The following is a 57,339-nucleotide window of genomic DNA, read 5'->3' on the forward strand; positions in this document are numbered from 1 at the left end:
CCCGGTCCATGGTCCGGGAGCTGGAGGAGGTCCAGGACGCGCTGATCCCCGAGTCGGCGATGCGCGACGCCGACGCCTCCCTGGTCGTGCTCCGCCGCCCCGTCGACGCGCTCGACCTCCTCGGGGTCACGGTCCTGGCGCACCGGGCCCGGGCCGCCATCGCCGGGGACGTCGAACACGGCACTCGGGCGGTCTGCTCGGTCGACCCCCTGCACGGACAGGCGCGCAGGAGCGGCCGTGTCCACCGCCTCCCGGGCCGCAGGCCGCTGTGCGACGCCTGTTTCGACCTCTCAGGCGACAAGCGGGACAGCCGTGTGCTGGAACTGCGGATCGACGGGGCCTGGGTCCCGCACCTGGAGCTGGACCGGGTCTGGGTCCACACCAACTACGGATCGACCGGGCGCGCCCTCGTCAACGGAATCCTGGAGAAGAGCGATGCGTAGCCTCCTAACCCTCCTCGCCGCTTCGGCGCTCGCCCTGGCCTTCCTGACGGCGTCCCCCGCCGCGGCACAGCCGGAGGAGAACGCCTCCCAGGCGATCGCCGACGCCCTGGCCGCGTCCCCGGTCCACGTGGACCCCGCCTACGGCAGCGCCTTCACCGAGGAAGCCCAGCAGGGGGTCGTCTCCCTCATCGAGGCCTCGGACCTGCCCCTGTACGTGATCGCGGTGCCCCTGGTCGACGGGGACACCTGGGACGGCGAGTCCGACACCCTGGCCACCCTCGTCCACGACCGCATGGGCGGCGGAGAGGGCCACTACCTGGTCTTCGACAACAGCGGCATGTACGGGCAGGACTTCGGGTCCGGCCACGACAGCCCCGCCCACTACGGCTCCCTCACCTCCTCCTACGCCACGCAGTTCAAGGGGGACCTGGCCACCGTGGTCGAGATCTCGGTGGAGACGGCCCTGTCCGACGACCCCGAGGGCGCCTTCCTCGCCGCCGAAGCGGCCTACGAGGAGGAGCGGGAAGACGTGGCGTCGGCCCCGGAACCCTCCCCCGCTAGCACGGACGAGGCGGGTGGCGGGGGTGTCCCCGGCTGGCTGTGGCCGTCCGTGGCAGCCCTGGCACTCGTCCTGGTCGGCGGGCTCGCCTGGCGTGTCCGCCGTGCCCGGGTTCCCTCGCTGCCCGCGCTGGCCGTCACCCAGCACGCCGGGTTCGACAACGCCGACCGCGCCGAACTGGACCGGCTGGTCGAGCGGGGCGCGACGGACCTGGTCGAACTGGGCGAACGCCTGGGCCGCCTCAGCGCTGCGCCCAGGGGAGAGGAGGGCAACCGGCTCCTCCAGCACGCGCTGGACGCCCGTGCCGCCGCGGCCAGGGTCCATGACCGCATGGCCGCCACCGAACCCACCCTGCCCGACGCGGTCGGTGTGCTCGTCCTGCTCGACATGGCTGAGGACGCCATCGCGCGCAGCCGGTCCGGGTCGGGGAAGCCGCGGGTGCACTGCTACGCCAACCCGCTGCACGGCACCGGCACCAAGCTGACCGAGTGGCGCGAGTTCGGCGGCACCCGCAGTGTCCGGGTACCGCTGTGCGCCGAGTGCGCCTCGACGGTCCGGGGCCGTGGCCGACCGCGGGTCCTGCCCGCCCGGTACCGGGGGAGTGAGGTGCCCTACTACGAGGTGCCCGCCGAGGAGAGCGTGTGGGCGGCCACCGGCTACGGCGCCCTGCGTGAGGACCTGGTCGACCGCGTCCTGCGCGGCGAGCACCGGGGCGAACGCACCCGCTGAGCGGTTCGGCCGCTCCCCGTCAGGCCACCAGACAGAACACCAGGAAAGTTGCTCCGATGGACTCCTCCCGACCCTTCGCGGGTCACCGCTCCCGAACGGGCCGCCGTGCGCCGTCGTACCTGGCCGCGCCGCTGCTGGCAGCCCTGGTGCTGCTCGGCTCGGCGGCCGCCGGTGCCGGACCCGCGCATGCGGAACCCGAGAGTCCCAAGCCCACTCCCGCTGAGCACTTCGCGGGGCTCCTCGCCGAGGAGCCCGAGGGCGCGGCGGTCGTCGTCGACGACTCCCTCGCCGGGGACTACAGCCTGTCGGAACTGGAACAGAGCCTGCACGGCTCCTTCGGCCGGCTGGACGTGCCGTACTACGTCGTGGCCAGCAGCGTCCCGGACTACGCGACCACGAGCGACGACTTCCTGGCCGGGTTGCAGGACCGTGTGGGCGAGCCCGGCCTGTACGTCCACCTGCGGCCGCAGCAGTCCCGGGTCCAGGCGGTGGCCCGTCAGGTGGACCTGCCGCTGGCCGAGGCCCAGCGGGTGCTCGCCAGGGAGCGGGCGTTCACCAGCTACACCCCGCTGCACAAGATGGCGGGCGTTTTCGTGGACACCCTGACCGCCCCCGACCTCGCCGAACGGGCCGAACGGGGCTGGAGCGACTCACTACCGATCACCTGGTGGCTGGACGCCCAACTCGGCGGTCTGCGGCTGGACACCCGGTCCGGACCGGCCCAGTTGGGCGAGCTCACGGCGGGCGTCGCCGGAACGGTGGTGACTCTGGGGCTGCTACTGGGGGCGGTCCGCGCCGGTCGGCGGGGCCGCGCCGCGAAGGCGGGGTACCACGGGGACCTGCCCGGTGACCGGGCCCTCGGGGTGGGCCGCGTCCTCGTCCTGGGGACGGGTGCGGTCGTGGTGGTCGCCTCCGTGGTCCACCTGTCCACCGCGACTCTGCCCTGGGAGCAACAGCAGCGGGGGCCGACCCCGCCGCAGGTCGCCCCCTACGTCGCCTCCACGGTCCGGGTCATGCGGATCGCCGAGGAACTGGCCGAGGATCCCCTGTACGTGGACCCCCTGGCCCAGGTGGGCGTCCAGGACCTGAACGGAACCGCGGACCGTGTGGCCGGGGCCGATGTCCCCGTGTACACCGTGGTGCTGCCGATGAGCCGTACCGACGAGTCCGGCGGGGAACCGGAGGTCCTCGCGCACGCACTCCACCACGTCATGGACGAGGAGGGCGTCTTCGTCGTCGTGCACGACACCGAGGGGCACTCTCCCAAGGTGGGGGCGGCCCTGTTCGGTGTCGAGGCCGAGGGCCTCACCGAGGACCCGTACGGCCTGTGGGACGTGACCGGGCACCGGTTCGACCAGACGGTCGACCAGGCGTTGGTCGAACTGCTCGACTGGCTCGGGGACGTCTCGGCGGCTCCAGGGCAGGAACCGGAGACACCGGACTGGGCGCAGGAGAGGACCGAACCGCCCTACGAGCCCTCACGGTGGGAGGAGTTCTTCTCCGGCCGGTTCGCCGGGGCCCTGTTCCTGGCCGGACCGCTCACGGCCGCGGTGCTCCTCGCCCTGGCCGGGCTGGCGCTCCGTGTCAGGGCGCGCCTGAGTGCCGTGCCGGGACGCGCTCTGCGCCCGCGCGCCGACCGTGCGGTGCGCCGAGCGGTCAGGGCGTTGGAGTCGGCACCGCAGGACCGCCCGGGCAGGGATGCGGCCCTGCGCGAGATCGACACGGCTCTGGCCGTTCTGGCCGGGGAACCGGACGAACTCGACCTGGTCGGGGTGATCGTGCTGGCGGAGCGGGCGGTGCGCAGGCTCGACCCCGAGGCCGTGACCGGGGTCGACGCTCAGCTCTGCGAGGTCAACCCCCTGCACGGCCAGGCCGTGCGGCAGGGGACCGGCCCCGGCCGACCCCTGCACGGCCAGGCCGTGTGGCAGAGGACGAGACCCGGACCGTCCCTGTGCGCCTCCTGCACGGCGCTGGGGAAGAGCGAACGCGACCGGCGCACACTCCGGGTCGCCGCTCCGGGGGGAGACCGCGTCCCGCACGGGGAGCTGAACCGGCGGTGGGTCACCACCGGCTACGGGACCAGGGGCCGACTCAAGGCCGAAGATCTGCTGAAGGAATCCGATGTTCACTGACCACAGGACCGCGCGTACCCGTTGGGCCGCGGCCGCGGTGACACCACTGGCCGTCCTCCTCCTCGCCGCCGCCCCGGAGGTGGCCCGGGCCGACACCGAGGAGGAGGGCCAGGGGCCGAGTGAGCGCCTGGCGGCGGCGCTGGAGGAGACACCCGTCTACGTCGACCCCTCCTACGCCAGCGCCCTCCCCGAGGACCTCGTCCAGCGGGTGGAGAACAGCATCAACGACTCCGGGGTGCCGCTGAGGGTGGTGGCCGTCCCGATGATCGAGGGGGGCGACTGGAACGGTGACTCCTCCCTCATGGTCTCCGCCGTGCACGACAGGAGCGGCGCGGACGAGGCGCACTACCTGGTCCTGGACGGGCGGTCCCTGTCCGGGCACGACTTCGAGACGGGGGACGACCGCACGATCCGCGCCTTCTACGGCAACGAGGCGGCCTCCATGGAGCTGGGCCGGGACGCCCCGACCGCGGAGCGCCTGGAGCGGGCAGTGGAGATCGCGCTCTCCGACGACCCGGAGGGGATCTACGACACCGCCAGGGAGCAGCAGGAGAGCGACCCGTTCGACTGGAGGTACTCACTCGGCCCGGGATCGTACACGCTGTTCGCGGTGCTCCCCTGGGTCCTGGCGGCTCTCGCCCTGCTGGGGCTCGGTTTCGGCTTCTACCGCTGGCGCAGGCCCCGGCCGGTTCCCGTGCTCGCCCAGCACGCGGCGTTCGACAACGCGAACCGGGCGCGTCGGGCGGAGCTGGCCCGCCGGGCGGGTGAGGAGGTGGTCGAACTCGGTGAGCGGCTGAGTCAGGCGGCTCCGACCAGCGATGACGGTGCGGCGGAGGCCCTTCACCGGGCTCTTGACGCACACGCAGCGGCCCGCAGGGTCTACGACCGGCTTCCCGACACCGGGGCCCTGGAGGAGATCGCCGGGGTGCTGGTGCTGTTGGACATGGCCGAGGACCACCTGGACCGGGCGACCCGGCCCGCCAACCGCCAGCGCTCCGCGCCCCTGCGCTCGCACTGCTACGCGAACCCGCTGCACGGGACCGTCACCAGGATGACGAAGTGGCGGGAGTTCGGCGGGCGCAACGACATCAGGGTGCCGCTGTGCGCTCCGTGCGCGAAGGCGGTCCGGGACCGGCAGCGCCCGACCGTGCTGTCCGCCCGGTACCGGGGGAGTGAGGTGCCCTACTTCGAGGTGCCCGCCGAGGAGAGCGTGTGGGCGGCCACCGGCTACGGTGCCCTGCGTGAGGACCTGGTCGAGCGCGTTCTGCGCGGCGACCGCTCGGGGCGGACGAGATAACGGCCGGGCATCGGATCCCGAAACGGTGGAACCGGTTCCGCGTACCGGGTGTCAGTTCCTTGTGGCACCCTGACATGGCGCCCCGTCCGGGGCGCTCGGGCACTGCGACGGACTAGAGACAGGGCGGGCTGTGGACGACCCCCAGAAACAGGAGGCGGAACCCCGGACGGTCGGCGGGTACCGGCTGTTGCGGTCCCTGGGCCGGGGCGGTTTCGGCGAGGTGTTCCTCGGTGAGTCCGGGGACGGCACTCGGGCCGCGGTGAAGCTGCTGCACGCCAGCTGGGCGGGTGACGAGGACATGCGGCGCAGGTTCGCCGCCGAGGTGGACCAGGCACGCAAGGTGAGCGGTTTCTGCGTCGCGGCGATCCTGGACGCGGACCCCACCGCCGACCGGCCGTGGATCGCCACCGAGTACATCGACGGCCCCACCCTCCAGTCCTCCGTCGAGACGGACGGACCGCGCGCCGGAGTGGAACTCCAGCGCCTGGCGGTGGGTACCGCGACCGCGCTGGCGGCCATCCACGCCGCCGGTGTGGTGCACCGGGACCTGAAGCCGGAGAACATCATGCTGGCCCAGGACGGGCCCCGGGTGATCGACTTCGGGATCGCCCGCGCGGTGGAGACCACCTCGGTGACCGCCAGCGGTGTGGTCGGCACGATCGGGTACATGGCCCCCGAGCAGCTGGAGGGCGCCCGGCTGACCTCGGCCGTGGACGTCTTCTCCTGGGCTTCGGTGATGGTCTTCGCCGCCACCGGCCAGGAGGCCTTCCCCGGACCCACCCAGGCCTCGCGCATCGCCCGCATCCTGGGCGGCACACCCGACCTGGGCGGACTGGAGGGCCCGTTCGCCGACACCCTCCGCGGCTGCCTGGACAAGGACCCCGGAGAACGGCCCGACGCCGAGTCCCTCATGAGACTGCTGATCGCCGCCCCCTCGGGCGGCGGGCCGACCCGGGGACCGAACCGGACCGGGGAGCACGCGCCCACGACCCCCGCGCCCGACCACGAGGCCACCTCGGTGGAGCCCCGCGCCGACGACCGGACCCGGATCGGTGTCGACCGGACCAGGGTCGCCGAGCACCCGCCCACCGGTGTCGTCCCCGTCGACCCCACCCGGGTCGCGCCGCCCGCCAAGGCCGACCCCACCCGCGCCTACACCCGGGTCGCTCCGCAGGAGACCCCCCTCGCCCCACCGGTGCAGGCACCGTCCACGCCGGCGCCGCACGCCTCCGGACACCACGGACAGGGCGCCCCCGGACCGGACCCGTCCGGTTCGGGCCACCACGGCTACGGCTCCTACGCCTCGGGGCCGCACACTTTTGCCCCCGGGCACACCGGCGGCGTACCCCCCTACCACTTCGCCGGGGTCCGGTTCGTCGACCCGGGGTCCCTGGCCGAGGCCCTGCAGCAGAACTGGAACGCCGCCGTCCAGCTCTTCAACGACCCCGCCGAACGCGCGGCCCTGGGCGCCTGGATCATGGACGACCTGCGCGACACCACGATCGACCGCTCCCTCTTCCGACGCGAGGTCAGGGACGCCAACCTGGCCGTGGCCTCCTTCGTCGCCCAGGTACGCCCGGACCTGCCACCGATCTTCCGCGGCAGGGGCGTGTCGGTGGCGGAGCTGAAGGAGCTGTTCGCGGACCCCCGTCCGCTGCTCACCGGTGCACCGATGTCCAACGAGCTCGTGCTGCTGGCCCGCCCCGAGGTGCTGAGCGCCGTGAACGCGCACCACGCCCCCGAGCCCGGCGCCCATCAGCGGCTCGCCGAGGAGCTGTACCGGGCCGAACGCGCCGGGACCGCCCTGCACGAGCTCCTCTCCCGCGAACTCGCCGGATGGCGCTCGACCCGGCCCAACGTCAACCCCGCACTGGTCCTCGCCTTCCTCCTTAACCCCGAACGCGTGACCCCGCCGGGCAGCGGAGGCGACGCCGGGGTGGCCGAGTGGGTGGACATCCTCTGGCAGCGCGTCACCGACGCCGCCCACCCGGACAGCGCCGGGTACGCCGCGGCGGTCTACGGGGCCATGAACACCGTCCAGGCCCTGGCCCAGCAGCGCCGTTACTGGGAGGAGCGCTACTCCGAGGTGTCCGGGACACACGAGGCGCTCCAGGAGAAGGTGCGCTTCCAGGAACGCCTGTCGGCCTGGACCCGGCGGTGCAGGTACGGCATCGTCGCGTTGCCCGTCGGGTTCGTCCTGAACGCGGCCGCGAACGCGGGCGACGTGGCCCTCGTGGCGAGCGTCGTCGGCAACTTCCTGGTCTACGCGGGCCTCTTCGCGCTCCTCGGTACGTTCGGCAGCGCCGTCACGAACGTGGTGATGTGCGGCGACGCCAAGCGCAGGAGCCAGCGGGTCATGGCGTTGCGCAACTCCGGTCACCAGCTGCCCCAGCTGACCTCGGGCGTGAACCGCATCCGCGGCGACCTGGCCCAGGCGCGGCGGATCACCGCGGGCTGACCCGGCGGGTTCTTCCGGCCAGACCCCTCCCGGACCGGACCGACAAGAGAACAAGGAAAGGTGGGCTCGTGGACGAGACCACGGACCCGGCCGCCCCCGGACGCACGGTCGGCCCCTACCGCCTGTCGCGTTCGCTGGGCCGGGGCGGTTTCGGCGAGGTGTTCCTCGGTGAGTCCGGGGACGGCACCCGGGCCGCGGTGAAGCTGCTGCACGCCAGCTGGGCGGGTGACGAGGACATGCGGCGCAGGTTCGCCGCCGAGGTGGACCAGGCCCGGAGGGTGAGCGGTTTCTGCGTCGCGGCGATCCTGGACGCGGACCCGGAGGCGGACGAGCCGTGGATCGCCACCGAGTACATCGACGGCCCCACACTCCAGCACGCCGTGGCCGAGCACGGCCCCCGCCGGGGCGACGAACTCCAGCGCTTGGCGGTCGCCACCGCGACCGCGCTGGCGGCCATCCACGCCGCCGGGGTGGTGCACCGGGACCTGAAGCCGGAGAACATCATGCTGGCCCAGGACGGGCCCCGGGTGATCGACTTCGGGATCGCCCGCGCGGTGGAGACCACCTCGGTGACGGCCAGCGGCATCGTCGGGACAGTGGGGTACATGGCCCCCGAGCAGTTGGAGGGGATGCGGCTGACCTCGGCCGTGGACGTCTTCTCCTGGGCTTCGGTGATGGTGTTCGCCGCCACCGGCCGGGAGGCCTTCCCCGGACCCACCCAGGCCTCGCGCATCGCCAGGGTTCTCTCCGGGGAGCCCGACACCGGTGATCTGTCCGGTCCGCTGCTGGACGTCGTCCTCGCCTGTCTGGACAAGGATCCGAAACGGCGCCCCGACGCCGCGGCCCTCTTCCACCACCTGGTGGCCGGCACCTCGCCGGAACCCGTGGAGACCGTGGCGCCCACCCGGGTCGAGGAGGGGCCGCGAACCCCGCCCACGCTGCACTGCACCGAGGTCGCGGGAGGCGCGCGCCCGTCTTCCCGGCCCGAACCGGGACACGCGCCGGGGTACCTGCCGGGGTACGCGCCGAACCGGCCTCCGGAACCCGCTCCGCCCGGTCCCGGCGCCCGCACGCCCTCCGCCGCCGCTCCGCCACCCTCGGGGGAGGCGCCGCCGTACCACTTCGCCGGGGTCCGGTTCACCCGGATCGAGGTGCTCGCCGCGGCCATGCAGGAGAACTGGTCGGACGCGGTCATGGTCTTCGGGGACCACGCGGAGCGGGCCATGCTCGGTTCCTGGGTCATCAACGACATCAACGACACCCGGGTCGACCGGTCGCTGTTCCGCAGGCAGGTCCGGGACGCGAACATGGCGGTGGCCTCCTTCGTGGCCCAGGCCGCCCCGGAACTGGCGCCCCGTTTCCGGGGACGCGACCTGACGGTCGCGGGGCTGGGCCGGTTGTTCCGCGACCCGCGCCCACTCGTCACCGGCGGCCACGAGGCCAACGAGCTGATGCTGCTGGCCCGCCCGGGGCTGCTGCGCCAGATGGCCGAGCACCGGGCCGGGGACGGCGCACAGCTGCGTCAGCTGGCCCGGGACATCGAGACGGCGGAGCGTACGGGGGCGTCCTTCCACCGGGAGCTCGCCCAGAACCTCGTCGGCTGGCAGAGGTTCGAGGGCAGGACGGACCCCGCCCTGGTGCTGACCTTCCTGCTGCACCCGGTACTCGCGGTGGCGCCGGACCCCGGCGACCTGCCCCGGGTGCGGGTGTGGACCTCGGTCCTGTGGTCACGTGTGGAGTCCGCCTCGGGTGCCCGCCGGGCCGGGTACGCGGCGGCGGTCTACGCGGCTCTTCCGCACATCGTCACCCTCGCCCGGCAGCACGGGGTCTGGGAGCGGAAGAAGGAGGTGCTGGACCGGGAGCACCGGATGCTCGCCGGGGCGGTGGCCGCCCAGAACGAGCACCGGAGCGCGCAGGTGGTGCTGGGGCGGGCCGCGATCACCCTCCTGGTCGCCGCCTTCGTCCTGGCCTCGGCAGCCCCGGGCTCCGGGGCCGGGATGCTGTTCCTCCTGGCCTCCACCGGCTCCTTCCTCGCCTGGGTGGTCCTGGCCGTGCAGCGGTCGCAGCGCCACGGGAGCGACGCCCTGCGGGCGTCCAGGGAGTCCCGTCTGCGGAACATCCCCGTGCAGGGCCGCGAACTGGTGGAGGGCCTGCAGGTGATGGACCGCGACCTGGCCGGGGCCCGGCAGCTCTGCTCCCAGCCTCCCCGGCACCACGACTGACCACGCGGAGCGCCTGCCCTCCGCCGCCGGGCCTCCTCGGGCCGTTCCGTCCGTCAGAAGTTGTCCAGGCGCAGGTCGGCGCGGTCCCGTGGGTGGTCGCGGGCGTAGAGGGAGTCCTCCTGCCGGGCCCAGCGCGCACGGTGGGGGGCGTACGCCTCGGCGTCGTCGCGGCTGTCGAGCCGCTCCGCCCGCACCCGCCCGGGCGCCTCCACCCACACCAACAGGTCCACCAGGCCGCGCACGGGCGCCGCACCCGAACCGCACCCCTCCACGATCAGGGTGCCTCCGCCCCCGACCAGGTCGGCGGGCAGCCCCACCCGCTGCGTACCGAAACCGCCGCGCTCCCAGTCGTACCGGTACCAGGACGCCTCGCGCCCCCGGGAGAGCGGAAGCAGGACCCGGTCCCGCAGCAGTACCGGAGCCTCGGCCAGGCCGTCCCAGCCGGGGTAGAGGTCCTCCATCGTCAGTACGGCCACCCGCTCGCCCCGGTCGGCCAGGGCCCGGCGCACCTCCTCGGCCACCGTGCTCTTCCCCGAGCCCGAACGGCCCTCCACCGCCACGATCCGCACGAGGGGCCCGTGCCCAGGGGTGCCCAGTACGACCCCGGACACCCGGTCCGCCCACCCGCGCCGGTCGGTTCTGTCCCTTGGCATGCTCCGGATCCTAGCCCCAGTACCGGGTCCGGGGTTCGGCGCTCCGTTCACTGCTTGTAGCATTCCTCGAAACAACGCCAGAGTGCGCGCAACGAGGACGAAGGGGTGTGTGGTGACCGAGACCGGCACGACCCCGGGATCCCAGTCCGCGCTGCGGCAGGCCAACGAGCGCCGCGTCGTGGACGTGCTCCGCCGCGACGGCACCCGGACACAGGCCGAACTGGCCCGCGCCACGGGACTGTCGGCGGCCAGCGTCTCCAACATCGTGCGGGGTCTGCGTGCCGCCGGGACCGTGTCGGTCCGCAACACCTCCTCCAACGGGCGCCGGGCCCGGGCCGTCACCCTCCTGCGCCCGCCGGGAACGGTGGTGGCGATCGACTTCGCCGTCGACCGGATTCGGGTGGCGATCGGTGACAGCGAGGGCAACATGCTCGCCCACGAGTCCATCGCCTACGAGGTCACCGCCGATCCCGCCCGTGCGGTCCGCCGGGCCGCCTGGTTGACCGAGACCGCGCTGCTGGGGGCCCGGATCGACCTGGGCACGGTCGCCTCGGCGGTGGCCTCGGTGCCGGGTCCGATCGCTCCCGGCAGCGGTGCGGTCGGCGCCATCTCCTGTCTGCCCCGCTGGTCGGACTTCCGTCCGGCCGCGGCGCTGGAGGAGAGGCTGGGCCTGCCTGTGCTGGCCGAGAACGACGCCAATCTCGCGGTGGTGGCCGAACGGAAGCTGGGCGCCGCCCAGGGGGCCGAGCACGTCATCCAGCTGGTCCTGGGGGAGGGGATCGGCGCGGGCATCGTCATGTCCGGCCAGCTCTTCCGGGGGGCGGGCGGTACCGCCGGCGAAATCGGCCACATCGGGCTCGACTCACGCGGGCAGGTGTGCCGTTGCGGTAACCGCGGCTGCCTGGAGACCTTCGTCGGCACCGGGTACCTGCTGAACATGCTGCCCAGGAACCACGATCTGGGGCCGGGGACGGACCGGGTCCGGCTGAACGAGGTGGTCGCCTCCGCCCTGCGGGGGGATCCCGGGAGCCGTCGGATCATCGCCGAGGCCGGAACCGCCCTGGGCCAGGGCGCCGCGATCACGGCCAACCTGTTCAACCCGGACCTGGTGGTGGTGGGCGGAGACCTGGCCGATGCCGGTGACCTGCTGCTGGAACCCATGCGCCGTGCGATGGAACTGGGGACCCTGGGCGGAGCCCTTGCCCAGCTCGAGCTGGTGACCAGCGCCCTGGGCGAGGACGCCTCACTCCGTGGCGCGCTGCTCACGGCCGCTCACAACCTGAGCTGAACACGGCGCCGCGTCCCGGCCCCGGGCAGCCCGCCCCGGTCAGCTCCGGTCTCCCTTCGTGGCGCCCGTCAACCGTCCCCGCACCCTCCACCCGGGGTGAACGCCGGACACGGGAGGTCGTACCCACCCGTCAGACGGACACCTGTCTGCGAATCCGTGGGCTTGCACCACGTGTGGTTGACAGTAGGTCACACCCCCGGAAAACCTCTCTGACCTGCGCTTTTAATGACTTCATGTTATGAAGCTAACACTTGTGATGTTTCGGTTATGTGTTCATGAGTTGACGGCAAGGTGGCCCCGGGGTTCTACTTCACATCATCAATCGCGAGTTCCCACCCGCACCGGTTCCGCAAGAGAGGTCCCCCGCGTTGAGCACAAGACGCCCCCACTCCCGACGTTCAACCGTCTTCGGTATCGCCGCCGCCAGCGCCGCGTTGGCCCTGTTCACCAGCGCCTGCGGCTCGCTCACCACGAGCGGTTCGGACGAAGAGGTCGAGACGCACAGCCTCGAGGAGGGCTTCCACGTCGGACTCCTCCTCCCCGAACTCCAGACGGCCCGTTACGAGGCCTTCGACCGCCCCTACTTCGAGGAGGCGCTGGAGAACCTCTGCCCCAACTGCGAGCTCTCCTACGCCAACGCCGACCAGGACGTCGACGAGCAGCAGACCCAGGCCCAGGCGATGCTGACCGACGGGGTCGACGTGCTCGTGCTCGGCGCGGTCGACTCCGAGGCCGCCGCCGGCACCGTCAACGAGGCGAGCAGCCAGGGCGTGCCCGTCGTGGCCTACGACCGCCTCGCCCAGGGCGGCGTGGACATGTACGTCTCCTTCGACAACTTCCGGGTCGGCCAGGTCCAGGCCGAGGCGCTCCTGGCCGCCCTCGAAAAGGAGGGCACCGCGGGCGACGGCCAGATCGTCATGATCAACGGCTCCCCGACCGACCCCAACGCCGGCGACTTCAAGGCCGGCGCCCACGAGATCTTCGAGGGCCAGGTCGAGATCGGCCAGGAGTTCGACACCCCCGACTGGTCGCCGGACGAGGCCAACAGCCAGATGGAGGGCGCCATCACCTCCCTCGGCCTGGACGAGATCATCGGCGTGTACTCGGCCAACGACGGCATGGCGGCGGGCATCATCTCCGCCCTGCGCAGCGCCGGTGTCCCGGCGGACGAGCTTCCCCCGGTCACCGGTCAGGACGCCGAACTCCACGGCATCCAGCGGATCGTCTCCGGCGAGCAGTACATGACCGTCTACAAGGCCATCCGCCCCGAGGCCCAGGTCGCAGCCGCCATGGCCGTCTCCCTCGCCACCGGCGAGGACTTCGAAGCCGGTGAGCACACCCTCACCGAGGTCGAGGACGCCGACGGCGAGCCGGTCAGCGCCGTACTGCTCGACCCGGTCGCGGTCACCGAGGAGAACATCGGCGACACGGTCGTCTCCGACGGTTTCTACACCATCGAGGAGATCTGCACCGAAGACTACGCCGACTTCGAATTCTGCCAGGAAGCCCTCTAACCAGGTCCGGTGCCCGGGCCGCCCCGCACGGTCGGGGCGGCCCGGGTGCGACGCCCCACCTGGGACGGAGCAACCGGACCCGTCCCGCCGGGGCGAGAAAGAGAAACAAGCACATGAGCACACCCGTCCTGGAACTCTCCGGGATCTCCAAGACCTTCGGGGCCGTGAAGGCCCTCAGCGAGGTCGACTTCCACGTCGACCCCGGCGAGGTCGTCGCCCTGCTCGGTGACAACGGCGCGGGCAAGTCGACCCTCGTCAAGGTCATCGCCGGCGCCCACCCCGCGGACAGCGGCGGCGTCATCTCCTGGGACGGTGACCCGGTCACCATCGGAGCGCCGTCCGACGCCCAGCGCCTGGGCATCGCCACCATCTACCAGGACCTCGCCCTGTGCGACAACCTGGACATCGTCGGCAACCTCTTCCTGGGCAACGAGCGCCTCCACTTCCCCGGCACCCTCGACGAGGTCGAGATGGAGCGCCGGGCCGTGGAGCTCCTCGACTCGCTGTCGGTGAGCATCCCCAGCCTGCGGGTCCCCGTCGCCTCCCTGTCCGGCGGCCAGCGCCAGATCATCGCGATCGCCCGCTCCCTGCTGGGCCAGCCCCGGGTGGTCATGCTCGACGAGCCGACCGCCGCGCTGGGCGTGGCACAGACCGCCCAGGTCCTGGACCTCATCGAACGGCTGCGCGACCAGGGACTGGGCGTCGTCCTGATCAGCCACAACATGGCCGACGTGCGTGCGGTCGCCGACCGGGCGGTCGTGCTCCGCCTGGGCCGCACCGCCGGGGACTTCCCCATCGCGGAGACCAGTTACGAGGAGATCGTGGCCGCCATCACCGGTGCCGCGGACAACCCGGTGACCCGCCGTTCCACCCGTACCGGCTCATCGGCCACGGCCACGAAGGACAAGGAATGAGCCAGCAGACACACGCCCCCAACAGCGTCGACGGGGCCCAGCCGCAGGACGGTAACCGACGCGACCCGCGCCTTTTGACCACCGTCGCCTCGCCCAGCGGATGGCTTCAGGCGCTGCGCCGCAACATCAGGGGCGGCGAACTGGGCCCGTTGCCGGTGATCGTCGGCCTCCTGCTGATCGGCCTCGTCTTCCAGTCCATGAACGACCGGTTCCTGTCACCGCAGAACCTGTCGAACCTGACCGTCCAGATCGCCGCCGTCGGCCTCATGACCACCGGCGTGATCATGGTCCTGCTGCTCGGTGAGATCGACCTGTCCGTCGGATCGGTGTCCGGTCTGGCGGCCGGGGTCGTGGCGGTACTCGCGGTCCGGTACGGGACCTCCGAGTGGGTCGCCATCGCCGCCGCGGTGGGCGTCGGCCTTCTGGTGGGCCTGATCCACGGGTTCATCTTCGCCAAGATGGGCGTACCGGCCTTCGTGGTCACCCTCGCCGGCCTGCTCGGCTGGCAGGGCGTACACCTGAACCTGATGGGCAGCGACGGGAGCATCAACACCAGCTCCACCGGGCCGATCGCGATGCTCACCCAGACCTACTTCGTCCCGGTGGTGGGCTGGGCCCTGGTACTGCTGACCCTGGCCCTCTACCTGGTGTCGGTGCTGACGGTCGAGCGCAGGAGGAGCGGCGCGGGCCTGCCGCACAAGTCGCTGGTCGAGGTCCTCTTCCGGGCCGGCCTGCTGGCCCTGCCGCTGGTCGGCGGTGTGTGGATCCTCAACCAGTACAAGGGCGTGCCGCTCGCCTTCCTGATCTTCGTGGGCTTCGTGGTCGTGCTGGACCTGGTGCTGCGCAAGACCCGTTACGGCCGCATGGTCTACGCCGTGGGCGGCAGCTCCGAGGCCGCCCGCCGGGCCGGTATCAACGTGGACCTGATCCGGATCTCCGTCTTCGGTATCGCCTCCACCCTCGCGGCGCTCGGCGGCGTCATGCTCGTGTCCCGCAACTTCGCGGCGAGCGTCTCCACCGGTGGCGGCGCCGAGCTGATGATGGCCATCGCGGCCGCGGTCATCGGTGGCACCAGCCTGTTCGGCGGACGCGGCAACGCCTACTCCGCCCTGCTGGGCGGCCTGGTGCTGGGCGCCATCACCTCGGGTCTGCTGCTGCTGCAGATGGACACCTCCGTGCGCTTCATGATCACGGCGGCGGTCCTGCTGATCGCGGTCATCCTCGACGCGATCTCCCGCCGAGGCCGCAAGACCCACGCTAGGGGCGGCGCGTAGCCGCCGCCTCCCCGTTCCCCTCCCGGAGGAACACGGCGGTCGACCCCGGACCGCCGTAGGGCCCGGGCCGGTTCCACTCCCACCGGCCCGGGCCCTCGTGCGCGCGGTTCCGGCACGGGTCGGCGGCGCCCGGGGCCAGGGGCCGGGGTCCTCCGGGAGGGGACTGTGAGTTGTGTCGCTCTCGCGGCCGCGTCCGGGGCCGCCGTTCACCGGGGGAGCCGCCGGGCGGTCCGATTCCGTGCCGCACCCGGCCGCGACCGTCCCCGTCGGGCCGCCCCGGGCCGGGGCCCCGTGCTGAGCTGCGCGGAGGGTTCCGGGAGCGCGGTACCGCGAGCTAGGGGCCGGGCGCTCGCCGTGAGCTGGCTCACCGCCGGGCGGCAGATCCGTTGGTCCCGCCCCGTCAGGGGCGAAGGTCCCAAGGTCAGGGGCGGAATCCGTGTCCTTCGGAGCCCTGTTAGCTTCACCGGGTCAAGCCACGCCCAGCGCCCGCGGCCCGCCGTGCCCGGGTGCGCCGCCAGGAGAACCATGCGCAAGATCCTCGTCGTCGGTGCCGGACAGTCCGGCCTCCAGCTCGCCCTCGGTCTGCTTGCGGAGGACTACGACGTCACCCTGATCGCACCCCGGGGCCCGGAGGAGATCCGTGCCGGACGTGTGATGTCCACCCAGTGCCTGTTCGGCCCGGCCCTGCGCCGGGAACGCCGCCACGGTCTGGCCCTCTGGGACGGGCGGGCCCCGGAGATCACCGGGGTGGGGGTCCGCGTGGCAGGACGGTACGGGGGAGCGGACCCGGAGGCGGACTGGGTCGGACACCTGGACGAGCCAGCCCAGTCGGTGGACCAGCGCCTGAAGCTGGCCGCCTGGATGGAGCTGTTCGCCCGGAGAGGCGGCCGTCTCGTCCGGCGCCGGGCGGGCGCACCGGACCTGGAGGACCTGGGCGCGGAGCACGACCTGACCATCGTCGCGGCGGGGCGCGGGGAACTGGCCGAACTCTTTCCCCGGGACGAGCGCAGATCCCCCTTCACGGAGCCTCAGCGCGTTCTGTCGCTGGCCTACGTCACCGGCGCCGAACCGCACCCCGCGGGCGGTGTCCTGGGGCGTACCGCGATCCCCGGGGCGGGGGAGCTGATCACCCTGCCCACCCTCTCCATCGCCGGTGCCTGCCAGGCCGTGATGGTCGAGGCGGTGCCGGGAGGTCCCCTCAACCGGCCCCTGGGGCGCGAGGCGAGCACCGAGGACGTCCTGGCGGGGCTGCTCGACGTCCTGCGCGCCCACGCCCCCTGGGACCACGAGCGTTTCGCCCGCGCACGGCCGGCCGACCCCATGGCGGCCCTGCGCGGCGGCTACACGCCCACGGTGCGCGGGCCCGTCGCGCGGCTGGCCGACGGCACCCCGGTCCTGGGCATGGCCGACTCCGTGGTCAGCAACGACCCCATCACCGCCCAGGGAGCCAACATGGCCTCGCTCTGCGCCGACGTGTACCGCCGCGCCATCGTCGACCACGGCGCGCGCCCCTTCGACGAGAACTTCATGCGTTCGGCCTTCGCCGCCTACTGGCGTCACGCCCGCCAGGTCACCGCGTGGAGCAGGGTCATGCTGTCCGGACCCGGCCACGTGTGGGAGCTGTACCGGTTGGCCGACCGGCACCAGCCCACCGCGGACCGGTTCGCCAACTCCTTCGGCGATCCCGGCGGGCTCATCGACTGGTTCCTGCACCCCGAACGGGCGATGGAGTACGCGGACGCGGTGCGCGGCTCCGCCGCCGAATCATCCCGTGTCCCCATCTCCTAATCCCTACCGGAGACGGGGAGATATAGCGTCGTTCCCCTCATGTTCGCTGATCTCCTCACACCCACGCCCCACGCCCTGTTCGGCCAGATCGACGCGTGGGTCCTCCTCCTCGTCGCGGCGGCCGCGGTCCTCGCCGGGGCCGCCGTCCAGAGCATGGTCGGCCTCGGCCTCGGCCTCGTTTCCGCCCCGGTCATCTCCTTCCTCGACCCCACGCTCATGCCCGGGGCGCTCCTGGTCACCGTGATCATCCTCCCGGTGCTCACCCTCCTCCAGGAGTGGCGGCACGTCGACTGGCGCAGCATGGCCTGGGGGCTGCCGGCCCGGATCCCCGGGACCGTGCTGGGCGTGTGGGTCGTGGCCGTCCTGGAGCCGCGCGCGCTGGCCGCGGTCGTCGGAGCGATGGTGCTCGTGGCCGTCGTCCTGTCCGTGTGGGCCTTCCGGGTACGGATCACCCCGGCCTCCCTGGTCGCGGCGGGCGCCCTCTCCGGCTTCGCGGGCACCTCCACCTCGGTGGGCGGCCCGCCCATGGCCCTGCTCTACCAGCACGAGCCCCCCGAGCGGGTGCGTGCCACCCTGGCCGCCTTCTTCCTCTTCGGCGGGGCGTTCTCCCTGCTCGCCCTCACGGTCGGCGGCCAGCTCGACGGCCGTACGGCCGCCACCGGGATCGTCCTGATCCCCTTCGTCGGCCTCGGCTTCCTCCTCGGCAGCCGGGCACGCCGCTGGGTCGATCCGGTCAGGCTGCGGGTCGGGCTGCTGTGCGTGGTGACCGCCTCCGCGATCGGCCTTCTCACACAGGCGGTGCTCGGATAACCTCGGCAGCCGGGTGGCCAGCGGTAACCGCGCTCCCAAAAGCGAGTAACCTACGCCGAAACCCCGGTGGTGGAGGACGCCCACCGCGCCGCCCTAGGAAAGGGGGCGGACTCCTTCCGCCGGGGCGCGTCGATCCGCGGCCTTCGCGGGGTTCCGAGTAGGTCCCGTGGACGAACGCCCATAAACTCGGTATGTATACCTGCCGGTAGCCAGGACCGTCCCACGTCAGGGGTCGGGCACGGCAAACGTAAGCGGACACGCTGGACGAGGGGACTGACGAGACAGTGGCACTGTTCGAGTCGATACACAATCCGGAAGCGCTCAAGAAGCTCCCGGCCGACCAGCTCCCTGCGCTGGCCCAGGAGATCAGGGACTTCCTGGTCGACTCCTGCTCCCAGACCGGAGGACACCTCGGCCCCAGCCTCGGCGTCGTCGAGCTGAGCATCGCGCTGCACCGGGTCTTCGACTCACCCAGGGACCCCATCCTCTTCGACACCGGCCACCAGGCCTACGCGCACAAGGTCCTCACCGGCCGCCACGACTTCACCAACCTCAAGTCCGAGGGCGGCCTGTCCGGCTACCCGTCCAGGGCCGAGTCCGAGCACGACTTCATCGAGAACTCCCACGCCTCCACCTCCCTGTCCTACGCCGACGGCATGGCCAAGGCCAACGAGGTGCGGGGCCACACCGACCGGACCGTCGTCGCCGTCATCGGCGACGGCGCACTCACCGGCGGCATGGCCTGGGAGGCCCTGAACAACATCGCGGAGAAGAAGAACCGGCGCCTGGTGGTCGTCGTCAACGACAACGGCCGCTCCTACTCGCCCACCATGGGCGGACTGGCCGACCACCTGGCCTCGCTGCGCATGACCCCGGGCTACGAGCAGGCCCTGGACCTGGCAAAGAGCACCCTCAACCGCACCCCCGTGGTCGGCCAGCCCCTCTACGAGGCCCTGCACGGCCTCAAGAAGGGCGTCAAGGACGCCATCCAGCCGCAGATCATGTTCGAGGACCTGGGACTCAAGTACCTCGGCCCCATCGACGGGCACGACGAAGGCGCCGTGGAGAAGGCGCTGCGGCGCGCCCGCGACTTCGGCGGCCCCGCGATCGTCCACGTCCTCACCCAGAAGGGCAAGGGCTACGCCCCGGCCGAGAACCACGACGAGGACCAGTTCCACGCACCCGGCCCCTTCGACATCGACACCGGCAAGGCCAAGCCCGGCCCCAAGGTGGAGAAGTGGACCTCGGTCTTCGCCGAGACCATGGTGGAGCTGGGAGCCGAGCGCGAGGACATCGTCGCCATCACCGCCGCGATGCTGCACCCCACCGGTCTGAACAGGTTCGCCGACGCCTACCCGGAGCGGACCTTCGACGTCGGCATCGCGGAGCAGCACGCCGCCACCTCCGCCACCGGCATGGCGATGAGCGGCCTGCACCCGGTGGTCGCCGTCTACGCGACCTTCCTCAACCGCTGTTTCGACCAGGTGCTCATGGACGCCGCCCTGCACCGCCAGGGCGTCACGTTCTGCCTGGACCGGGCGGGGGTCACCGGCAACGACGGCGCCAGCCACAACGGCATGTGGGACATGTCCATCCTCCAGGTGGTACCCGGCCTGCGCCTGGCCGCCCCGCGTGACGCCGAGCGCCTGCGCACCCTGCTGCGCGAGGCCGTGGCCGTCGAGGACGCCCCGACCGTGGTCCGCTACCCCAAGGGCGCCGTCGCCGAGGAGCTGACCGAGATCGGCAAGGTCGGCTCCATGGACCTGCTGCGCGACGCCACCGGGGGCGGACACGCCAAGGACCTGCTCATCGTGGGCGTGGGCTCCATGGCCCAGGTCGCCTGCGAGGTGGCCGACCGGATGGCCGACCAGGGCATCGGCGTCACGGTCGTCGACCCGCGCTGGGTCAAGCCGCTGGACGAGGCGCTGGTCGCCGAGGCCGCCGAGCACTCCGTGGTCGCGGTCGTCGAGGACAACGGCCGCACCGGCGCCGTCGGCGACGCCGTGGCCCGCCTGCTGCGCGACCACGAGGTGGACGTGCCCGTGCGCACCTTCGGCATCCAGCAGGAGTTCCTGGACCACGCCAAGCGCGACCGGATCCTCCAGCAGCAGGGCCTGACCCCGCAGGAGCTGTCCCGCAAACTCACCGAGACGGTCTCCCGCCGCGGTGAGGGGGCCGGGGCCGCACAGGAGCTGGCCGACGAAACGGCCTGACCAGCCCCTCGCCCGATCCCCCTGGCAGCGCCGGAACGACCTCCGGTGCTGCCAGAATGGGTTCATGACCTCTTCCGAACCCGAGCACCAGAGCCCCGAGCAGAGCGGTCCGGAGCCGCTGCCCCCGCTCCGGGTGGCCGTGATCGGCTCCGGCCCAGCCGGGGTCTACACCGCTGACGCCCTCACCCGGCAGAGCCGTGTGCCCGTCCGAGTCGACGTCCTGGACCGGCTGCCCACCCCCTACGGACTGGTCCGTTACGGGGTCGCCCCCGACCACACCAGGATCAAGGGCGTGGCGCGGGCCCTGCGCAGGGTCCTGGAGCACCCCGACGTGAGGTTCGTCGGCGGGGTCGAGTTCGGTACCGACCTGACTCGCGCGGACCTGGCCCGTTCCCACCACGCCGTCGTCTACGCGACCGGTGCCGGCGACGACCGGCGCATGGGTGTGCCCGGGGAGGAGCTGCCGGGCAGCGTCGCCGCGACCGACTTCGTGAACTGGTACTGCGGCCACCCCGACAGCGCCCTGGCGCGGTTCGTGCTGGACTCCGAGGAGGTCGCGGTGGTCGGGGCGGGCAACGTCGCCCTCGACGTCGCCCGGATCCTGGCCAAGACCGCCGACGAGCTCCGGCACACCGACATCCCGCAGGCGGCCCTGGAGGTGCTCGCCGCCAGCCGGGTGCGCACCGTCCACGTCCTGGCCCGACGCGGTCCGCTCCAGGCCAGGTTCACCGCACCGGAACTACGAGACCTGCTGGCCCTGCCCGGGGCGGACGTGGTCGTGGACCCGGACCAGGTGGACATCGACCCGACCGCGGTGGGAACTGGCGGCCCCGAACTGCGCGAGATCTCCCGTGCCGCCCGCATCAACCTCAGGCTGCTGCGCGAACAGGCCGAGCGCCGCCCCGAGGGCCGCCCCCGCCGGATCGAACTCCACTTCTGGACCAGGCCGGAGGAGATCCTCGGTACGGACCGGGTGAGCGGTCTGCGCGTCGAGCACACCCGCCTGGACGCCGACGGCCGCCTGGCGGGGACCGGGGAGCACGGTGTGCTGGACGTCGGGATGGTGCTGCGGTCGGTCGGATACGCGGGGGTGCCCCTGGAGGGTGTCCCCTTCGACCCGGCGGAGCGCACGGTGCCGCAGCGCGAGGGACGGGTCCTGGACGCCGGGGGCCGGGCCGTGCCCGGCGACTACGTGGCCGGGTGGATCAAACGGGGCGCCACCGGGGTGATCGGCACCAACAAGTCCGACGCCGCCGGGACCGTGCGGTCCCTGCTGGAGGACACCGCGGAGCTGCGTGCGGCGGTACCGGAACCGGTCGACCTGGCGGAGGTCCTGGCCGAGCGGGGGGTGGCGCACAGCGACTACGGCGACTGGCTGCGCATCGACGCCGCCGAGGCGGGCCACGCCGCCGAACTGGACCGGGGCGAACGGGTCAAACTCCGCGGCTGGGACGCCTACCGGAAGGTCGTCGACGAGGGGTGAGTCCGGCCGGGCGCGGCCGTCGCGGAGCGCGCCCGGCGCGGGTCAGGCCACCTCGCCCTCGTCGGCGCCGTAGGTGTTGCACCCGTCCAGGGTCTCCTCGGACCAGCCCGACTCCAGCCACTGGGACCGGTTGGCGGCGCTGCCGTGCGTCTCCAGGTCGCCGCTGCCGCTGTTGAAGTGCAGGTTGACCACGTCCAGGGAGTCCCCTGCGGGGTCGGTCAGACCGCGCAGGGCCACCCCCGCCATGCACTCGGCCTGGAGTTCGGTCCGGCGCAGGGTGTCCAGCTCCGCGGCCTCGCTGCCAGCCGTGCGGCGCAGGTCGTGGGCGACGTTCAGGATGCCGGTGGCGTCCTGGACGTGGTGGGCGTACTCGTGGCCCATCAGCGCGAGCCACACGTCCTCCCGGTGGGTGTCCGGGAGCTGGGCGTCGACCTCGCGCACGTTGGGCAGGACCACGGTGATCAGACCCCGGTCACTCTCGTAGTAGGCGAGGGTGAAGGAGTCCTCGGAGTCGGTCTCCAGGGAGTCGGTGGTGACGGTCATCCGGGGCGGTTCGGGGACCAGCCCGAGTTCGTCCATGACCGGTGTCCAGAGCTCGGTCAGGCAGTCCCCGGCCCCGTTGGCGAACGCCTCCCAGGAGTCGTCGGAACCCGACTCCAGGCCGGGCAGGTCGCAGTCGACGGCCTCGGGCATGGCGACGCCGTAGAGCGGGTGCTCGACGATGTCCACCTCCGCCGGGTTGGGCCGGGCGTACAGGCCGTTGTCGTAGAGGGTGGACACGTCCGTGCCGCCGGCGGCGGGGTCCTCTCTCGGGGTGTTCGCCACGACGACCACACTGGCCACCAGAGCCACCAGGGCCACGGAGGCGGCGGCGAACGCCCCGGCCAGCACGGCCCGGCCGCGATCGCGGCCGGGCGGCCGGGGCCAGGGGTGGGGCTGCCCCCAGGGCTGCGGCCCCCACTGCTGGGGCGGCGGCCACTGCTGGAACCGCTGGTGGTTCCAGTACGGGGGAGCCCCCGGCGGTGGCGGCCCCTGCACGGGAGGGTGCGGCACGGGGTGGACCTGCTCGGGGTGGCTCTGTCCGGGATGGCCGTGCCCGGGAGGGTTCGGCACTGGGTGGCCGTGCCCGGGCTGGCCCTGCGGGGCGGCGGTCTGCGGACGGGGCCCCTGCGGGTACGCCCCGTGCTGGGCTGTTCCCGGGCCCGCCGGTGCCTGCCGGGGGTCCCACCGCGGCCCCGCGGGGGGCGCGGGGTACGCCGGAGCGCTGCCCCCGGCGCGGGTCGGCGCGGGTCCCCCTCCCCGGCCGGGAGGCCCCGGCGGGGAGGGGGGAAGCGGAACCTGGTGGGCCTGCGGTGCCTGGGTGCTCCGGTCCCCGGGAGACGGGGTCGGGCCCCCGGGCCCGAACGCGCCCGTGTGCTCGTCCGGCCGCGGCCGGGTGCCGGTCCCGTCCTGAAGGGGAGCGTTCTCCCCGGGCCGCTCAGCACCGGTTCGGTTCTCCACGGGGTCGTCCTCGTCGTCGCGCCAACACGGGTAGGGCATGCCGGGTTCGTACCCACGAAACCGGCAACTGCCGCAGACCTCCAGTATGGGGCTTAAACGGTCAGGCTTTGGCTGCCTGTCCCCCTGCTCCCTCCAACGGGGAGTACCGGACACCCAGATCCGCCGCCATGTTCCGAAGCTCGGACTCGAAGAGCGGTTCCATGTCCCCCACCACGAAGTTCAGGTGTTGGAACACCTCCATGCACACCACCCCGTACAGCCGCACCCAGCAGGTGGTGAGCACCATCACGGCGCCTTCGGGGACGTTGGGCGAGGAGAAGCCGACCGTGTCGGCGAAGGAGCGCAGCTCCCTGCGCAGCGCGACCGGCAGGTCGTCGTCGGCCGGGAGTGCGAAGCGCTCCTCCGCCACCAGACGGTCGAAGAGGGTGAAGAAGGTGGACCCGAACCGGCGCCCCGCCTCCAGGGCGGAGGTGATGTCGGCTTCGGGATCCAGGCGGGTGCGCGGCCCGAACATCACCGAGAACTCGGGCTGGTGGCTGATCGCCCAGTTCCGGAAGGCGCGCAGTGAGGTGAGGATGCGACCGTCGGTGTCCTCCTCGGGCATGCTGGCGTCGGCCTCGGCGACCACGTCGGCCAGTTCCTCGTACATGTCCGCGGTGATCGACACGAGCAGGGCGTCGATGCCCGGTACGTAGCGGTACAGGCCCGGGGCGGTCATCCCCATCTCCCGTGCGATGGCGCGGAGCGAGACCCCGGCGACCCCGAACTCCACGAGGTGCCTGCGGGCCGTCTCCTTGATCTCGGCGAGTGTGGCTTCGCGCACACGTTCGCGGCGGCTCAGGGTGCCCCCGGTCCGGTGGTCACTTGTGACCGGCGGTTTCGTCATCTGTTGCGGTACACCCCGTCTCACGCGCCAGGGTCGTGGCGCTCTGTGTCCATTGGCGATATTGACATCGTAACGCCCGCACGCTTAAGTGAACACCGTTAGCAAACGCTGTTCACGAATATGACGACTGTTCGCTTGAAAGGGCGGCCCATGCCGACACACACGGGGTTCTTCGGCCGACTGGGGCTCGGCGCCCACCGGGGGAGATGGTGGGTCCTGGCCCTCACCGGACTCTTCACCGCCTTGTCCGTCGTGTGGGGGCTCGGGGTCTTCTCGGACGTCAGCGAGAGCGGGTTCGAGGACCCGGGCTCGGAGTCCTCCCGGGCGATGGACGTCCTGCAGGAGGAGCTCGGCCACGACGACATCGACATCATCGCCGTCTACCGCAGCGACGAGATGCGGGTGGACAACCCGACCTTCGCCAAGGCGATGCAGCGGATCGCCGACGACCTGCCCGAGGACGTCATCGCGGACTACGACCTCTACCTCGACGAGGAACTCGACGACATCGAGCGCGGAATGCTCGTCTCCGAGGACAGGCACGCCACCTACATGCCGATCACCCTCGCCGGGCAGACGCACGAGGAGCGCCTGCACCAGTTCGAGGAAGCCGCACGGGTCCTGGAGTCCGGCCCCCTGGAGACGCACCTGGGCGGTTCGATCGCGGTCGAGCACGAACTCTCCGAGACCGCGGAGAGCGACATCATCCTCGCCGAGATCATCACCCTGCCGGTCCTGCTCCTCCTCCTGGTCCTGATCTTCGGCGGCCTGGTCGCCGGCCTGGTCCCCCTCGCCGTCGGCGGCCTGGCCATCCTCGGCTCCCTCACCGTCCTGCGCGCACTCACCCACTTCACCGAGGTGTCGGTGTTCGCCATCAACGTGGCCACCCTCCTGGGCCTGGGGCTGGCGATCGACTACGGCCTGTTCATGGTCAGCCGCTTCCGCGAGGAACTGAACAAGGGCCGCCCGGTCCCCGACGCCGTCCGCCGCACGGTCGACACCGCCGGGCGCACCGTCGCCTTCTCCGGTATCACCGTCGGCATCGCCTTCGCCGGCCTGCTGTTCTTCCCCCAGCCCATCCTGAAGTCCATCGGCTTCGGCGGTATCGCCGTGGTCACCTTCGACCTCATCGCGGCACTGGTCTTCCTGCCCGCCCTGATGTCGGTGGTCGGCCGCCGCATCGACCGGCTCAGGCTCCCCCTGCCGCGCCGGACCGTGACCGGGGCCTTCGACGAGAACGCGGGTGCCTGGGCCAGACTGGCCCGCACCGTGATGCGCGGTCCCGCCGTGTCACTGGTCGCGGTGGTGTGTGTCCTGACCGTCTTCAGCTCGGGTCTGGCCTCGACCCAGTTCGGCTCCACCGACCAGCGCTACCTGCCCGCCGACGCCTCCAGCCGGATCGGCACCGAGGCCATGGGGGAGGACTTCCCCGCCGGACAGGTCGGGCGGCTGCACGTGGCGGTACTGGGCCAGAGCAGCGAGGAGGCGCTCGACGAGTACGTCGGACGCCTCGACGCCCTGCCCGGCTCGGTGCGGACCCGACTGCTGCGCACCGGAGAGGGCATCGCCCACGTGGAGGTGGCCTACCAGGGGGCCACCGACGACCCCGAGGTGCAGGAACTGGTCCGTGACGTGCGCGGCGAGCCCGCCCCGGAGGGCGCGCGTGAGGCCCTCGTGGGCGGTGTGGCCGCCATGCAGCTGGACAATCTGGACGCCATCCTCGACGAGGCGCCCAGGACGGTCGGCTTCATCATCGGCTCCACCCTGCTCCTGCTCTTCCTCGCGTTCGGCTCCGTGGTGCTGCCGGTCAAGGCGGTCCTGATGGGCGCGCTGTCCCTGGGCGCCTCGCTGGGCGTGGTGATCTGGGGTTTCCAGGAGGGGCACTTCGCCGGGCTGCTCGGGTTCGACCCGGTCGGGACGATCGACCCCACGTACCTGGTGCTCATCATGATCGTCTCCTTCGGCCTGGCGATGGACTACGAGCTGTTCCTCCTCAGCCGGGTGCGGGAGGAGTACCTGCGCAGCGGGGACAACACCCGTTCCGTGGCCTTGGGGCTGCAGCGCACCGGGCAGATCATCACGAGCGCGGCCCTGCTGCTGGGCGTGGTCCTGCTGGCGATGGGTACCTCGGGCCTGCTCTTTTTGAAGATCATCGGGATCGGGCTCGCCCTCGCCGTGCTGGTGGACGCCACCCTGGTCCGGGCGATCATGGTGCCCGCGACCATGCGCCTGCTCGGCGACCTCAACTGGTGGCTGCCGCGCCCGCTGCGCTGGCTGCACGAGAGGATCGGCATCTCCGAGGGCGGCGACGAGGAGGAGTCCCCTCCCGCCGCCGGGCGGGAGAAGGAGCGCGAGCGGGTCACCGCGGGCGTCTGAGAGCCGCCGACCGCCGGGTCCCGTGCCTGGTCCCGTGGAGGGGCCGGGCACGGTGCTGTGGGCCACGCGTCGGCGCCGTCGTCGACGGTCGCTCCCAGGGGACGGTCGGGGGCTTCAGTCCTCGAAGAGTTCGTCCGCGTGATTGATGCTCAGGGCCCTGTCGAACCAGACGTCGAGCTGGTCGAGATCGCGGCACTCCTCGATGCGCTCCCGTGCCTCACCAGTGGGGGTTTTGCCTCGTGCGTCCAATATGCGCAGGATGGCCTCGGCCTTCCCCTCGGCCTTCCCCTCGGCCTTCCCCTCGGCCTTCCCCTCAGCTTTTCCCTCGGCCCTGAGGCTCTCGGTCCAGGCACTGGTGTACTCGTAGGTGTCCGTCATCATGAGTTCCTCCAAGGCCCGCTGGCCGTTGCTGTCGGTGAGCAGGTGCAGCGCGTAGCCAATATACTTCGTCGCTGTTTCCTGGTCGATGGAGTCCAGACCGCTGTGCAGGGCCTTGAGCACGTCCGGGTCGGCCGGCCCGTGGGCGGCCGCGGACAGTACGCCCAGGGTCGGACAGCGGCCGACCTCCTCCGGGTCGGTGATCACCGGGATGCTCTCCGGCCCCAGGACGACGGGGTCGAGAACGAAACCGGGGTGCCCCAGGGGGATGGGTTTGCTGTACCAGTCGGCCACGTGCTGCCGGGGGCAGATGACCAGCATTGACATCCTCCCCGCCCTAAAGGACGGGGATTCCTGGCTCACGTTGGCTGGGGGCCAGCGGTCCGCCAGCTCTTACACGATCAGCACCAGCCGGGTTGAGACCAGCCCGGACCAGCATCACGCGAGCGGAGTTCTTGTCCCTGGGGGATATAACTCCGCACGCGGTGCAGGTGTAGGTACGTTCTGAGAGAGGTAGTGCGTGCTTGGTTCTCGCTCCGCACCACGCGCAGTCCATGGTGGTGTGCGCGGGATGCACCAGACGGATGTCCCGCCCGTGCTTGCGGCCCATCTCGATCAGGGCCGTCTTGGTGGCGCCGATCGCCGCGTCAGCGGCTTTACGGGCCATGGTCGACTTGGCGAGGAACTTCGGTCGGAAGTCCTCGACAGCGATCGCGTCGTGGTCGGTCACGACACGCTTGGCCCACTTGCGGGCGGTGTCCTGGCGCTGCCGGGCCACCTTCTTATGCACCTTCGCGGTCTGCCGCTTCGCCTCGCGGTAGCCCTTCGAAGCGGCCTGCCCCTTCTTCGGCTTACGCCGGGCCATCATCCGCTGGTACTTCGCCAGCCGCTGCGCGGCGGTCTTCCCGTGCTGGGCGTGCGGCAGGTCATGAGCGTCGCTCGTGGTGGTGGCGGTCTCCTTGACGCCCCAGTCGACGCCGAGTACACGGCCCTTGGCGGGGAGCGGCTGTGTCTCGGTGGCGACGACGAAGGAGGCGTACCAGTGGCCCACGGCGTCCCGGTAGACCCGCACCGAGGACGGCGCGGCCAGAAGGTCACGCGACCACACCACCGTCAGGCTGATCCCGCCCGCCAGGTACAAGCGCCTGCCCTTGAGGCGGAAGCCCCGGGTGGTGTAGTTCAGGCTCGGATCCGCCTCGCGCTTCTTCTTATGGCGCGGCATCCCGGCGCGCTGCCGCACAGGCAGGCGCTTCTCGATGTCCTTCAGCGCCTTGGAGCGGGACTTGGCGAAGTCCCGGATGATCTGCTGCTGCGGCACCGAAGCACCTTCGCGCAGCCAACCCATGGCGGCGCGGGCTTCGGTCAGCATCTTGTCGAGCTGGGCCGGGCCGCACGTCAGCTTGTCCTGGGGATGTGCCTTGGTGTGCGTGTGTATCTGCCGGGACTTGGCCACGCATTCGTTCCAGATCCACCGGCACCGGCCCCACTCCGCTTCGAGGGCGGTGCGGGCGGTCGACGACACGCGGAGGCGGTAGGTGTACCGGGCGTGCCCGGCATCCCCCGAGTCTTTTTTTCGTGTCGTCATGGTGTCATTCTACTGCTGAACAGACACTCGAAACCCACTAAAATGGGGTCATGGATGAAGAGAAGCGCATCACCCTCCGCCTGCCCGCCGACCTCCATGAGTGGCTCACCGCACAGGCCAAGTCCGCCCGCAGGTCCCTCAACTCCGAGATCGTCTACCGCCTGGAGGTGGAGCGCGACGCCGCCGTGGCAGACGCCGAATCGCCCTGACGGCGATTCGGCTTTTTCTGCCCTGCTCTGCAGGGGTCCGATTCCTCCCCGGCCTGAAGGCCGGGGCATCCTCGGAGACATCCGGTGAAGCGCTTACGCTGCTTTTCGTCTCTCTGGACCTCCACGACGATGCCCATCAGCTTGCCTAAGGGGTCCCTGCCGACCTTGCCGCGCAGCAGGACCGCCACGTCGGAGCGGCGTTCGACCGGGTCGACGTGGCCGAGATCGCAGGAGGTCAGCTCGCTCCGTTCGTACTCCGGTACCTCAACTCCGAGGTCCCGCAGGAACGCCGCCGCCATGTCGGGGGTGTCGGAGAACAACTCCGCGTATATCTGGTGTTCAGGGGAGATCGCCACGACCAGCACATTACACAGGGATACTGGTGGGTATGTTCGAGTAGTCGAAATGCGGTCATAAGTCGTTTTACTGGGAAAAAGCGAAAAGGGCCCGGCCTCCCTCGTGGGGAGACCGGGCCCTCAGGGGTCACCCAGACCTAGAAGGCCTTCGGGTCGCCCTCGTGGAACGGCTTGCCGTTCACCGCGGTGGACACGCCGACCTTGTCCAGGTACGGAGTGATGCCACCGGTGTGGAAGGGCCAGCCCGCGCCGGTGATCAGGCACAGGTCGATGTCGGCGGCCTCGGCCACGACACCCTCGTCCAGCATCAGCTGGACCTCCTTGGCCAGGGCACGCAGGGCGCGGTCCAGGATCGCGCTCTCCTCGGACGGGTTGTCCCCGCCCTTGAGGAGCTCCTTCACCTCGGGGTCGATGGTCAGGTCCGGGGCGAAGATCTCCGTCTTGCCCGCCTTGACCACGGCCTCCAGTTGCGGCGAGACCGCGAAGCGCTGGGGGAACGCCTCGTGCAGGGTCTCGGCCACGTGCAGACCGACGGCCGGGCCGACCAGCTGCAGCAGCATGAGCGGCGACATCGGCAGACCCAGGGGCGCGACCGCGCGGTCGGCGACCTCGGGCTCGGTGCCCTCGCCCACGGCGGCCAGGACCTCGCCCATGAACAGGGTGAGCAGGCGGTTGACGACGAACGCCGGGGCGTCCTTGCACAGCACCGACGTCTTCTTCAGCTTCTTGGCCGTGGCGAAGGCCGTGGCCAGCGAGGCGTCGTCGGTCCTGTCGCCGCGGACGATCTCCAGCAGCGGCAGGACGGCGACCGGGTTGAAGAAGTGGAAGCCCACGACCCGCTCGGGGTGCTCCAGCTTCGACGCCATCTCGGTGATGGACAGCGAGGAGGTGTTGGTGGCGAGGATCGCCTCGGGGGAGACCACGGCCTCCACCTCGGCGAACACCTGCTGCTTGACCTCCATCTTCTCGAAGACGGCCTCGATGACGAAGTCGGCGTCGGAGAAGGCGTCCTTGCTCAGCGAACCGGTGACCAGGGCCTTGAGGTGGTTGGCCTTGTCCTGGTTGACGCGCCCCTTCTTCAGGAGCTTGTCGACCTCGCCGTGGACGTAGTCCACACCCTTGTCCAGGCGGCCCTGGTCGAGGTCGGTCATCACGACCGGCACGTCCAGGCGGCGCGCGAACAGCAGGGCCAGCTGGCCGGCCATCAGACCGGCGCCGACGACGCCGACCTTGGTGACCTTGCGGGCCAGCGACTTGTCCGGGGCGCCGGCGGGACGCTTGGCGCGCTTCTGCACCAGGTCGAAGGCGTACAGGCCGGCCTTGAGCTCGTCGCTCATGATCAGGTCGGCCAGCGCCTGGTCCTCGGCGTCGAAGCCCTCGTCACGGGTCGCGGTCTTGGCCGCGGCCACCAGTTCGACGGCGCGGGCCGGGGCCGGGGCGGCGCCGTGCAGCTTGCCCTCGACGGTGAAACGGGCCATGTTGACCGCGTTGTCCCAGGCCTCGCCCTTGTCGACCTCGGGGCGCTCGACCTCGATGTCGCCCTTGACGACCTTGGCGGCCCAGCGCAGGGACTCCTCGACGAAGTCGGCGGGCTCGAAGATCGCGTCGGCGATCCCCATCTCGAAGACCTGCTTGCCCTTGATCATCTTGTTCTGGGCGAGCGGGTTGTCGACGATGAGCTTGAGGGCCTTCTCGGCGCCGATCAGGTTCGGCAGCAGGTAGGTGCCGCCCCAACCGGGGACGAGGCCCAGGAAGGCCTCGGGGAGCGCGAAGGCCGGGACGCCGGAGGAGACGGTGCGGTAGGCGCAGTGCAGCGCCACCTCGACACCGCCGCCCATGGCCGCGCCGTTGATCAGCGCGAAGGTCGGTACGTCCAGCTCGCCGAGCTTGCGGAACACGTCGTGGCCCAGCTTGCCGATGGCCTCGGCCTGCTCGCGGTTCTGGAGCGCCGGGACGCCGGTCAGGTCCGCGCCGACCGCGAAGATGAACGGCTTGCCGGTGACGGCCACGGCCACGATGTCGGTGCGCGCCCTGGCGGCCTCGATCTCGGCGTCCAGGCTGAGGAGGCCGCCGGGGCCGAAGGTGTTCGGCTTGGTGTGGTCGTGCCCGTTGTCCAGGGTGATCAGGACAGCGGTGCCCGCGCCGTAGGGGAGCTCGACATCGCGGGAGATCGCCTTGGTGACGACCTCGTCCTTGAAAAGCTCGCGGGCTTCTTCGATGGCGGTGCTCACTTGCCCCCCTCGTAGTTGGTGTTCTCCCACAGGATGGTTCCGCCCATGCCCAGGCCCACGCACATGGTGGTGATGCCGTAGCGGACGTCGGGGCGCTCGGCGAACTGGCGTGCGAGCTGCATCATCAGGCGACCGCCGGAGGAGGCCAGCGGGTGGCCGACGGCGATCGCGCCGCCCCACGGGTTGACCCGGGCGTCGTCGTCGGCGATGCCGAAGTGCTCCAGGAAGGCGAGCACCTGGACGGCGAAGGCCTCGTTGATCTCGATCAGGCCGACGTCGTCGATCGTGATGCCCTGGCGGGCGAAGAGCTTCTCGGTGGCCGGGACCGGTCCCACACCCATGACCTCGGGCTCGACGCCGGTGAAGGAGAAGTCGACCAGGCGCATCCTGGCGTCCAGGCCCAGCTCCTCGGCGACCTCCTCGGCCATCAGCAGGGTGCCGGTGGCGCCGTCGTTGAGACCGGCGGCGTTGCCGGGCGTCACGTTGCCGTGCGCGCGGAACGGGGTCTTCAGACCGGCGAGCGACTCCATGGTGGTGCCGGGGCGCGGCGGCTCGTCCTGGGTGGCCAGACCGAAGCCCTTCTCCGCCGAGCGGACCAGGGTCTCGACCAGGTCGGGCTGGATCTTGCCGTCGGCGTAGGCCTTGGCGACCTTCTCCTGGCTGCGCACCGAGTAGGCGTCGGCGCGCTCCTTGGTGATGGTCGGGAACCGGTCGTGCAGGTTCTCGGCGGTGTTGCCCATGACCAGGGCGGACGGGTCGACCAGCTTCTCGGACATGATCCGGGGGTTGGGGTCGACGCCCTCGCCCATGGGGTGGCGGCCCATGTGCTCGACGCCGCCGGCGATCACGACGTCGTAGGCACCGAAGGAGATGCCCGCGCCCGCGGTGGTCGCCGCGGTGAGCGCGCCGGCGCACATGCGGTCGATGGAGTAGCCGGGGACGCTCTTGGGCAGCCCGGCGAGGATCGCGGCGGTGCGCCCGAGGGTCAGGCCCTGGTCGCCGATCTGGGTGGTGGCGGCGATGGCGACCTCGTCGACGCGCTCCGGGGGCAGGCCCGGGTTACGGCGCATCAGTTCGCGGATGACGCGGACGATCAGGTCGTCGGCGCGCGTCTCGGCGTAGAGGCCCTTGCCTGACTTGCCGAACGGGGTGCGGACCCCATCGACAAACACGACATCGCGGGCAGTTCGCGACACGATGGCCCCTCCTTCTCCAAGCGGTGGGTGGACTGTATGGGCCCATGCTACTCGCCAGTAACAAATAGTGCGAGCGGCGGGGCCGACCACTTCCGAAGAAGGGGACAGCCCCTACCTTCGGCGCTTGCGGCCACCGGGACCAACGCGGTCGCCTGTAGGGAGATTCCGGACGAACGGCCACACGGGGGCGTTCCATACGGGGCGAGGGCGCGCTCAGGGCGGTGGTGCCGGAGGCCGCCCGCACCACCAGCGTGATCGTGGTGGCCTACCGCCTGTCCACGGCCACCGGCGCCGACCGCGTCGTGGTCATGGAGGCCGGGACGGCCGGGGCGGCGGGCACCACCCAAGCCGAGCTGGTCGAGCGGGAGGAGCCGTACCGCGGCCTGGCCGCCGGGCGCTGGTCACGCCGGAGGAGACCGGACGGGCGGCGGTCTCCGGGCCGACCTGAGGCGGGAGGGCCCCGGCGTCAGTCCCCGTGCCTGAGCAGGGAGCCCACGAAGCGGTCGACGTTGAGGCGCAGGCGTTGGACGCGTTCCTCCCGGGTGAGCGCCTCCGAGGGCTGGATCAGCGGGGACTCCCGCTTGCCACGCGTGTAGAGCGGGCAGGCGAGGTCGGCGCACACGTACAGGCCCACCGTGTCGCCCCGCTTGCCGGCCTTGCCGGGTTTGGGGGCGCTGAACAGGCGCACGCCCCCGGCGGGGTGCGCGGTCACGCAGAACGAGCACGCCATCGTCTTGAAGAAGTCGGTCCTGCGGTTCACGGTCGGCAGTCGCAGGGCGATCCCCACCGGATGGTCCCCGGCGTCGACCACCATGTAGGCGCGGCCGGGCGCCTTGGGGTCGATCCAACCGATGAAGTCCATGTCCTCCCAGTCAAGGAGCGGCATGGTCGGTGGGAAGTGCATCCGCTTGGCCTCGCCCTTGGGGCAGTTGACGAACGAGGAGCGGATCTCCTCGGTGCTCAGTTCGCGCATGGTCTCTTCCGGTAGGTCGACGTTGTCACCGGACGGATCCTGCCAACCCCCGGCGGCTCGCGCGAATGGTTTTCGCACGTGGAGGGCATCTTCCCTCCGAGCGTCCCGCACACACGGAGGCCGGGGACCCCTCATGGAGTCCCCGGCCCCGTGCGTGCCCCGGGTGTGTCAGAGCAGTGCGTCGGCCTCGCGGTGGCGGCCCGCCGCGTTGTAGGCGCCCGCCAGGTCCCTGCGCAGCCGCATGGTGAGTCGGCGGACCTCCGGGTCTCCGGAGGAGTTCAGCGCCACCCGGTAGGCCTCGCGCAGCACCTCCACGGCCTCGTCAGCGCGACCGGCCTGGGTGTAGGAGCGGCCCAGCCGGTGGTGCACCGTGAGGGTGTCCAGGTGGCCCTTGCCCAGCCGGCGTCGGCGCCCGGCCAGCACCATGCGCAGCTGGGAGACGGCCTCCTCGTACCGTCCGGCCATGCTCTGCGCGGCGCTCATGCCCAGACGCAGCTCCTCACGGCGCTCGGTCGAGGTGACGTCCTCGATCGCCCGCGCGTAGTGGGCCACCGCGGCGTCCACCCGGCCGCTGCGCCGGTAGCACACGGCCAGGCGCATGCGCGCCTCCACGGTGTCCTCGTCGGCCGGACCGAACTGGTTCTCCCGCTGGCTGAGCAGGGTCTCCCACTGCCCGGCGGCGTCGGCCGGACGGCCCGCGTCCTCCAGGGCCCAGGCCAGGTTCTCCCGGATGATCTCGGTGCGGGGGTGGTCGTCCCCGTAGACCGCCACGGCTTCGCCCAGTGCCAGCTCGAACTGCTGCACGGCCGCCTGGCGCCGCCCCATCTGCGCGTACTTGGTCGCCAGGTTGTTGCGGGCGGTGATGGTGTCCGGGTGCTCGGTTCCCAACCGCTCCACCAGTGACCGCAGGCTCTGCTCCAGCGAGGCCGCCCGCATCCCGGGGGTCGGGGGCGCGGCGGCGGGCCGCTGGGGCAGGGACCGCTGGGACGCCCCCGTGGACACCCGGACAGCGGGCTCCGGCACCCGCTCGGGCACGGGCGCGGTGCGTTCCTCGAGGTGCTCCTCGGTAGTGGGTGCGGCGGCCGCAGCCGACTCGACCTTGGCAGAACGCGTCAACCCCGTCTCGCGCAGAAGCGCACGCCAGAACGACAAGCAGACTCACCACATTTCCCTGATCACACGGACCGGGGCCTTGTGGGCCCACGGTCCGGTACACACCCGTGCAAGAAGCTGAACGCCCCTGAGGTCCCAGGGCACGTTTCTATAACTTAATCGGACAACGGGCTACGGAACAGGCGTGAACCGCCCTTGAGGGGTGGTGACTTCAATCACGTTTTGGTTCAAAGTGGCGGAAGGGGGTAACGATCACGTTTTTGCCGCCTCCCGAAGGGCTGTCGCCAGCGGTTCCGCGGTCAGTCCGATCTGCCAGTTCCGGGCGCCGCGCGTGCGCAGGAACTCACCCACGGAGCCCGGGTCCACGGTCTCCGGGGGCGCCCACGCCAACCTCCTGACGGTGTCCGGCAGCAGCAGGTTCTCGGTCGGCATCACGACGTCCTCGGCGATCCCCGTCACGGTCGCCCGCGCGGCCTCCAGGCGGCGCGCCGCCTCGGGAGCCCGGTCGGCCCAGCGGTTCACCGGGGGCGGGCCGTCGCCGGGCGCGTTGGGCCGGGGCAGTTCGGCCTGGCCCATCTCACGGGCGCGGTCGACCGCCTTGATCCACGTGTGCACGTAGCGGCGGGCCAGCTTGATCCCGAACTGCCGGATCCTGGTGAGGTCGGCCGTGGTGCGCGGCATCGCCGTGGCCGCCTCCACGATCGCCGCGTCCGGCAGCACCCGGCCGGGGGAGGTGTCCCGCTCCTGGGCGATGCGGTCGCGCTCGTACCAGAGTTCCCTCACGGCGGCCAGGGCGCGCTGGTTGCGGACCTTGTGGATGCCTGAGGTGCGCCGCCAGGGGTCGGGGCGCGGTTCCTTGGGCGGGGCGGCCAGTACGGACGCGAACTCCTCCCGCGCCCACTCCAGCTTCCCGGTCTCGGCCAGTTCCGCCTCCAGGGCGTTGCGGAGCTCGATGAGGATCTCCACGTCCAGCGCCGCGTACCTCAGCCAGTCCTCGGGCAGGGGGCGCTGTGACCAGTCCACCGCCGAGTGCTCCTTGGCCAGGCGCACGTCCAGCAGCCGCTCCACCATGAAGCCGAGCCCGACCCGCTGGTAACCCAGCAGCCGTCCGGCCAGTTCGGTGTCGAACAGCAGGGTCGGCCGGAGATGGATCTCCGACAGGCACGGAAGGTCCTGATGCGCGGCGTGCAGTACCACCTCGGCGTCCCCGATCGCCGCGTTCAGCCCGCTCAGGTCGGGGCAGGCGATCGGATCGATCAGGGCCGAACCGGAACCCTCCCGGCGCACCTGCACCAGGTACGCGCGCTGCCCGTACCGGTAACCCGAGGCGCGCTCCGCGTCCACGGCCACGGGGCCGGATCCGGCGCCGAGGGCCGCGATGACGCCGGACAGGGCGTCGGCGTCGGCGGTGACCGCAGGCAGGCCCTCGCGTGGTTCCCGAAGTAGGGGCGCCCTCTCCGCGTCTTCGTTGTCTGGTTCGCGGGGTTCTGTCTTGGAGTTCAACGCGTTCGCCACACCACTACGGTATGCGCTGTCGCCACCGGACGCAGATACGGGCCGTTCCGGGACCGCCCGCCGGCGCTGCCCGGCGAGGTTCCGGAACGGCCCGTGAGCCGGTGCCCCGGACGCCTCAGGGGCGCGACCGCTGGCGTGCGATGTCGGTGACGTCCAGGGGCGGGAGCCCCGACGCCGAGGCCAGCAGCGCCAGCCAGGCACCCATGTGTCCGGACAGGTCCTCCGACTCGGGCGTCCACGAGGCGCGCATCTCGAGTTCGGTGGTGGCGCCCTCGTGGGCCTTGGTACCGAACCCCTCGGTGGTGGCCCGGGTGACCGTTCCGCTCAGCGCGTGGTGGGCGGCGCCTTGGGCCTCCAGGGCGTCGGTGAGCCAGCTCCACGCGACCGGGCCGAGCAGGGGGTCGGTCGCGATCTCCGATTCCAGTTCGGAGTTGGCCTGGCAGACCACCCGGAAGGGGCCGGGCCAGTCGCGGGTGCCCTCGGGGTCGTACAGGACGATCAGCCGGCCCCAGGCGATCTCCTCGCCCTGGACCGACACTTCGGCGGACACGGCGGCGGAGTGGGGAGCCAGCCGTTGGGGTGAGGGGATCTCCCGGACGGTGATCTCGGGCCGGATGAGGGGAGAGTGCAGGGCCTCGACCGCCCGCCGGAACGTCTCTTGTGCGTTCTCGGCGCTACCGACATCGGGCATGGTGGAAACGTCAGCCTTCGTTTTGTGGTGATCACGTCCTGGCGGGGGTCGCCGGGACGGTCCCGCCGATGGTGTGATGGTGGGCACGGATTCGACCGTGGCACGAGTCACCGGCGGGCGGCCGCAGTTCCTCCGGCGTGTCGGTGTTTTGTGATGATCTTGGGACCGCACGGCCTGTGGCGGCCGTGGTTCGGCCCCGTCCGCGCCCGCTGGAGGGAAAGCCTCTCGGGTGATCCGAGTGGGACCACCGGAGAGGGCATGGCACGATTCAAGGGTGACGCTTCAAGAATCTCCATTCCTCCGCGCCTGCCGGCGCCTTCCGGTGTCCCACACCCCGGTGTGGTTCATGCGCCAGGCCGGGCGCTCACTGCCCGAGTACCGAAGGGTTCGCGCCGACGTGCCGATGCTTGAGGCGTGTGCGCGACCCGACATGATCGCCGAGATCACGATGCAGCCGGTCCGCCGGTACGACACCGACGCCGCGATCTTCTTCAGCGACATCGTCGTGCCGCTCAAGGCCATCGGGATCGACCTGGACATCAAGCCGGGTGTGGGCCCCGTGGTCGACGAGCCGATCCGGGACGCCGGCGGGATCAAACGCCTGCGCGACCTCGAACCCGGCGACGTCCCCTATGTCACCGAGGCGGTCGGCCAGCTCGTGGGAGAGCTCGGCGACAAGCCGCTCATCGGTTTCGCGGGCGCTCCGTTCACGTTGGCCTCGTACCTCATCGAGGGCGGGCCGTCGAAGAACCACGAGCACACCAAGGCCCTGATGTACGGCGAGCCCGAGCTGTGGGACGAGCTCATGCGCCGCCTGGCCAACATCACGCTGGGCTTCCTGCGCACCCAGATCGAGGCCGGGGCCAGCGCGGTCCAGCTCTTCGACTCCTGGGTCGGCGCGCTGAGTGCCGAGGACTACCGCGCCTCGGTGCTGCCCTACACCTCGTGGATCTTCGGTCAGCTGGCCGACTACGAGGTGCCCCGTATCCACTTCGGTGTGGGCACCGGTGAGCTCCTGAGCCTGCTCAGCGAGGCCGGGGCCGACGTGGTGGGCGTGGACTGGCGGGTCCCCCTGGACAAGGCCGTGCAGCGGGTCCAGCCGGGCACGGCGCTCCAGGGCAACCTGGACCCCGCGACCCTGTTCGCCCCCTGGGAGGTCGTCGCCGACCGCACGCGCGACATCCTCGCGCGGGGACGTGCCGCCGACGGCCACATCTTCAACCTCGGCCACGGCGTGCTGCCCAGCACCGACCCGGGCATGCTCGAACGGCTCACCGCCTTCGTCCACGAGGAGACCGCAGGCTAGGGCGGTCCCGCGGACGCCCGTCGGCGCCCGGCCCCCGCTCGGGGAGCCGGGCGCCGACGCGTCGGGTCACCTCTCGTCGTTCCCGGGGCTCCCGTCCGTCTCCGGGCTCCCGTCCGTCTCCGGATCCCGGCCCGTGCCCTCGGGGCCCTCCCGGCGGGGCGGCGCGTCCCCGGTGCCGGTACGGTCCCGGGCGGTGTCGGCGGAGGCCGGGTCAGCGGGCGCGGCGGCCGGGGAGGCGGCCAGGGCTCGCGCCCCGCGGCGTCGGCGCCACAGCCACAGCGGCCCGGCACCGAGCACCGCGAGCACCGCGGCGAAGGGCAGCAGCCACCCCACGACCACGGCCACCCCCTGGCCCAGACCGACCAGGGCCCGCCAGCCGCGCTCCAGACCGCCGAGGAAACCGACGGACTCCTCCGTGGTCTCCTCCAGGTAGGTGGCCGGGGGGACGAGGGTCAGGTGCACGGTGGAGTAGGCGGTCCGGTTCCGCAGCGACTCCAACCGGGCCTGGAACGCCTCCAGCTCCTCCTGGCGCTGCTGGATCTCGCTCTCCACGCGCAGCAGGTCGTCGACGTCCTCCGCCTCCTCCAGGTAGCCCCGCAGGGTCTCCAAGGCCGTCTCCGAGGACTCGATCCGGCTCTCGACGTCGGCGACCTCCTCGGTGACGTCTTCCACCGACCGTTCCAGTTCGGAGCGGTCGCCCAGATCGGCCAGCCCTTCCAGCGCGCCCTCGTAGTCCTCGTCGGGGATGCGCAGGACCAGGCTGCCCTCGGGAGAGCCGCCGGCGGGCGTGGACAGGCTCTCGTTCGCCACGTAGCCGTCCGCGTCCAGGGTCATCTCCTTGGCCTCCTCGGCGGCCTCGGCCACGTCGTCGACCCGTACGGTCATGTTCGCGGTGTGGATCAGTTGCCGGTCCCCGACCTCCACGTCCGAACCGACACCGCCCTCACCTGTGCCCTCCTCGGCGGTGTCGGCCTCCTCGGCGGCATCGGCCTCGGTTCGGGCGCCGGGTTCGGCCCGGTCGGCGGACTCGGCGGCGGAACCGCCGCCGTCGGCCGCACCGATGTTCTCGGTGGTGGCACCGCAGGCGGTGAACAACAGGGCAGCGAGGCCGGTGGCGACGGTCATCCCGGCGACACGGCCCGCCTGGGGGAGCGATGGAGTGTCCATACCGCTTCGACGCGTCCCGCGGCGCCTCCGTTGCGCCCCGGCGGTAACGAGACCACAACGTCCGGCCCGGGGAGTGCCGACCGTCCCCCCGGCCCCGGGCCCCACGGTCCGGCCCCCCGGACCGACGTCCCGCTTCGGGGACGGCGGATCACTGTGACCCGCGGCATCTGGGAGGCTGGTGGTATGCCTGAAGCACCGCATGTCGTCGTGATCGGGGGCGGGGTCTCCGGACTCACCGCCGCGCACCGCTTCAACCGCCGGGGCGTCACCACCACGGTGGTCGAGGCCGCCGACACCCCGGGGGGCAAGCTCCGCGCCTCGCCCGTGGCGGGCGTGTCCGTCGACGCCGGAGCCGAGGCGGTGCTCGCCCGTCGGCCCGAGGCGCTGGAGCTGTTCACCGAACTCGGCCTGGACGAGCGGGTGGTGCACCCCGGACCCGGGGCCGCGGCCGTCTACAGCCGGGGCCGCGTCCGCTCCCTCCCCAAGGGGCAGCTCATGGGCGTCCCCGGCGACCTGCGCGCCCTGGCCCGCAGCGGTGTGCTCTCCCCCGCAGGGACCCTGCGTGCCGCACTCGACCTGGTCTGGCCGAGCACCCCGGTGCGCTCCGACGTGCCCGTGGCCGCCTACGTCGGCACCCGTATGGGCCGCCAGGTGGTGGAACGGCTCGTGGAACCCCTCCTGGGCGGTGTCTACGCCGGCCGGGCCGACGAGCTCTCCCTCGACTCCGCCCTTCCGCAGATCGCCCCGATGGCCCGCAGCAGCCGCTCCCTGATGGGGTCGGTGCGCACGAGCCTCCGGGAGAGGGGCGCCGCGCCCACCGGCTCCGGTCCCGTCTTCGCCTCCCTTCGCGGCGGGGTCGCCTCGGTGGTGGACGCGCTGGCGGAGCGGCAGCCGGACCTGCGCACCGGGACCCGGGCGCGGGCACTGGAACGCACCCCCCGGGGCTGGAGCGTGCGACTGGACGGCGGGGAGCGGGTCGCCTGCGACGCTGTCCTGCTCGCCTGCCCCGCCCCCGAGGCTGCACGCCTGCTCGCCGACACCGAACCCGACGCCGCACGGGAGCTGGGCGGTATCGAGTACGCGAGCATGGCGCTGGTGACCTTCGCCCTGCCCGCCGCCGCCTTCCCCGAGCCCCTCACCGGGACCGGCTTCCTGGTGCCGGCGGGGGAGGGGCTGACCATCAAGGCCGCCACCTTCTCCAGCAACAAGTGGCCCTGGCTTGCCCGTGAGCTGGATAGGGTCAACCCGGGTGAGGACCTGGTCGTCCTGCGCTGCTCCATCGGCCGCTCCGGCGACGACGCGGCTCTGCGCCGCTCCGACGAGGAGCTGGCCCGGGTCGCCCTCGCCGACCTCGCCCGGGTCACCGGTCTGACCGGCTCCCCGGTCCAGACCCGCGTCACCCGGTGGACCGACGGACTGCCCCAGTACGCGGTCGGCCACGCCGCACGGGTGGAACGGATCCGTTCGGGTGTGCGGCGCCACCCCGGCCTCGGGGTGTGCGGCGCCGCCTACGGGGGAGTGGGCATCCCCGCCTGTGTCGCCGACGCAGACCGCGAGGCCGGGCGTCTGGCCGACACCCTCACCGACCACAGTCACACCGACCGCGGCGACCAGAGCGCCGACGGACCGAACCAGCAAGGAGTCAACCCGTGACGGGGCAGCAGAACGAGGCCATCACCCAGGACGGCACCGACCTCAACAAACTCATCCGCTACACCATGTGGTCGGTCTTCAGGGTCGACAGCCTGGAGGAGGTCGACCGCGGTGCGGCGGCCCAGGAGCTCCAGGGCCTGTTCGACAAGGCCGCCGGGCAGGGCGTGACCACCCGCGGCAGCTACGACGTCCAGGGCTTCCGCGCCGACGCCGACATCATGTTCTGGTGGGTGGCCGACACCCCCGAGCAGGTGCAGAACATCTACGCCGACTTCCGCCGCACCCGGATCGGCCGTGCCAGCACCCCGGTGTGGTCGGTCGTGGGCCTGCACCGCCCCGCCGAGTTCAACCGCGGCCACGTCCCCGCCTTCCTGGCCGGGGAGGAGCCGCGCGAGCACATCTGCGTGTACCCGTTCGTGCGCTCCTACGAGTGGTACCTGCTGCCCGACGAGGAGCGCCGCGCCATGCTCGCCGAGCACGGCCGGATGGCCGCCCCGTACCCGGACGTGCGAGCGAACACGGTCTCCTCGTTCGGCCTCAACGACTACGAGTGGCTGCTCGCCTTCGAGGCCGACGACCTGCACCGCATCGTGGACCTGATGCGCCACCTGCGCGGTGCCAAGGCCCGTCTGCACACCCGTGAGGAACTGCCCTTCTACACCGGGCGGCGCAAGAGCGTGGCCGAGCTGGTGCACGCTCTGCCGTAACCGCGGCCCCGCCCCGCCGGACGGCGAACGGCCCCCGCGCTCCGTCGGAGCGCGGGGGCCGTCGTACGGGTGGCCGACGCCGGTCCTGGCCTACTCGGCCCACTCGGGGCGCGCGCTCTCCCTGCGGGTGGCGAGCACGTAGAACGGGATCGTCACCACGCACAGCAGCACCACGGCGCTCATCAGGTAGATGAGCACGTCGCCCGCGGGAAACCCGAGGCCCCACGCGGCCATCAGCGCCACACCGGTGGCGAGCAGGCCCAGCACCAGGTAGGCCCTGCGCCCCCGGGGCTTGGGGTACTCCATCCGGCTGACCATCAGCCAGGCCACCAGCAGCACGGCGGCCACACCCACCAGGACCGGCGGGTCCAGGAGCACGATGGTCACCACCGCGATCGCCCCGGAGGGGCAGGGCAGGCCGGTGAAGTAGTCCGAGCCCGGGGCCTGGCAGGAGAACCGGGCCAGCCGGACGATCACCGCGAGCAGCACGGCACCGCCGGCCACCACCGGCAGTACGCCGGCGCCGCCCGCGATGGTGCCCCACACGACGAAGAAGAACGCCGGGGCGACCCCGAAGCTGATCACGTCGGCGAGGTTGTCCAGTTCGGCACCCATGCCGCTGCCGCCCAGCCTGCGGGCGACCCGGCCGTCGAGGACGTCGAGGGCAGCCGCGACCATCATCAGGCCCACGGCCGTGGCCATCGCGGTCCTGGGCAGCGGGCCGGCGATTCCGGAGGCCAGGTGCGCGCTCTGGGCCGTGGCCAGTGCCCAGACCGCGAGGAAACCGCACAGGGCGTTGCCCAGGGTCATGTAGTCGGCCACGCCCAGACGCAGCCTGGGCGCCTCCTCGGGGGCGGAGGAGGCGGCCCGGCCAGCGGCGGAGACGGCCTCAGCCGGCGTCAAGACGGGTTTCTCCGGCGCGGACCCCCTGGCCGATCTCCACCGCCGGGGCGACCCCGGACGGAAGGTAGACGTCGACCCGTGACCCGAACCGGATGAGCCCGATCCTCTCGCCTTGCTCGACCTTCTGCCCCGCAGCGAGATACGGGACGATACGCCTGACCATCGCGCCGGCGATTTGAACGACCGTGATCTCACCGATCTCGGTTTCAAGGGTCCAGATGACGCGCTCATTACGCTCGCTGTCCTTGTCGAAGGCGGGTTTGAAACCCCCTGGACGATGTTCGACGCCGGTCACGATACCGGCGATGGGGGCACGGTTGACGTGCACGTTGAGGGGGTTCATGAACACCGCGACCCGGATGCGCCCGTCGGGCTGGGGGTCGAGGCTCTGCACGACGCCGTCGGCCGCGGACAGCACCCGTCCCGTGGCCGGGCCCCGCTCGGGGTCCCGGAAGAACCAGGCCATCCCCGCGGCGAGGGCGATCACGGGTGCTGCGGCCGCGGCTCCGGCCCGGGAGCGCCGGGCGAGGAGGGTCGCGGCCCCGGCGGCGCCGAGAGCGGGGAGCAGCCACGGGGCCGATCCCTGGGCCATGCCGAACCGCGGCCTGGCCGCGGGACGCGGGGAGGCGGAGGAGATGGGTGAGTCGTCGGTCATCGAGCGCTTTCGTTGCGGGTCGGTCTGGTCGCCCGCACATCGGTTACCGCTGTGAGGGGCCCGGACCCCGACGGGGCCGGGGGTGCGCGGTCACCGGGTGGGGTGCCCCGCCGCGCGCGCCCTCCGCCCGGCCGGGGCCGGACTTCGGTGCGCTGGTGAGATTATCCCTGATCCCGCGGGGGCGGGAAGCAGGGTGGTCCGGTGCAGGGCCCGGCCTCGGCGGGGTCCGGCACCAGGATGGTATGCGACCTACTCCGCGGGCTCCAGGGTCAGGGCGACGGAGTTGATGCAGTACCGGGCGTCGGTGGGGGTGTCGTACCCCTCTCCGTAGAAGACGTGGCCCAGGTGGGACCGGCAGGTGGCGCACCGCACCTCGGTGCGCACCATCCCCATCGAGGCGTCCTCGTGCAGGGTGACCGCGTCGGACCCGGCCGGGTCGAAGAAGCTCGGCCACCCGCAGTGGGAGTCGAACTTCTCGTCCGAACGGAACAGTTCGGTTCCGCACCCCCGGCAACGGTAGACGCCCGTGGCCCTGGTGTCGACGTAGGCTCCGGACCAGGGGCGTTCGGTACCCGCCTGGCGGAGCACCGCGTACTCCTGCTCGTTGAGGCGCTCGCGCCACTCCTGCTCGGTCCGGGGGAGTTCCTTCGGGGCCCCGCCGTTGTTCTCCGGGGCCTGGTCCGCTGCGTCAGCCATGGTGAAGACGCTACCCGGAATCGTGCCCGAATGCTGACAGGGGCTTCCAAGCCAGAAAAGGGTCATTCGTATCCGGGCTAGGTAAATCCCCCTTAGGGGTCACATACACCTAACTTCACCCTTGATGACGTTCGGTGGCCATGTGGGCGGGTACGAGCTCAGACAGGGGTCAGTGGTCGAGGTGCACTGAGGCAGGTGGCATGGCTGTTACAGCTCAACAGGCACTCGGAGTAAGCAGACGACCTCTGCGCGTGGGCAGGATCCGATACGGACTGTGGTGGCTCGATCAGGCCACCACCGGGTTGCGGTCACGGGTACGCGCCGTCGGGGACGGCGCGGCCACCGCGGGCCGGGAGCTGCGCTGGGCCACGGAGCTCAGTGTCCGCTCCACCGTGGCGGGGATCGACCACGTGCGACCGGAGCCCTGGGGCGATCGCAAACTGCTGGTGCTGGTCACGGTCATTGCCGTCGGCGCGCTGGCGGTGGCGCTCGTCTTGGGGGCGGGGATGGCGCGTTGGGCGATGACCTCGTCCAACGCCATGCCCTTCGCGGCGGTGGGTGCCCTGGTGGTGGGACTCGCCTTCCTGCCGCTGGCGTATCTGGTCTTCGCCTCCAAACGGAGGGGTCGTCGAGGCTAGTACGGGTTCGACACGAGAGAAGGGGCGTCCGAGGGGCGCCCCTTCGGCTGTGCCGGAGCGCTCCGGCATAGCCGAAGGGGCGGGCCCGGACGGACTCAGGCGTCGAAGTCGTACTGCAGCACGTACGCCGAACCGTCCATGGTGATCTCGTTGAACTCGACGGGCCGGTGGTCGCTGGCCAGGGCGGTGCGGGCCACCTCCAGAACGGGCGTCCCGGGGGAGAGCGCCAACTCCTCCGCCTCCTCGGGGGCGGGCATGCGCACGCGGATCTCCTCGGTGAAGTGGGCGGGGGCGTGTCCGAGTTCGGCCAGGCGCGCGTAGATGCCCCCGGGGCCGCTGTCGGGGGCCCGGATGCGCTGGGCGGCGGGGGAGTCCTCCCGTCCCGCCCACAGCAGCGGGGACAGGTAGGAGACCGCGCTCTGCACCGGCCTGCCGTCCACGAGGTAGCGCCGGGAGCGGCGCACCGCCGGGTCCCCGGGGTCCAGTCCCAGGGACCGCAGGACGTGCTCGGCGGGAACGATCTCGTCCACGACGAGCCCCTCCACCTCGTAGCCGCGGGTGTCGCTGTCGGTCTGCCAGATGGCCCGCCCGTTGCCCCACAGGTCCTTGGACAGGCGTCTGGCTCCGTGTCTTCGCAGCGGCCGGAACTGCCGCACGTATATGCCCGAACCGCGCACTGCCACGGCCAGGCCCTCGTTGATGAGTACGGACAGCGCCTGCCGGGCCGTCGCCCGGGCGACACCGTGGTGCTCCATGAGGGTGTTCTCCCCGGGAAGGCGGTCGCCGTCGGCGTACCGTCCGGAGCGGATCTGTCCTCGTAGTTCCTCGGCTATCTCCCGGTAGACCGGAGGGGACCCGTTTTCGGACGTCGGCACTACGTTCATCCTCTCGCCCAGGGGACCAGGCCGGTGAGCCCCGTCGATGCGGTGTGTCCAGTCGCAGCGTTTCCAGTGGATGGCACACAACGGGTATGTCCGGTTGGAGGATGATTCATGCGTCATTGTGGGGCGGCCGAAACCGACCGTTCACGGGTGTCGCCCCCGCGGATCCCTATTCCCTCAGGTAACGCGTGAACAGGTTCCCCCCGGCCTCCAGAAGGTGCGCGATCCGCACGGGTGTGCTCCTGGCCGGGGCGTGCTCCGGAGCGCCGGGCGTCCCCGGGCCGCCGGTGACTATCCGGGGCGGTCCGGCGCCCAGCAGGTGCGGGCTCACCGTCAGGCACAGCTCGTCCAACAGGCCGGCCGCAACGAACTCGGCCAGCAGGTGCGGTCCCCCCTCGGTCAGCACCCGGTACAGCCCCCTCTCGGCCAGGGCGTTGACGATGTGCTCGGGGCCGACCGAGACCCCGTCGACCACCACGAGGTCGGCGTGCTCGGCAACGGACCTCCGACGCTCCGCGGGCGCGTCCCCGACGGTGAACACGATGGTCCGGGCGTCCTCCGGCGCGGTGGTGAGCAGCTCCTCGTGGATGTCCAGCGAACGCGAGACCACCGCGATCCGCGGGGTCGCCGGCCGGTCCGCACGCAGGTCCGACCAGACCTCGCGCGGCCGGACCGGCCGGTAGCCCTCCTTGCGGGCGGTGGCCGCGCCCACCAGGACCACGTCGCACAGGCCGCGCAGTACCCCCATCACCCGGCGGTCGGGGGCCGAGGACAGGTCACGGCTGCGGCCCGAGGGGCCGATCGCGCCCCCGTCGGCGCTGGCGACCATGTTGGCGCGGATCCAGGGGCGGTCCAGGGCCGGCGGGTAGGCGTAGGCCCGGGGCAGGTCCACGTCCGTACGGCCGGGGGAGGGGAGGAGTTCGCGGAAGCTGGCGGGCTCCGGGGCGTCGCCCGGACGGTGTGTACTCGACATGGTCACCCAGGCTAGGGGCCCGAACGGCGCGGGACCGGTGGACCCGCGGGTCCACCGGTCCCTCCGGCGCGGCCGGCTCCTCCGCCTCCGGTCAGTCGTGCCGGTGCGAGACGCGCCGCAGCAGCACCAGGGCGCGGTCGATCACCCGCACGGGGCCGCCGGCGGTCACGAACGGCCGCCCGCCCACGTCGGGCTCGGCGGTGTCCAGCACGGTCTCCCAGGCCATGCCGTACTCGGTGCCGGGGAGTTTGAACTCCACCGGCTCCGGGCCGCTGTTGAGCAGCAGCACGAACGAACTGTCACGGATCCTGCGCCCGCGCGAGTCGGGCTCGGTGATGGCGTCCCCGTTGAGGAACACGCCCAGCACCTGTTCGTCCGTGCTCCAGTCCTCACCCTCCATCGTCGACCCGTCCGGGCGCAGCCACGAGATGTCGGGCAACACGCCCGAGCCGGACTTCCCGCTCTCCACGGGGCTGCCCCGGAAGAAACGGCGCCGCCGGAAGACCGGGTGCTCGCGCCGCAGCCGGGCCAGCTCGCGTACGTAGTCCAGGAGGTCGTTGCCGGGGTACTCGCCGGTGAGCCCGGCGCCCTCCCAGTCGATCCAGGCGATCTCGTTGTCCTGGCAGTAGGCGTTGTTGTTCCCGCCCTGGGTGCGCCCGATCTCGTCGCCGTGCGAGAGCATCACCACCCCCTGCGACAGGTACAGGGTGGCGAGGTAGTTGCGGACCTGCCTCCGGCGCAGGGTGAGGATCGCGGGGTCCTCGGTGGGTCCCTCCACCCCGTGGTTCCAGGAGCGGTTGTCGTCGGTGCCGTCCCGGTTCTCCTCGCCGTTGGCCTCGTTGTGCTTGTCGTTGTAGGACACCAGGTCGGCCATGGTGAAGCCGTCATGGCAGGTGATGAAGTTGATCGAGGCCACCGGGCGGCGCCCGTCGTCCTGGTACAGGTCGCTGGACCCGGCCAGCCGCGAGGCCAGCTCGCCCTTGACCTGCTCGCCGCGCCAGAAGTCGCGCACCGTGTCGCGGTACTTGCCGTTCCACTCGGTCCACAGCGGGGGGAAGTTCCCCACCTGGTAGCCGCCCGGTCCCACGTCCCAGGGTTCGGCGATGAGCTTGACCTGGGAGATCACCGGGTCCTGCTGGACGATGTCGAAGAACGTGCTCAACCGGTCCACGTCGTGGAACTCCCGGGCCAGCGCCGACGCCAGGTCGAAGCGGAACCCGTCCACGTGCATCTCCAGGACCCAGTACCGCAGCGAGTCCATGATGAGCTGCAACGAGTGCGGGTGGCGCACGTTCAGACTGTTGCCGCAGCCCGTGTAGTCGAGGTAGTAGCGCTGGTCCTCGTCGCTGACCCGGTAGTAGCCCAGGTTGTCGATGCCCCGCCAGGACAGGGTGGGGCCCATGTGGTCGCCCTCGGCGGTGTGGTTGTAGACCACGTCCAGGAGCACCTCGATGCCCGCCTCGTGCAGCGACTTCACCATCGACTTGAACTCCTGGACCTGCTGGCCGCGGGATCCGAGCGCGGCGTACCCGCTGTGCGGGGCCAGGAAGGCCAGGGTGTTGTACCCCCAGTAGTTGGTCAGCCCCCGCGCCACCATCGCGTGCTCGGGTACGAAGTGGTGCACCGGCATCAGTTCGACGGCGGTCACCCCCAGCGAGGTGAGGTACTCGATGACCTCGGGGTGGGCCAGCCCCGCGTAGGTGCCTCTCTGGTGTTCGGGGATGGCCGGGTGGCGCATCGTCAGGCCGCGCACGTGCGCCTCGTAGATCACCGTCTGGTGGTACGGGGTGCGCGGTCGGGACTCGTTGCCCCAGTCGAAGAACGGGCTCACCACCACGCACTTGGGCACGTACTTCGCGCTGTCGGCGGTGTTCTTGCGCTCCGGGGAGGCGAAGTGGTAGCTGAAGAGCGATTCGTGCCAGGTGAGGTTGCCGTTCAGCGCCTTCGCATAGGGATCGGTGAGTAGTTTGTTCGGATTGCAGCGCAGTCCGTGCTCGGGCGCGTAGGGACCGTGCACGCGGTACCCGTACTGCTGCCCCGGACCGACGCCGGGCAGGTAACCGTGCCAGACGAAACCGTCGTATTCGGTCAGGGGTATGCGTGTCTCCTCGCCGTCGTCGTCGAACAGGCACAGGTCCACCTGTTCGGCCGCCTCCGAGAAGAGGGAGAAATTGGTGCCGGAACCGTCGTAGGTCGCACCGAGCGGATAGGAACTACCTGGCCAGACTTCCACCATAGGCGTCGTCAGTCTCTTGGTGTCGGGGCCCTGGAGGGCGTTTTTTGTTGGTGACGACTTCTTTCTTCCGCTTCGGTCCCAGAAATATGCAGAACACGGCCGATGATCATTCATCGGCCGTGTTCTGCGGGGGTCTGATGTGGTTATCGGAAGGAAAGAGGAGTTCCTTGGCTCATGTCATGGAAAGGGTGGTTTCAGTTGCCGGGGCGGGCCCGGTCCAGGATCAGTCCGGTGTCCACGCCCCTGGGCAGGGTCCCGAACACGTGCCCCCACCCGCCGCCCAGCCGGGACGAGGTGAAGGCCTCGGCCACCGGCGTCGGTGCGTACCGCAGCAGCACGGACGCCTGGAGGAGCAGAGCCATCAGCTCCACCACCGACCGGGCCCGGTACTGGATCTCGTCCCGGTCGCCGAGCGCCTGCCCCAACCGCTTCAGCGCCGCGTCGTAGTGGTCGTCGGAACCCGCCGCCGTGTTCAGCTCCGCCAGGAAGGCCTCCACCGACTCCGGCGACTTCGACATCGCGCGCAGCACGTCCAGCGCCGCCACGTTGCCCGAACCCTCCCAGATGGAGTTGAGCGGGGAGTCCCGGAACAGGCGGGGCATCCCCGACTCCTCGACGTAACCGTTGCCGCCCAGGCACTCCAGGGCCTCGGCCGCGTGCACCGGCTGGCGCTTGGTGACCCAGAACTTGCCCACGGCCACGCCCAGGCGGCGGAAGGCGGCCTCGCCCTCGTCACCGCGCACCGAGCGGTCCACGGCCCCCGCCAGGCGCGTCATGAGCGCGGTGGCGGCCTCCGACTCCAGGGCCAGGTCCGCGAGCACGTTGCGCATCAGCGGCTGCTCCACCAGGGGTTTGCCGAACGCGCTCCGGGAACCGGCGTGGTTGAGCGCGTGCACCACGGCGGCGCGCATGCCCGACGAGGAACCGATCACGCAGTCCAACCGGGTGCTGTTGACCATCTCGATGATGGTGGGCACGCCCCGGCCCGGCTCACCGACCAGGTGTGCGACGGCTCCCTCATACTCCAGCTCGGCGGAGGCGTTGGACCTGTTGCCGAGCTTGTCCTTCAACCGCTGGATGAACAGGCCGTTCCGGCCGCCGTCGGGCAGGACGCGCGGCACCAGGAAACAGGTGAGGCCCTCGGGGGCCTGCGCCAGCGTCAGGAAGACGTCGCTCATCGGGGCGGAGGTGAACCACTTGTGCCCGGTGAGCAGGTAGTGGCCCTCGGCTGTGGGGACGGCGCGTGTGGTGTTGGCGCGCACGTCCGAACCGCCCTGCTTCTCGGTCATCGACATACCCGCGATGAGTCCGCGCTTGGTCAGGGGCGCGCGCAGTCCGAAGTCGTAGGTACGGGCGGTCAGCAGCGGCTCGTACTGCTCGGCCAGCCCGGGGGAGTGGCGCAGCGCGGGGACGGCGGCGTAGGTCATCGACACGGGGCAGCCGTGACCGCTCTCCGCCTGTGACCACAGGAAGAACTTGGCCGCGCGGGCCACGTGGGCGCCCTCGCGGCCGTCGGCCCAGGGGGCGGCGTGCAGGCCGTGCTCCACGGCCTGGTCCATCAGCACGTGGTAGGCGGGCTGGAAGTCGACCTCGTCCACGCGGTGGCCGTAGCGGTCGTGGGTGCGCAGGACCGGCGGGTAGGCGTTCGCGGACTCGCCCCAGGCGCGAACCCGCTCCGAGCCCGCGGCCTCACCGACCTCGCGCACGTCGGCCTCGGCCCAGCCGGCGCCCTCGCGGCGCAGGCCCTCCAGGAGGGCGGGGTCGTCGGCGGCGTTGTGGTCGCCGAGCGGAGTGGCCTGGTTGAACACCTCGTGTGTGGCGGGCATACCGGTTCCGTTCCTGGTTCTGGGCGGCGGACGGGTGGCCGGAATCCTATCCGCTCGACGCACACGGAACCGAATCAGGTTCGGTTGTGTTCGCCCGCAGGGGAGGAGGGTGCGCCCGCGGGGCGCACCCTCCCGGTGCCTCAGGAGCGAATGGCGGTCTGCTCCCCGGCGTCGTGTCCGACCGCGATCTTGCGGGCCTTGGACTGCTCGGCCACCGGGATCCGCAGGGTGAGCACGCCGTCCGCGTAGTTGGCGGTGATCCTTTGGGTGTCGAGGGTGTCGCCGAGGAACACCTGGCGGGAGAAGGTCCCCGAGGGACGCTCGCCCACGATGAACTCGCGCCCCTCCTCGTTCAGGCCGGGACGTTCGGCCTTCACGGTGAGCACGTTCCGCTCGACCTCCAGGTCGATGCTCTCGCTCCGCACGCCGGGCAGGTCCAGCAGGACCACGAAGTCGTCCCCGTCCCGGTAGGCGTCCATGGGCATGACCGCCGGGCGGCCGTTCTCCATCAGACGCTGGGTGAGGCGGTCGAACTCGCGGAAGGGGTCGGTGCGCATCAACATCATCCGTCACCTCCTGAGTGTGTCTCCATCCAATGACTTGATGCGACTACGCTCAATTTTATTGACCGCCTCAGAAGCCGTCAAGTCGATGGCGGAGCCCCGGGGCGGGAAGGAAAAGCCCGGACCCCCAGGCCGGAGCCCGGGCGGATCCGGGCACGACGCCGACCGGGCCGGTGTCAGGGCCAGAGGAGTTCGCTCCGCCAGGGGGAGCCGGCGTGCGCACGCCGGTACCGCAGACGGGTGTGCCTCCGGTCCGGGTCGGCCTGCCAGAACTCGACCTCGGTGGCGGACAGGCAGTACAGCCCCCAGTTGTCGGGCACCAGGTCGGGGTCGGCCTCCAGCCGGGCGCGGCTCTCCTCCGCTCTCGCGTGGATGTCCGCGAGGTCGGCCAGGGGCTGGCTCTGCCTGCCGTGCAGACCGGCCACCCGGCCCTCCAGCGGGCGGGCGGTGAAATCGGCGGCGCGGGCCCGAGGCCCGGCCAGCTCCACGGAGCCCCTGATCCGCACCTGGCGGCCCTGGGCGCCCCAGAAGAAGAGGAGGGCGGCCTGCGGGTTCCCCGCGAGCTCACGGCCCTTGGCGGAGGTCGTGGTCCCCGCGAACCACCAGCCCTCGGAGGTGAAGTCCTTGAGGATGAGGATCCGCGCCGAAGGCGCACCGTCGGCGTCCGCCGTCGCGACGGTCATGGCGTGCGGCTCGTGGACACCGGCCTCGATCGCCTCGCCCAGCCAGTCCACGAACAACCCCTCCGGCTCCGCGGGCGCGGCCGCCGGGTCGAACTCCGCGAGCGGTCCGGCGAACACCGGGAGCCCCCGCAACATGTCCCGAATCCCGTCGTCCTTGGTCATTACGCGCTCCGTTCGGTTGCTGCCATTACGCCGAACCTACCGAGGACGCCGACCACGAGGCGTCCGTCGGTACCCGTGAGCGGCGACCCCGCCGGACCCGGCGCACGTCCGTGACCTGCCTCCTCGATACGATGCCCAGCGCCGAAGGACACCCCGCGCACCGAGTGGTCCCGTCACGGGACGACCCACGGCGTGTCCCGGCCGAGCACGGCGCGAGGGAGAGGCATGACGGACACCGAACCGGTCGAACGCGCCCGGTGGCTCTGGGCCCTTCTGGGCAGCGTGGTCCTGACCCACACGGCCCTCAACCTCATCCGTCCCCTGATCTCCTACCGGACCATCGCCGTGGGCGGCGACGCCGTCGAGGTCGGCCTGGTCACCGCGGCCTACGCGCTGCTGCCCCTGGCCATCGCGGTCCCCCTGGGCCGATTCACCGACCGCGCGCCGCGCATCGCCTGGATCGTGGGCCTGGGGTCGGCCGTCCTGGCCCTCGGCAGCCTGTTCCTGGCCGGATCCGGGGGCCTGTCCGCCCTGGCCCTGGCCAGTACCGTCGTGGGCGTGGGCCACCTGTTGTGCATGGTCGCCGGTCAGGGCCTCATCGCCCGGTACTCGCGCTCCGAACACCTGGACCGTGACTTCGGCTGGTTCACCGCCGCCGCCTCGCTGGGCCAGCTCGCCGGGCCGCTGGTCTCCGGTGCCCTCCTCGCCGACGCTTCCGGCCCGGCCCTGCTCCCGGCCACCTCCACCGCGCTGGTCGTCGCCGGGATCGTCGCAGCCCTGGGCGCCCTGCCCCTGTTGCCGCTGGTACGGCTGAGCCCGCTGCGGCGCACCGCGGCGCAGCGGGCCGCGCCGCCGGTGCCCGCCCGGGACCTGCTGCGGCAGCGCCGCATGCCCTCCGCCCTGCTCTCCAGCCTCGCGCTGTTGACCGCGGTGGACATCCTCACCGCCTACCTGCCGCTCATCGCCGAGAACCGGGGCATCTCCCCGATGCTCGTCGGAGCCCTGCTGAGCCTGCGCGCCGGCTCCTCCCTGATCTCCCGGCTGACACTGCCGTGGATGCTGCGCCGGTGGCCGCGCAAGGCCCTCATCGTCACCAGCACCTCCGTGGCCGCCGTCGCGCTCACCCTGGTGGCCCTGCCTCTGGGCGGGTTCGCCGCCCTGGCGGCGGTGCTGGTCGTGGGCGGGTTCCTCCTGGGCCTGGGACAGCCCCTGACCATGGCCCAGGTCACCACCCTGGCCCCCGAAGGGGCCCGCGGTGCCGCCCTGGCCCTGCGGATCTGGGCCAACCGGCTGGGCCAGGTGGCGATCCCGGCCGCCGCTGCGGGCGTCGCCGGGGCGGTGGGCGCGCCGGGGGCACTGCTGTTCTCCGCGGCTGTCCTGCTCGCCGCCGCCGTCACCGCGGGCTGACCCCGGCCCAGAACACGCGGAAGCGGGCGGCCCCGGGGGAAGGGACCGCCCGCCTCCGCCGCGTTCCGCTCTTCTGTTCTTCTCTTCCGGCCAGCCCTGCCGAACCCTCACACGGCGGCGTGCCGGGCCGCGACCGCCGCGTCGTAGCGGTCCAGCACCACGCGGGCGAGTTCGGGTACGTCTCCGAGCGCGTCGGCGACCACCGAGGCGCCCGCCGCCAGTGACTGGTCGCGGACCCGGTCGGAGAAGAAACCGGGGGCCAGCAGGTAACCGCTGACCGCCACCCCGGGGTGGCCGCGGTCGAGGAGGGACCGCACCGCCTCGCCCGGGGTCGGACCGGCGGCCGAGGCGTAGGCCGCCACGACCTCGCCCCACGGGCCCCGCTCTGACAGCTCCCTGGCCATGGACTCGACGACCGCGTTGGCCTCCGCGTCACTCGACCCCGCCGACGCCAGCACCAGGGCCGTCCCGGGCTCCGGGTGCGCCCCGGCTTCGGCCAGTCTGCGTTCCACCGCGTCCAACAGCAGCGGGTGCGGGCCGAGGGTGTCGGCGTAGTGCACCCGCAGCCAGGGGCCGCGCTTCCGTGCCCGGGCCAGCACCCCGGGCAGGTCCACCTTGCTGTGGAAGGCGGCCGTCAGCAGCGTCGGCAGTACCACGACCTCACCGGCACCGCCCGAGGCCAGCTCGTCCAGGGCCTCCTCGGCGCCGGGCGCCACGTGGTCCAGGTAGGACAGCCGCACGTCCAGCTCCGGGCGCAGCGCGCGCACCCGCTCGAAGACCGCCGAGACCGCCTCGGCCGACCTCGGGTCCCGGCTTCCGTGGGCCACCGCGAGCAGAGGGATCATCTGAAGTTCGGGGCGCGGACCCCGGTCCGTCGGACCGGGGAGGAGGCCCCTGCCTCCTTCTCTGGGTCTTGGGTGCGGCGGGACGGGGGTGAGCCGTCCCGCCGGGGCGGCCTCGCGGCCGTGGACGGAGGAACCCGTTACACGTGGATTCCGCACTCGGTCTTGCCGGTCCCCGCCCAGCGGCCGCTGCGGGGGTCCTCGCCCGGGGCGACCCGGCGGGTGCACGGTTCGCAGCCGATGGAGGGGTAACCGTCGTACTGGAGGGGGTTCACGAGCACACCGTGTTCTGCCATGTAGGTGTCCACCTCCTCCTGGGTCCACCGCGCGATCGGGTTGACCTTGGTCATCCGCCTGCGCCGGTCCCACTGCACGACCGGGGTGTCGCGGCGGGTCACCGAGTCCTCGCGGCGCAGCCCGGTCAGCCACGCCGAGTACGGCTCCAGGGCGCGCTGGAGGGGTTCCACCTTGCGCAGGTGGCAGCAGATACCGGGGTCGCGCCCGTGCAGCCGCGGTCCCAGGGCCAGGTCCTGCTCGGCCACGGTCCGCTTCGGCTCCACGGTGATCAGGTTGATGTCGTAGACGGAGGCCACCGCGTCGCGGGTGCCGATGGTCTCGGGGAAGTGGTAGCCGGTGTCCAGGAAGATCACGTCGATCCCGGGGGCGGCCCTGGCGGCGAGGTCCACCATGAGGGCGTCCGCCATGGAGGAGGTCATGCACAGTTCGGAACCGAAGGTCTCGGAGGCCCAGGCGATGATCTCCTGGGCCGAGGCCTCCTCCAGTTCCAGGGCGGCCCGCTCGGCCAGCTCGGGGCCGCCCGTCTGGGTGATGGTGGCGTTCATTCGTTCCCTTCCGTCGGTCTGGAGGGGGCGCCGCCCGCAGAGAACGAGGCGGCGCGCAGGCCCACGTACTTGACCCGGAACACCCGGGCGCAGGACAGGCAGGCCCAGGGGTAGCCCTCGCCCTTGACGACGGCGCCCTCCTCGGGCACCAGGTCCTCGTCGCCGCAGTAGGGGCAGTAGTGGGGCGCGGCCCTTTCGGACATGGCGCACCTCCTCCTTCTGTTGGGGGCCCGGCCCCCGCGTGTCGGGGGCCGGGCGGGCCCTGAGGCCCCGGATCAGGTCGTCACTTGAGGTCGGCGTCGTCGGCGCGGCCCACCCAGGCCGCGAAGTTCTCGCCGTCCTTCTTCTGTTCCTGGAAGCGCCGTAGCACCCGTTCGACGTAGTCGGGCAGTTCGTCGGCGGTGGTCTTCAGCCCGCGGATCTTCTTGCCGAAGGCCTGGGTCAGGCCCATACCGCCGCCCAGGTGGATCTGGTAGCCCTCAACCTGTTCACCCTGCTCGTTGAGCATCAGCTGGCCCTTGAGGCCGATGTCGGCGACCTGGATGCGCGCGCAGGAGTTCGGGCAGCCGTTGACGTTGATGGTCACCGGCTCCGCGAAGTCCGGGAGGCGCTTCTCCAGTTCGTCGATCAGCGTCGCGGCGCGGTCCTTGGTCTCCACGATCGCGAGCTTGCAGAACTCGATTCCCGTGCAGGCCATGGTCTGGCGGCGGAAGACGCTCGGGTTGACCTCGAAACCCTCGGCCTCCAGTGCGGCGGTGATCGACGGGACCCGGTCCTCGGTGATGTCGAGGATGACCAGCTTCTGGTCGGCGGTGGTGCGGATACGGTCCGAACCGTGCTCCTCGGCGATGTCGGCGACCCGCAGCAGCCTGCTGCCGGAGACCCTGCCCACCTTCGGGGCGAACCCCACGTAGAACCTCCCGTCGCGCTGGCGGTGCACGCCCACGTGGTCGCGGCGCACCCCCGGGTCCAGCACGGGCTCGGGTCCGTCGGGCAGCTCGTAGCCCAGGTACTCCTTCTCCAGGACCTCGCGGAACTTCTCCGCGCCCCACTCCTTGATGAGGAACTTGATCCGGGCGCGGGTGCGCAGGCGACGGAAGCCGTAGTCGCGGAAGATCCCGCAGACGCCGGCCCAGACCTCGCTGACCTGGTCCGGGCGCACGAACGTGCCCAGCCGCTTGGCGAACATCGGGTTGGTGGACAGGCCGCCGCCGACGAACAGGTCGTATCCGGCCGCACCGGACCCGTCGCGCACACCCACGAAGGCCACGTCGTTGATCTCGTGGTTGACGCAGTGCGAGGTGCACCCGGACAGCGAGGACTTGAACTTGCGCGGCAGGTTCGAGTACAGCGGGCTGCCGATGTGGTCCTCGTAGATCTGCTCGATCTGCGCGGTGGGGTCGATGACCTCGTCCTCGGCCACTCCGGCCAGCGGGCAGCCGAGGATGACGCGCGGTGTGTCGCCGCAGGCCTCGGTGGTGGACAGGCCCACCGACTCCAGCTTCTCCCAGATCGCGGGGACGTCCTCGACCCGGATCCAGTGGTACTGGACGTTCTGCCGGTCGGTGATGTCGGCGGTGTCGCGCCCGTGGTCGCGTGAGATCTCCGCGACGGCGCGCAGCTGGGCGGCGCTCAGCTGGCCGCCGTCGATGCGCACGCGCAGCATGAAGTAGCGGTCGTCGAGTTCCTCGGGTTCCAGCACAGCGGTCTTGCCGCCGTCGATGCCCGGGGCACGCTGGGTGTAGAGGCCGAACCAGCGGAAGCGCCCACGAAGGTCGGCTGGGTCGATCGAGTCGAACCCGGCCTTCGAGTAGACGTTGATGATCCGATCGCGGACGTTGAGCCCGTCGTCGTTCTTCTTGTTCTCCTCGTTCTTGTTCAGCGGCTCGCGGTAGCCGAGGGCCCACTGGCCCTCGCCACGGCGGCGCCGTGGCTTGGCTGCCGTCGCGGCCTTGTCGGGCTGCGCGGAAGAGGGAGGCATCGCGGGTGTCTCCGATGGGGTCACGGGGTGCTCGCGGTCCCGGCGCCCGCACCGCAGGCCCGTATCCACCGCACGTCATCGTGGCTGGTGATACGGGTGAAGTCCGCGTGTGGGAGTTTCGAAGAGGGGAGAGCGCCGGAGCCGCGCGCACCCCTGAATCACGGGTGCGTCAAAAAGGCGGCGAGGAGTTATCCGACGCTGCAACAGATGGCGCTGCTGACCCGAAGAAAGTCCACGTGGCGGCGCACGCGGAGCATGGGGTCAAGAACAGCGGTCATGATTCGAGAATGGCACGCGGACGCGGCCCTTGTCCAGGTGTGCCCGCGCGAGGGAGACGTGAGTCACGTCATGTCCGGCGTGTGACCGCTGTTCCGATGAGCGCTAACGTTCTCCCTGTGGTGGGTTTCTGGGAGGGCCTGTGGCGCGCGGCCG

Annotated in this window: 48 protein-coding genes and 1 pseudogene (2 of these 49 running past the window's edge); 22 read left to right on the forward strand and 27 right to left on the reverse strand. The window is 71.6% G+C overall.

Annotated elements, in window-relative coordinates; all coding sequences use genetic code 11:
* The 6 genes from AC0VYD_RS10575 to AC0VYD_RS10600 form a co-directional block, all read left to right on the forward strand.
* Positions 1-443, forward strand: the end of a protein-coding gene (locus AC0VYD_RS10575; protein WP_475479700.1) for a hypothetical protein. 1,615 nt of this gene lie to the left of the window's left edge; 443 of the gene's 2,058 nt are visible here — the last part of the coding sequence; the start codon falls outside the window, past its left edge; its stop codon occupies positions 441-443.
* Positions 436-1,731, forward strand: coding sequence for a hypothetical protein (locus AC0VYD_RS10580; RefSeq protein ID WP_475479701.1), 1,296 nt, complete (start codon positions 436-438; stop codon positions 1,729-1,731). Before AC0VYD_RS10575 ends, AC0VYD_RS10580 begins: the two co-directional genes overlap by 8 nt.
* A gap of 56 nt (positions 1,732-1,787) precedes the next feature.
* Positions 1,788-3,863 (forward strand): hypothetical protein, encoded by a 2,076-nt coding sequence (locus AC0VYD_RS10585; protein ID WP_475479702.1) that lies wholly within the window; start codon positions 1,788-1,790, stop codon positions 3,861-3,863.
* Positions 3,853-5,160, forward strand: a complete 1,308-nt coding sequence (locus AC0VYD_RS10590) for a hypothetical protein (RefSeq protein ID WP_475479703.1) — start codon at positions 3,853-3,855, stop codon at positions 5,158-5,160. The genes AC0VYD_RS10585 and AC0VYD_RS10590 overlap by 11 nt, the downstream gene beginning before the upstream one ends.
* A 130-nt stretch (positions 5,161-5,290) precedes the next feature.
* Entirely contained in the window at positions 5,291-7,618 is a 2,328-nt protein-coding gene (locus AC0VYD_RS10595; protein WP_475479704.1) for a serine/threonine protein kinase, read from the forward strand.
* Between the two features lie 68 nt (positions 7,619-7,686).
* Entirely contained in the window at positions 7,687-9,840 is a 2,154-nt protein-coding gene (locus tag AC0VYD_RS10600) for a serine/threonine-protein kinase (protein ID WP_475479705.1), read from the forward strand.
* Positions 9,841-9,893: 53 nt separating this feature from the next.
* On the opposite strand, the gene AC0VYD_RS10605 is transcribed toward AC0VYD_RS10600, so the two are convergent.
* The gene (locus AC0VYD_RS10605) at positions 9,894-10,493 is read right to left on the reverse strand and encodes a uridine kinase family protein (RefSeq protein ID WP_475479706.1); all 600 of its coding nucleotides are present in this window, start codon (positions 10,491-10,493) and stop codon (positions 9,894-9,896) included.
* Between the two features lie 112 nt (positions 10,494-10,605).
* Here AC0VYD_RS10605 and AC0VYD_RS10610 point away from each other — a divergent pair, with 112 nt between their 5' ends.
* From AC0VYD_RS10610 to AC0VYD_RS10645, 8 genes are all read left to right on the forward strand, one after another.
* Entirely contained in the window at positions 10,606-11,781 is a 1,176-nt protein-coding gene (locus AC0VYD_RS10610; protein ID WP_475480237.1) for an ROK family transcriptional regulator, read from the forward strand.
* Positions 11,782-12,149: 368 nt separating this feature from the next.
* Positions 12,150-13,295, forward strand: a complete 1,146-nt coding sequence (locus AC0VYD_RS10615; RefSeq protein ID WP_475479707.1) for an ABC transporter substrate-binding protein — start codon at positions 12,150-12,152, stop codon at positions 13,293-13,295.
* A 113-nt stretch (positions 13,296-13,408) separates the two neighbouring features.
* Complete coding sequence (locus AC0VYD_RS10620) at positions 13,409-14,209, forward strand: ATP-binding cassette domain-containing protein (protein WP_191271141.1); 801 nt, start codon at positions 13,409-13,411, stop codon at positions 14,207-14,209.
* On the forward strand, positions 14,206-15,483 hold the full coding sequence (locus tag AC0VYD_RS10625) for a sugar ABC transporter permease (protein ID WP_475479708.1): 1,278 nt from the start codon (positions 14,206-14,208) through the stop codon (positions 15,481-15,483). Before AC0VYD_RS10620 ends, AC0VYD_RS10625 begins: the two co-directional genes overlap by 4 nt.
* Before the next feature lie 525 nt (positions 15,484-16,008).
* The gene (locus AC0VYD_RS10630; protein WP_475479709.1) at positions 16,009-17,271 is read left to right on the forward strand and encodes a styrene monooxygenase/indole monooxygenase family protein; all 1,263 of its coding nucleotides are present in this window, start codon (positions 16,009-16,011) and stop codon (positions 17,269-17,271) included.
* Between the two features lie 39 nt (positions 17,272-17,310).
* The gene (locus tag AC0VYD_RS10635) at positions 17,311-18,081 is read left to right on the forward strand and encodes a sulfite exporter TauE/SafE family protein (RefSeq protein WP_475479710.1); all 771 of its coding nucleotides are present in this window, start codon (positions 17,311-17,313) and stop codon (positions 18,079-18,081) included.
* A 284-nt stretch (positions 18,082-18,365) separates the two neighbouring features.
* The gene (gene dxs, locus AC0VYD_RS10640; protein WP_475479711.1) at positions 18,366-20,294 is read left to right on the forward strand and encodes a 1-deoxy-D-xylulose-5-phosphate synthase; all 1,929 of its coding nucleotides are present in this window, start codon (positions 18,366-18,368) and stop codon (positions 20,292-20,294) included.
* Positions 20,295-20,358: 64 nt separating this feature from the next.
* Positions 20,359-21,777: an FAD-dependent oxidoreductase gene (locus tag AC0VYD_RS10645; RefSeq protein WP_475479712.1), complete on the forward strand. Its 1,419-nt coding sequence runs from the start codon at positions 20,359-20,361 to the stop codon at positions 21,775-21,777.
* A 42-nt stretch (positions 21,778-21,819) separates the two neighbouring features.
* Here the strand turns inward: AC0VYD_RS10645 and AC0VYD_RS10650 are convergent, their stop codons facing one another.
* Positions 21,820-22,668, reverse strand: coding sequence for a neutral zinc metallopeptidase (locus AC0VYD_RS10650; RefSeq protein WP_475480238.1), 849 nt, complete (start codon positions 22,666-22,668; stop codon positions 21,820-21,822).
* 709 nt (positions 22,669-23,377) lie between these two features.
* On the reverse strand, positions 23,378-24,163 hold the full coding sequence (locus AC0VYD_RS10655) for a TetR/AcrR family transcriptional regulator (protein ID WP_475479713.1): 786 nt from the start codon (positions 24,161-24,163) through the stop codon (positions 23,378-23,380).
* 150 nt (positions 24,164-24,313) lie between these two features.
* Between AC0VYD_RS10655 and AC0VYD_RS10660 the strand changes: the two genes are divergently transcribed.
* Complete coding sequence (locus AC0VYD_RS10660) at positions 24,314-26,539, forward strand: MMPL family transporter (protein ID WP_475479714.1); 2,226 nt, start codon at positions 24,314-24,316, stop codon at positions 26,537-26,539.
* A gap of 114 nt (positions 26,540-26,653) precedes the next feature.
* Here AC0VYD_RS10660 and AC0VYD_RS10665 read toward each other — a convergent pair whose 3' ends face one another.
* Both AC0VYD_RS10665 and AC0VYD_RS10670 read right to left on the reverse strand, forming a co-directional pair.
* Positions 26,654-27,238, reverse strand: a complete 585-nt coding sequence (locus tag AC0VYD_RS10665) for a hypothetical protein (protein ID WP_475479715.1) — start codon at positions 27,236-27,238, stop codon at positions 26,654-26,656.
* Between the two features lie 16 nt (positions 27,239-27,254).
* Entirely contained in the window at positions 27,255-28,502 is a 1,248-nt protein-coding gene (locus AC0VYD_RS10670; RefSeq protein WP_475479716.1) for an RNA-guided endonuclease InsQ/TnpB family protein, read from the reverse strand.
* 50 nt (positions 28,503-28,552) lie between these two features.
* Between AC0VYD_RS10670 and AC0VYD_RS10675 the strand changes: the two genes are divergently transcribed.
* The gene (locus AC0VYD_RS10675) at positions 28,553-28,711 is read left to right on the forward strand and encodes an Arc family DNA-binding protein (RefSeq protein ID WP_473039760.1); all 159 of its coding nucleotides are present in this window, start codon (positions 28,553-28,555) and stop codon (positions 28,709-28,711) included.
* Between the two features lie 83 nt (positions 28,712-28,794).
* Here AC0VYD_RS10675 and AC0VYD_RS10680 read toward each other — a convergent pair.
* The 7 genes and pseudogenes from AC0VYD_RS10680 to AC0VYD_RS10710 all read right to left on the reverse strand — a co-directional run.
* Positions 28,795-29,067 (reverse strand): annotated as a pseudogene (locus tag AC0VYD_RS10680) (hypothetical protein); the annotation flags it as partial.
* 137 nt (positions 29,068-29,204) lie between these two features.
* Positions 29,205-31,298, reverse strand: coding sequence for a 3-hydroxyacyl-CoA dehydrogenase NAD-binding domain-containing protein (locus tag AC0VYD_RS10685; RefSeq protein WP_475479717.1), 2,094 nt, complete (start codon positions 31,296-31,298; stop codon positions 29,205-29,207).
* A complete protein-coding gene (locus tag AC0VYD_RS10690; RefSeq protein ID WP_475480239.1) occupies positions 31,295-32,470 on the reverse strand; it encodes a thiolase family protein in 1,176 nt (391 codons plus the stop codon). The genes AC0VYD_RS10685 and AC0VYD_RS10690 overlap by 4 nt, the downstream gene beginning before the upstream one ends.
* 490 nt (positions 32,471-32,960) lie before the next feature.
* Positions 32,961-33,467, reverse strand: coding sequence for an FBP domain-containing protein (locus AC0VYD_RS10695; RefSeq protein ID WP_475479718.1), 507 nt, complete (start codon positions 33,465-33,467; stop codon positions 32,961-32,963).
* Positions 33,468-33,635: 168 nt separating this feature from the next.
* Complete coding sequence (locus AC0VYD_RS10700) at positions 33,636-34,619, reverse strand: tetratricopeptide repeat protein (RefSeq protein ID WP_475479719.1); 984 nt, start codon at positions 34,617-34,619, stop codon at positions 33,636-33,638.
* A 213-nt stretch (positions 34,620-34,832) separates the two neighbouring features.
* The gene (locus AC0VYD_RS10705; protein WP_475479720.1) at positions 34,833-36,083 is read right to left on the reverse strand and encodes an HRDC domain-containing protein; all 1,251 of its coding nucleotides are present in this window, start codon (positions 36,081-36,083) and stop codon (positions 34,833-34,835) included.
* Positions 36,084-36,210: 127 nt separating this feature from the next.
* Positions 36,211-36,786: a DUF3000 domain-containing protein gene (locus tag AC0VYD_RS10710; protein WP_475479721.1), complete on the reverse strand. Its 576-nt coding sequence runs from the start codon at positions 36,784-36,786 to the stop codon at positions 36,211-36,213.
* Between the two features lie 337 nt (positions 36,787-37,123).
* Here AC0VYD_RS10710 and hemE point away from each other — a divergent pair, with 337 nt between their 5' ends.
* Entirely contained in the window at positions 37,124-38,092 is a 969-nt protein-coding gene (gene hemE, locus AC0VYD_RS10715) for a uroporphyrinogen decarboxylase (RefSeq protein WP_475480240.1), read from the forward strand.
* A gap of 66 nt (positions 38,093-38,158) precedes the next feature.
* Here hemE and AC0VYD_RS10720 read toward each other — a convergent pair whose 3' ends face one another.
* Positions 38,159-39,259 (reverse strand): DUF4349 domain-containing protein, encoded by a 1,101-nt coding sequence (locus tag AC0VYD_RS10720; RefSeq protein WP_475479722.1) that lies wholly within the window; start codon positions 39,257-39,259, stop codon positions 38,159-38,161.
* A gap of 183 nt (positions 39,260-39,442) precedes the next feature.
* Here AC0VYD_RS10720 and hemG point away from each other — a divergent pair, with 183 nt between their 5' ends.
* Positions 39,443-40,912 carry a protoporphyrinogen oxidase gene (gene hemG / locus AC0VYD_RS10725; RefSeq protein WP_475479723.1) on the forward strand — a complete coding sequence of 490 codons (1,470 nt, stop codon included), beginning with the start codon at positions 39,443-39,445 and terminating at the stop codon, positions 40,910-40,912.
* Positions 40,909-41,619, forward strand: coding sequence for a hydrogen peroxide-dependent heme synthase (gene hemQ, locus AC0VYD_RS10730; RefSeq protein WP_475479724.1), 711 nt, complete (start codon positions 40,909-40,911; stop codon positions 41,617-41,619). The genes hemG and hemQ overlap by 4 nt, the downstream gene beginning before the upstream one ends.
* Positions 41,620-41,709: 90 nt before the next feature.
* Here hemQ and AC0VYD_RS10735 read toward each other — a convergent pair whose 3' ends face one another.
* The 3 genes from AC0VYD_RS10735 to msrB form a co-directional block, all read right to left on the reverse strand.
* Positions 41,710-42,522: a CDP-alcohol phosphatidyltransferase family protein gene (locus tag AC0VYD_RS10735; RefSeq protein ID WP_475479725.1), complete on the reverse strand. Its 813-nt coding sequence runs from the start codon at positions 42,520-42,522 to the stop codon at positions 41,710-41,712.
* Positions 42,509-43,177: a phosphatidylserine decarboxylase gene (locus AC0VYD_RS10740; protein ID WP_475479726.1), complete on the reverse strand. Its 669-nt coding sequence runs from the start codon at positions 43,175-43,177 to the stop codon at positions 42,509-42,511. Before AC0VYD_RS10740 ends, AC0VYD_RS10735 begins: the two co-directional genes overlap by 14 nt.
* Positions 43,178-43,426: 249 nt before the next feature.
* Positions 43,427-43,873 carry a peptide-methionine (R)-S-oxide reductase MsrB gene (msrB, locus tag AC0VYD_RS10745; protein WP_473040283.1) on the reverse strand — a complete coding sequence of 149 codons (447 nt, stop codon included), beginning with the start codon at positions 43,871-43,873 and terminating at the stop codon, positions 43,427-43,429.
* A gap of 251 nt (positions 43,874-44,124) precedes the next feature.
* Between msrB and AC0VYD_RS10750 the strand changes: the two genes are divergently transcribed.
* A complete protein-coding gene (locus tag AC0VYD_RS10750) occupies positions 44,125-44,511 on the forward strand; it encodes a hypothetical protein (protein WP_475479727.1) in 387 nt (128 codons plus the stop codon).
* Positions 44,512-44,606: 95 nt separating this feature from the next.
* Here AC0VYD_RS10750 and AC0VYD_RS10755 read toward each other — a convergent pair whose 3' ends face one another.
* The 6 genes from AC0VYD_RS10755 to AC0VYD_RS10780 all read right to left on the reverse strand — a co-directional run bounded on the left by AC0VYD_RS10755 (position 44,607) and on the right by AC0VYD_RS10780 (position 51,835).
* Positions 44,607-45,395 carry a GntR family transcriptional regulator gene (locus AC0VYD_RS10755; RefSeq protein ID WP_475479728.1) on the reverse strand — a complete coding sequence of 263 codons (789 nt, stop codon included), beginning with the start codon at positions 45,393-45,395 and terminating at the stop codon, positions 44,607-44,609.
* Positions 45,396-45,561: 166 nt separating this feature from the next.
* On the reverse strand, positions 45,562-46,365 hold the full coding sequence (locus tag AC0VYD_RS10760; RefSeq protein WP_475479729.1) for a pyrimidine reductase family protein: 804 nt from the start codon (positions 46,363-46,365) through the stop codon (positions 45,562-45,564).
* 91 nt (positions 46,366-46,456) lie between these two features.
* Positions 46,457-48,601, reverse strand: coding sequence for a glycogen debranching protein GlgX (gene glgX / locus AC0VYD_RS10765; RefSeq protein ID WP_475479730.1), 2,145 nt, complete (start codon positions 48,599-48,601; stop codon positions 46,457-46,459).
* 194 nt (positions 48,602-48,795) lie between these two features.
* Positions 48,796-50,427 carry an acyl-CoA dehydrogenase family protein gene (locus AC0VYD_RS10770; RefSeq protein WP_475479731.1) on the reverse strand — a complete coding sequence of 544 codons (1,632 nt, stop codon included), beginning with the start codon at positions 50,425-50,427 and terminating at the stop codon, positions 48,796-48,798.
* A gap of 140 nt (positions 50,428-50,567) precedes the next feature.
* Entirely contained in the window at positions 50,568-50,993 is a 426-nt protein-coding gene (locus AC0VYD_RS10775; protein ID WP_475479732.1) for an Hsp20/alpha crystallin family protein, read from the reverse strand.
* Positions 50,994-51,166: 173 nt separating this feature from the next.
* Positions 51,167-51,835, reverse strand: a complete 669-nt coding sequence (locus AC0VYD_RS10780; RefSeq protein WP_475479733.1) for a pyridoxine/pyridoxamine 5'-phosphate oxidase — start codon at positions 51,833-51,835, stop codon at positions 51,167-51,169.
* A gap of 225 nt (positions 51,836-52,060) precedes the next feature.
* Here AC0VYD_RS10780 and AC0VYD_RS10785 point away from each other — a divergent pair, with 225 nt between their 5' ends.
* Positions 52,061-53,242, forward strand: coding sequence for an MFS transporter (locus AC0VYD_RS10785; RefSeq protein ID WP_475479734.1), 1,182 nt, complete (start codon positions 52,061-52,063; stop codon positions 53,240-53,242).
* Positions 53,243-53,349: 107 nt separating this feature from the next.
* Here AC0VYD_RS10785 and AC0VYD_RS10790 read toward each other — a convergent pair whose 3' ends face one another.
* From AC0VYD_RS10790 to AC0VYD_RS10810, 5 genes are all read right to left on the reverse strand, one after another.
* Positions 53,350-54,087 (reverse strand): sirohydrochlorin chelatase, encoded by a 738-nt coding sequence (locus tag AC0VYD_RS10790; protein WP_475479735.1) that lies wholly within the window; start codon positions 54,085-54,087, stop codon positions 53,350-53,352.
* A 137-nt stretch (positions 54,088-54,224) separates the two neighbouring features.
* Complete coding sequence (locus tag AC0VYD_RS10795) at positions 54,225-54,926, reverse strand: phosphoadenylyl-sulfate reductase (RefSeq protein ID WP_191271085.1); 702 nt, start codon at positions 54,924-54,926, stop codon at positions 54,225-54,227.
* Positions 54,923-55,129: a hypothetical protein gene (locus AC0VYD_RS10800; protein WP_191271084.1), complete on the reverse strand. Its 207-nt coding sequence runs from the start codon at positions 55,127-55,129 to the stop codon at positions 54,923-54,925. Before AC0VYD_RS10800 ends, AC0VYD_RS10795 begins: the two co-directional genes overlap by 4 nt.
* A gap of 80 nt (positions 55,130-55,209) precedes the next feature.
* A complete protein-coding gene (locus AC0VYD_RS10805; RefSeq protein WP_475479736.1) occupies positions 55,210-56,907 on the reverse strand; it encodes a nitrite/sulfite reductase in 1,698 nt (565 codons plus the stop codon).
* 188 nt (positions 56,908-57,095) lie between these two features.
* Positions 57,096-57,185 (reverse strand): putative leader peptide, encoded by a 90-nt coding sequence (locus AC0VYD_RS10810; protein ID WP_394296592.1) that lies wholly within the window; start codon positions 57,183-57,185, stop codon positions 57,096-57,098.
* Positions 57,186-57,302: 117 nt separating this feature from the next.
* Here AC0VYD_RS10810 and AC0VYD_RS10815 point away from each other — a divergent pair, with 117 nt between their 5' ends.
* Positions 57,303-57,339, forward strand: the 5' portion of a protein-coding gene (locus AC0VYD_RS10815) for a YihY/virulence factor BrkB family protein (RefSeq protein WP_475479737.1). Its footprint extends 965 nt past the window's final position; the window shows 37 of its 1,002 coding nt (coding positions 1-37); it begins with the start codon at positions 57,303-57,305; the stop codon falls past the right edge of the window.

This window comes from Nocardiopsis sp. iso_40, assembly GCF_056173285.1.

What these genes read in the sequence shown, in the direction of transcription:
- AC0VYD_RS10580 (WP_475479701.1), top strand. Translation starts at nt 436, where the DNA reads ATGCGTAGCCTCCTAACCCTCCTCGCCGCTTCGGCGCTCGCCCTGGCC.
- AC0VYD_RS10585 (WP_475479702.1), top strand. Translation starts at nt 1,788, where the DNA reads ATGGACTCCTCCCGACCCTTCGCGGGTCACCGCTCCCGAACGGGCCGC.
- AC0VYD_RS10590 (WP_475479703.1), top strand. Translation starts at nt 3,853, where the DNA reads ATGTTCACTGACCACAGGACCGCGCGTACCCGTTGGGCCGCGGCCGCG.
- AC0VYD_RS10605 (WP_475479706.1), bottom strand. Translation starts at nt 10,493, where the DNA reads ATGCCAAGGGACAGAACCGACCGGCGCGGGTGGGCGGACCGGGTGTCC.
- AC0VYD_RS10620 (WP_191271141.1), top strand. Translation starts at nt 13,409, where the DNA reads ATGAGCACACCCGTCCTGGAACTCTCCGGGATCTCCAAGACCTTCGGG.
- AC0VYD_RS10625 (WP_475479708.1), top strand. Translation starts at nt 14,206, where the DNA reads ATGAGCCAGCAGACACACGCCCCCAACAGCGTCGACGGGGCCCAGCCG.
- AC0VYD_RS10630 (WP_475479709.1), top strand. Translation starts at nt 16,009, where the DNA reads ATGCGCAAGATCCTCGTCGTCGGTGCCGGACAGTCCGGCCTCCAGCTC.
- AC0VYD_RS10635 (WP_475479710.1), top strand. Translation starts at nt 17,311, where the DNA reads ATGTTCGCTGATCTCCTCACACCCACGCCCCACGCCCTGTTCGGCCAG.
- AC0VYD_RS10645 (WP_475479712.1), top strand. Translation starts at nt 20,359, where the DNA reads ATGACCTCTTCCGAACCCGAGCACCAGAGCCCCGAGCAGAGCGGTCCG.
- AC0VYD_RS10655 (WP_475479713.1), bottom strand. Translation starts at nt 24,163, where the DNA reads ATGACGAAACCGCCGGTCACAAGTGACCACCGGACCGGGGGCACCCTG.
- AC0VYD_RS10660 (WP_475479714.1), top strand. Translation starts at nt 24,314, where the DNA reads ATGCCGACACACACGGGGTTCTTCGGCCGACTGGGGCTCGGCGCCCAC.
- AC0VYD_RS10665 (WP_475479715.1), bottom strand. Translation starts at nt 27,238, where the DNA reads ATGCTGGTCATCTGCCCCCGGCAGCACGTGGCCGACTGGTACAGCAAA.
- AC0VYD_RS10670 (WP_475479716.1), bottom strand. Translation starts at nt 28,502, where the DNA reads ATGACGACACGAAAAAAAGACTCGGGGGATGCCGGGCACGCCCGGTAC.
- AC0VYD_RS10675 (WP_473039760.1), top strand. Translation starts at nt 28,553, where the DNA reads ATGGATGAAGAGAAGCGCATCACCCTCCGCCTGCCCGCCGACCTCCAT.
- AC0VYD_RS10695 (WP_475479718.1), bottom strand. Translation starts at nt 33,467, where the DNA reads ATGCGCGAACTGAGCACCGAGGAGATCCGCTCCTCGTTCGTCAACTGC.
- AC0VYD_RS10710 (WP_475479721.1), bottom strand. Translation starts at nt 36,786, where the DNA reads ATGCCCGATGTCGGTAGCGCCGAGAACGCACAAGAGACGTTCCGGCGG.
- AC0VYD_RS10720 (WP_475479722.1), bottom strand. Translation starts at nt 39,259, where the DNA reads ATGGACACTCCATCGCTCCCCCAGGCGGGCCGTGTCGCCGGGATGACC.
- hemG (WP_475479723.1), top strand. Translation starts at nt 39,443, where the DNA reads ATGCCTGAAGCACCGCATGTCGTCGTGATCGGGGGCGGGGTCTCCGGA.
- AC0VYD_RS10740 (WP_475479726.1), bottom strand. Translation starts at nt 43,177, where the DNA reads ATGACCGACGACTCACCCATCTCCTCCGCCTCCCCGCGTCCCGCGGCC.
- msrB (WP_473040283.1), bottom strand. Translation starts at nt 43,873, where the DNA reads ATGGCTGACGCAGCGGACCAGGCCCCGGAGAACAACGGCGGGGCCCCG.
- AC0VYD_RS10755 (WP_475479728.1), bottom strand. Translation starts at nt 45,395, where the DNA reads ATGAACGTAGTGCCGACGTCCGAAAACGGGTCCCCTCCGGTCTACCGG.
- AC0VYD_RS10760 (WP_475479729.1), bottom strand. Translation starts at nt 46,365, where the DNA reads ATGTCGAGTACACACCGTCCGGGCGACGCCCCGGAGCCCGCCAGCTTC.
- glgX (WP_475479730.1), bottom strand. Translation starts at nt 48,601, where the DNA reads ATGGTGGAAGTCTGGCCAGGTAGTTCCTATCCGCTCGGTGCGACCTAC.
- AC0VYD_RS10770 (WP_475479731.1), bottom strand. Translation starts at nt 50,427, where the DNA reads ATGCCCGCCACACACGAGGTGTTCAACCAGGCCACTCCGCTCGGCGAC.
- AC0VYD_RS10775 (WP_475479732.1), bottom strand. Translation starts at nt 50,993, where the DNA reads ATGATGTTGATGCGCACCGACCCCTTCCGCGAGTTCGACCGCCTCACC.
- AC0VYD_RS10780 (WP_475479733.1), bottom strand. Translation starts at nt 51,835, where the DNA reads ATGACCAAGGACGACGGGATTCGGGACATGTTGCGGGGGCTCCCGGTG.
- AC0VYD_RS10785 (WP_475479734.1), top strand. Translation starts at nt 52,061, where the DNA reads ATGACGGACACCGAACCGGTCGAACGCGCCCGGTGGCTCTGGGCCCTT.
- AC0VYD_RS10790 (WP_475479735.1), bottom strand. Translation starts at nt 54,087, where the DNA reads ATGATCCCTCTGCTCGCGGTGGCCCACGGAAGCCGGGACCCGAGGTCG.
- AC0VYD_RS10795 (WP_191271085.1), bottom strand. Translation starts at nt 54,926, where the DNA reads ATGAACGCCACCATCACCCAGACGGGCGGCCCCGAGCTGGCCGAGCGG.
- AC0VYD_RS10800 (WP_191271084.1), bottom strand. Translation starts at nt 55,129, where the DNA reads ATGTCCGAAAGGGCCGCGCCCCACTACTGCCCCTACTGCGGCGACGAG.
- AC0VYD_RS10805 (WP_475479736.1), bottom strand. Translation starts at nt 56,907, where the DNA reads ATGCCTCCCTCTTCCGCGCAGCCCGACAAGGCCGCGACGGCAGCCAAG.
- AC0VYD_RS10810 (WP_394296592.1), bottom strand. Translation starts at nt 57,185, where the DNA reads ATGACCGCTGTTCTTGACCCCATGCTCCGCGTGCGCCGCCACGTGGAC.